The organism is Pseudomonas sp. B22(2017), assembly GCF_002113105.1.
Taxonomy (GTDB): Bacteria; Pseudomonadota; Gammaproteobacteria; order Pseudomonadales; family Pseudomonadaceae; genus Aquipseudomonas; species Aquipseudomonas asiatica.
In genome coordinates, this window is record NZ_NEJN01000002.1 from 736,000 (window position 1) to 793,670 (window position 57,671).

The following is a 57,671-nucleotide window of genomic DNA, read 5'->3' on the forward strand; positions in this document are numbered from 1 at the left end:
CGCTGGGCGGTGATCGCATTGCAGCAGGGGCAGCGCCACCTGTCAGGCGAAGAGCCTTCCCTTGAGCTGGCACTGACCGCGCGCATGCTCCCGGAGCTTGAACTCGACATCCTGAACATGACCGGAGCCGATGCGCCATGACTCAAACGCACGCCCATGAATTACTCGAAATCGCCCGCCAGACCTTGCTGGAGCAGGTATTGCCTGTGCTGCCTGGCGAGCTGCGCTACCCGGCCTTGATGATCGCCAATGCCATGGCCATAGCGGCCCGCGAAAGCTGCCTGGGTGCCCATGCCGAGGACCAGGAACAAACGCGTCTGGCCGCCTTGGTCGGCGAGGCGCCCGCGGCCTTGCCCGACCTGCGCCGTCAGCTCGCCTGCGCCATTCGCCAAGGCTGCCATGATGCCGTGCAACCCCGTTGCACGCTGGTCGAGACATTGCGCCAGGTCACCCTCGCCCGATTGGCGATCAGCAACCCCAAGGCCTTGCCCTGAACGGCGTTGACCACCCATTCCTCCGATAGACAAGAACACACAAGGACAGCCATGAACTTCACCCTCCCGGACGAACTGCTCGCCCTGCAGGCCAAGACCCGAGACTTCATCGCCGAACAGGTCATCCCGTTCGAGAACGACCCTCGTCAAGACAGCCATGGCCCCAGCGATGCCCTGCGCCAGGATCTGGTGGCCCGCGCCCGCGCCGCCGGCTTGCTGACGCCCCACGCCAGCCGCGAAATGGGCGGCCTGGAACTGAGCCACGTGGCCAAGGCGATCGTCTTCGAAGAGGCCGGCTACTCGCCGCTGGGCCCGGTGGCGCTGAACATACATGCCCCGGACGAAGGCAACATCCACCTGATGGATGTGGTCGCCACCGAGGCTCAGAAAGACCGCTGGTTGCGCCCGCTGGTCCAGGGCCATGCCCGGTCCTGCTTCGCCATGACGGAGCCCGCGCCCGGCTCCGGCTCGGACCCCTCGATGCTGCGCACCACCGCCACCCGCGATGGCGACGACTACCTGATCAATGGCCGCAAGTGGCTGATTACCGGGGCCGAAGGCGCCGACTTCGGCATCATCATGGCGCGCATGGAGGATGGCACGGCGACCATGTTCCTGACCGACATGAAGCGTGACGGCATCATCCTTGAACGTCAGCTGGACTCGCTGGACAGCTGTTTTACCGGCGGTCACGGGCAGCTGCGTTTCGACAACCTGCGTATCCCGGCGAGCGATGTCCTTGGCGAGATCGGCAAGGGCTTCCGTTATGCCCAGGTGCGTCTGGCGCCCGCACGCTTGACTCATTGCATGCGCTGGCTCGGTGCCGCGCGCCGCGCCCACGACATCGCCTGCGACTATGCGCGCACCCGTGACGCCTTCGGCAAGCCGCTGGGCGAGCACCAGGGTGTGGGCTTCATGCTGGCCGACAACATGATGGACCTGCACGTGGTGCGCCTGGCGGTCTGGCACTGCGCCTGGGTGCTCGACCAGGGTCGGCGCGCCAATGTCGATTCGAGCATGGCCAAGGTGATCAGCGCCGAGGCGCTGTGGCGGGTGGTCGATCGTTGCGTCCAGGTATTGGGCGGGCGCGGGGTGACCGGGGACACCGTGGTGGAGCGGATCTTCCGCGACATTCGCCCGTTTCGCATCTATGACGGCCCGAGCGAAGTGCACCGCATGAGCCTGGCGAAGAAGCTGCTCGACCAGCGCCTGGAGGCCCAGTGATGCAACCGGACCTTGCCCGACTGTTCGCCCTGGACGGGCGTCGCGCCCTGGTGACTGGCGCCTCCAGCGGCCTCGGCCGCCACTTCGCCATGACCCTGGCCGGCGCAGGCGCCGAGGTGGTGGTGACCGCCAGGCGCCAGGCGCCACTGCAGGCACTGGTGGAGGCCATCGAGCTGGCGGGAGGGCGGGCGCAGGCCTTTGCCCTCGATGTGACGAGCCGTGAGGACATCTGCCGGGTGCTCGATGCCGTCGGCCCGCTGGATGTGCTGGTCAACAATGCGGGAGTGAGTGACAGCCAGCCTTTGCTGGCCTGCGATGATCAAAGCTGGGACCACGTGCTCGACACCAACCTCAAGGGTGCCTGGGCGGTGGCCCAGGAAAGCGCCCGGCGCATGGTCGCGGCGGGGAAGGGCGGCAGCCTGATCAATGTCACTTCGATCCTCGCCAGCCGTGTGGCCGGTGCCGTCGGCCCTTACCTGGCGGCCAAGGCCGGCCTGGCCCACCTGACCCGCGCCATGGCGCTGGAGTTGGCACGCCATGGCATCCGGGTGAACGCCCTGGCGCCCGGCTACGTGATGACCGAGCTGAACGAGGCGTTCCTGGTCAGCGAGGCTGGTGACAAGTTGCGCTCGCGTATCCCCAGCCGCCGCTTCAGCGTGCCGGCGGACCTGGACGGCGCCTTGCTGCTGCTCGCCAGCGATGCTGGGCGGGGGATGAGCGGCGCTGAGATCGTGGTCGATGGCGGCCATCTGTGCAGCAGCCTGTAACGCGCCCTGGTGCAATAACAACAAGAACAGGAGGTATGTATGTGCGTGCAAGACCTGAGCAATGTGTCGATGAGGTGCCTGCCATGATGGTTCCCACCCTCGAGCACGAGCTAGCTCCCAACGAAGCCAACCATGTCCCGCTGTCGCCGCTGTCGTTCCTCAAGCGTGCCGCGCAGGTGTATCCGCAGCGCGATGCGGTGATCTACGGCGCCAGGCGCTACAGCTACCGCCAGTTGCACGAGCGCAGCCGCGCCTTGGCCAGTGCCTTGGAGCGGGTCGGTGTTCAGCCGGGCGAGCGGGTGGCGATATTGGCGCCGAACATCCCGGAAATGCTCGAGGCCCACTATGGCGTGCCCGGTGCCGGGGCGGTGCTGGTGTGCATCAACATCCGCCTGGAGGCGCGCAGCATTGCCTTCATCCTGCGTCACTGCGCGGCCAAGGTATTGATCTGCGATCGCGAGTTCGGTGCCGTGGCCCATCAGGCGCTGGCCATGCTCGATGCGCCGCCCTTGCTGGTGGGCATCGACGATGATCAGGCCGAGCGCGCCGACCTGGCCCACGCCCTGGATTACGAAGCGTTCCTGGCCCAGGGCGACCCCGCGCGACCCTTGAGTGCGCCTCAGAACGAATGGCAATCGATCGCCATCAACTACACCTCCGGCACCACGGGGGACCCCAAGGGCGTGGTCCTGCATCACCGCGGCGCCTACCTCAATGCCTGCGCCGGTGCGCTGATCTTCCAGTTGGGACCGCGCAGCGTGTACCTGTGGACCTTGCCAATGTTCCACTGCAACGGCTGGAGCCATACCTGGGCGGTGACGTTGTCCGGTGGCACCCACGTGTGCCTGCGCAAGGTCCAGCCTGATGCGATAAACGCCGCCATCGTCGAGCATGCCGTGACCCACCTGAGCGCCGCCCCGGTGGTGATGTCGATGCTGATCCACGCCGAGCATGCCTGCGCCCCTCCGGTGCCGGTATCGGTGATCACCGGCGGTGCCGCCCCGCCCAGTGCGGTCATCGCGGCGATGGAAGCGCGTGGCTTCAATATCACCCATGCCTATGGCATGACCGAAAGCTACGGCCCCAGCACACTGTGCCTGTGGCAGCCGGGGGTCGACGAATTGCCCCTGGAGGCCCGAGCGCAGTTCATGAGCCGCCAGGGTGTCGCCCACCCGATGCTCGAGGAAGCCACGGTGCTGGATACCGACACCGGCCGCCCGGTCCCGGCCGACGGCCTTACCCTTGGCGAGCTGGTGGTGCGCGGCAATACCGTGATGAAAGGCTACCTGCACAACCCGGAGGCCACCCGGGCGGCATTGGCCAATGGCTGGCTGCACACGGGCGACCTGGCCGTGCTGCACCCGGATGGCTACGTGGAAATCAAGGACCGGGCCAAGGACATCATCATTTCCGGCGGCGAGAACATCAGCTCGCTGGAGATCGAGGAGGTGCTCTACCAGCACCCCGAGGTGGTCGAGGCCGCGGTGGTGGCGCGCCCGGATTCGCGCTGGGGGGAGACACCCCATGCGTTCGTCTCCCTGCGCGCCGATGCACGGACCACGGTCACGGAAGGCGACCTGATCCGCTGGTGCCGTGAACGCCTGGCGCATTTCAAGGCGCCGCGACATGTATCGCTCACGGAGCTGCCCAAGACCGCCACCGGCAAGATCCAGAAGTTCGTCCTGCGCGAGTGGGCCCGGCAACAGGAGGCGCAGACCGCCGACGCCGAGCACTGATCGAGCTACAACACCTGCTCACCCCATAACAACAAGTACATTGATCGAGGTGTCCCATGTCCAGCCTGTTATACGCGCGTGTTCGCGCCAGCGCCCGGTTCCAGCAACTGGTGACGCGCAGAAACCGATTTACCCTGAGCCTGTTCGTGCTGATTCTGGCCACATTCTATGGCTACACCGCGTTGGTATCGTTCTGGCCCGAGCTGATCGCCAGGCGCCTGGCCGAGGGGTCGAACATGACTTTCGGCGTCGCGGCCGGCGCCTTCCTGTTCGTCTTCTTCTGTGCGTTGTCGGCGTTTTATGTGTACCGGGCCAACGGCGAGTTCGATCGCCTGACGCAGGCGCTGGTCGCCGGGCTGGAAGAGGAGCAGGGCGCATGAAGAAACTATTGCCTCTGGCTTTGTTGCTGCACTCCGGCCTGTCGTCGGCTTCGCCTGCGCTCGATGCGGGCCAGCGTCAGCCGCTCAACCTGCATGCCATAGGCATGTTCATGGTGTTCGTGCTGTTCACCCTGTGCATCACCTGGTGGGCAGCGCGGCGCACCCGCTCGACGGCGGACTTCTACAGCGCCGGTGGCGGCATCCTGGGCTGGCAGAACGGCCTGGCGCTGGCCGGTGACTACATGTCCGCCTCGACGCTATTGGGGATCACCGCGCTCATCTACACCTCCGGCATGGATGGCTACATCTACCTCATCGCTTTCTTCGCGGGCTGGCCGGTGTTGCTGCTGTTGATGACCGAGCGGCTGCGCAACCTGGGCCGTTTCACCTTCGCCGACATCACCTCGTACCGCCTCGACCAGGGCAAGGTGCGCACCATGGCCGCCATCGGCTCGCTGACCGTGGTGTGTTTCTACCTGGTGGCGCAGATGGTCGGGGCCGGGCAGTTGATCAGGCTGCTGTTCGGCCTGGACTACCACATCGCCTTGGTGATCGTCGGTGCGCTGATGATGCTGTATGTGACTTTCGGCGGCATGGTGGCGACCACTTGGGTGCAGATCATCAAGGCATTCCTGCTGCTGGTCGGCGGCTCGCTGGTGCTGTTCCTGGCGATGCGTGAATTCGACTTCAGCTATGACACGCTGGTCAGCCAGGCCATGGACACCCATGCTCTGGGCGAACGCCTGCTGGCGCCCGGCAGCTTGCTGGCCGACCCATTGACCGCGCTGTCGCTGAGCCTGGGGCTGGTGTTTGGCACCGCCGGGCTGCCGCATATCCTGATGCGCTTCTTCACCGTCAGCGATGCCCGGGAGGCGCGCAAGTCGGTGCTCTATGCCACCGGGTTCATCGGCTACTTCTTCAATGTCATTTTCCTGCTGGGCCTGGCGTCGATCGTGATCGTCAGCCAGCAGCCGCAGTTCTTCGAAGGCGGGCAGGTGGGTGGCAAGCTGCTGGGCGGGGGCAACATGGTGGTCATGCACCTGGCCCAGGCCGTAGGCGGCAACCTGCTGCTGGGCTTTCTGTCTGCCGTGACCTTCGCCACCATCCTGGCGGTGGTGTCAGGCCTGGCCCTGGCCGGGGCGTCCGCCATCGCCCATGACCTGTACGCGCGGGTGATCATGAAGGGCGCGGCCAGCGAGGTGCAGGAACTGCGGGTGACCAAACTGGCTACCCTGAGCCTTGGCCTGGTGGCGATAGCCTTGGGCATCGTGTTCGAAAACATCAACGTGGCGTTCATGGTTGCGCTGGCCTTTGGCATCGCCGCTTCGGCCAACTTCCCGGTGCTGTTCCTGTCGATGTTCTGGTCGGGGCTGACCACCCGTGGCGCGTTGGCCGGTGGCTACGTCGGGTTGCTCAGCGCCATGGGCTTCGTGGTGTTCTCCAAGCTGGTGTGGGTGGATGTATTGCACTTTGCCGAGCCGCTGTTCCCCTATACCCAGCCTGCGCTGTTCTCCATGCCGTTGGCGTTTTTGGTGGCCTGCGTGGTTTCCCGGCTGGACCGGACCGCACGGGCCAAGGCGGAAAGGGCGGCCTTCGCCGACCAGTTCGTACGCGGCCAGACCGGCCTCGGTGCCAGCGGTGCAGTCGATCATTGAGTTACAAGCGGCCGCTGGGGTGAGTGCCTGCGGCCGCGTTCCCTCCTTAGTACCCCCTGAAGACCTCGCCGATGCTGGTGATCGGATGCCCCATGCGGTGCGCCGCCGCTCGGTTGACGAGAGACGGCCTGGGGGCAAGCAGGGCACTCAGGAAAATGGCCAGCGTCAGGACGGCCAGCAAAAAACCAAATCGGCGCATGTGATCCTCCAACGATTTTTGTAATTGTTGTTTTCGAGAGCAATCCGAGAGGCGCTGTAACCGCGCAGTCACGCCTCTTTGTTATCGCCTTCGCGGGCGAACACCCTAGTGGTGGCCACGATGTCCTGGTCGCCATGGCCCATCGATTCCGCGCGCTGCGCGACCTGGCAGACCGCGTCGAACACTGGCGTCCAGGCCCCCTGTGCGTGCAGGGACTGGGCAATGTGCGCGAAGGCATCTACATGAACATCGAGCCTCGCCTGATCGCCTGCGAAGTCTTGCGCTTCGAGACGGCGTGCCGCTTCCTCGAGTGCGTCGGCGACGAAAAAGCGTGACGTGTCGAGCAGGAGCCTGGCCGTCTTCGAAACCGGCAGGCCAAACCGCTCGCTCGCCCCCACGGCCTCGAAGAACGCAACCATCGCGGCAAACGCATGGGCGTGGAGCACGGTCGCAAAGGCCAATGCTTCGCCCCAGGGAAGGAACACAGCATGGCCGGCGAGCCCTTCAAGCAGCGGGCGGTGCTGCTCGAAGGCTTCACGGTCACCGGTATGAATGCTGTGGCTTTCGCGATGGCCGACGTTGCGCGGGTAGGCCACGATCATTCCTTTGACGTAATGGCCGCCGGCCCGGTTGACGAGGGCCTGAAGCGCAAGGCCCTCGTCCTGGGCGTTGGTGGTGTAATCGACGATCGTTCGGTTGGCCAGTGCATGCATCACACCTGGCAGACCGAGCACCTCGTGGGTCGCGCGGTTGTCCAGGAGCACGAAGATCGTGGCTGGGCTTGCAGCCAGCGCGGCTTCGGCGCTGTCGCACAGGTGAGCGCCGGCGGCGACGAGCGCCGGGGCCTTGCCCGGTGACCGGTTCCAGATAGCCACGCGTTTGCCTTGCTTGAGCAACGCGAGTGCCATGATCGTTCCCATGGCACCGAGCCCGACCACAGAAACATCAAAGTCGAAGCTTTCATCATTTTGTTCGTGCACGGCCAAAGCCTCCTGATTGTTGTTTTAGGTAATGCTCAGGGGTGAGCCTTTGCTCACAGCAGGTTCTGCGATCGAGCCCAGCCCGTCGCGTCAGCCAAGGTGCGCTCGAAGGCGCTGAAGATCGCTTCGATATCGCCCTGCGTGGTGATCAACGGCGGGCAGAACGCGATCGTGTCGTAGATGGCGCGGATGATCAGCCCATGCTTGTGGGCCTGTTTGAACACGTAGCCACCCAACGCACCTGGCTGGGCGAACGGTTGGCCAGTGGCCTTGTTCGCAACCAGTTCGATCCCGCCCATCAGCCCGACGCCTCGGACGTTGCCGACCAGCGGGTGGTCTTCGAACGCGCGCAGGTGGCGCTGGAACACGGGGGCCAGGTGCTGAACATGGCCAACCAGGTCGCGCTCTTCGATGATGCGGATGTTTTCCAGCGCAACCGCGGTGGCGACGGGGTGGCCTGTGCAGGTCAGGCCATGGGCGAACGCCCCCAGGCGCTGGCTCTGGCTCACCAGTACATCGTTGATGGCATCGGACACCACCACGGCCGCCAGTGGCTGGTAGGAAGAGGTGAGCTGCTTGGAGAGCACCATGATGTCGGGCTGGATATCGTACAGCTGAGCCCCGAACATCGTGCCGAGCCTGCCAAAGCCGGTGACGATCTCGTCGATCACGACGAGGATGTCGTAGCGCTTGCACACTGCCTGGATCGCCGCCCAGTAGCCGGTGGGAGGAGGGATCACGCCGCCCGCTGCGATCACCGGTTCGCCGATGAAGGCGGCAATGGTTTCCGGCCCTTCAGCGAGGATGTAGCGCTCCAGTTCGTTCGCCAGGCGGGCCGAAAAGGCTTCCTGCGTTTCTCCAGGCCGGGCAAACCGGTAGAAGTTCGGACATGTCAGGTGATGAACCGGGATGGCCGGCAGGTCGAAGTCGCGATGAATCGAGGGGATGCCGGTCAGGCTCCCGGCGGCGACGGTGGCGCCATGGTAGGCCTGCTGGCGAGCGATGAACTTCTTCTTGTGCGGTTTGCCGAGCGCATTGTTCACGTACCAGACCATCTTCACCATCGAGTCGTTGGCTTCGGAGCCCGAGTTGGTGAAGAACACGTGGTTGAGGTCGCCCGGCGCCAGCTCGGCCAGTTTGGCGGCCAGCGCTGCAGCCGGGGCGTTGGTCTTGTGGCTGAAGCTATGGTAGTAGGGCAGTTGCTTGAACTGCTCGACGGCGGCGTCGACCAGGCGCTGTTCACTGAAGCCCAGGGCAACGCTCCACAGGCCCGACATCGCCTCGATGTAGGCGTTGCCTTGCTCGTCGAAGACCCGCACGCCGTCGCCGCCGGCAATCACGAAGGGGCCGACTTCCTGGTGCTGTGCCAGGTTGGTGTTGGGGTGGATGAGTGAGGCCAGGTCGTTCTGGGCCGTTGAGGTGGTGGTGTTCATTGGCTCAAGTTCCTGTCGCAGGCAGAGGCGCCCGCAAGTAGGCAGGTTGCGTGCGCCCTGTGTACCGCCACCGGGGCGCACGGCAGAACCCTGCGGTTACTGACCAAGCGCTGCCGCGACCGATACGCCGAAGGCTTTAAGGCCGTCTTCGAGCTGGTCGGTCGGGGTGTTCACCGGTGGCATCAGCTTGATGATTTCGCCGTTCGGGCCGCAGCGGTCGACCAGCACACCCGCCTGCAGCACACGCTGCTGGGCATCCTTGGCGAACGCGACGTTGCCGCGGCCGAAGTCGATGCCGGCGATCATGCCGCGACAGCGCGCGGACGCGACGCCTGGAATTTCCGCGAAACCTGCGACTGCGCGCTCCATGGCTGCGCAGTTGGTGGCCAGCAATTTCAGGAATGGCTCTTCGCGCCAATAGCCGAGCGCGATCTGGGCCGTCAGGAACGCCAGTTGGTTGCCGCGGAAGGTGCCGATGTGATCGCCCGGTTGCCATACATCCAGCCCGGCGCGAATCAATACGATCGCCATCGGCAGGCCGAAGCCGCCGATCGATTTGGCGCAGGTGATCAGGTCTGGCACCACCCCGGAGCGCTCGAAGCCGAAGAACTCGCCGGTGCGGCCGCAACCGGCCTGGATCTCGTCGCAGATGAGCAGCACGCCGTGATCGGTGGTCCACTTGCGCAAGCGTTGCAGCCATTCGTTGGAAGCCGGGTAGACGCCGGCCTGTATCTGCACGGATTCGACGATCACCGCCGCTGGCAGCTCCGAGCCGCTGCCCTGGTCGTTGGCCAGGCGCTCGAGGAAGCCAATGCTGTCGAATTCGCCATAGGGGCTGTCTTCGTACGGCACGAACACCACGTCGGTGGAAAGCCCTGGGCCACGGCGAGTGCGGTTACCAGTGACGGCCAGGGCGCCGGCAGTCATGCCGTGGTAAGCCCCGTAGAACGATACGACCTTGCTGCGCCCGGTCGCCTTGCGCGCCAGCTTCAACGCCGCCTCGACGGCATCGGCACCGGTCGGGCCGGTGAACTGCACCTTGTAGTCCCAGCCACGAGGCTTGAACAGGTCGCGCTCGATCACCTCGAGAAACTGGCGCTTGGTGGTGGTGTGCAGGTCGAGGGCGTGGGTCACGCCGTTGGAGGAGAGATACGCGATCAAGGCATCGCGCATGCGCGGGTCGTTGTGGCCATAGTTCAGGGCGCCGGCGCCGGCGAAGAAGTCCAGGTACTCACGGCCGTCTTCGCCGCGGATCTTGCTGCCTTGGGCGGTATCGAACACCAGTGGCAGGTCACGGCAGTACATCCGCACGTTGGACTCGAGCCTTTCGAACGTCTCGATGTTGTTCATGCAAAACCTCTTGGAAATGGTCTGGGTAATCCGGGGCGTGGGCGGTCAGTGCTTGAACATCACGTGGCGAACCACCGTGTAGTCTTCCAACCCGTACATCGACAGGTCCTTGCCGTAGCCGGACAGCTTCACCCCGCCATGGGGCATTTCGCTCACCAGCATGAAGTGGGTGTTGACCCAGGTGCAGCCGTATTGCAGGCGAGCGGCCAGGCGATGGGCGCGCCCCACATCGGCGGTCCACACCGATGAGGCCAGGCCGTAGTCCGACTCGTTGGCCCATGCCAGTGCCTTGGCTTCGTCTTCGAATGGCGTAACCGTCACCACCGGGCCGAAGATTTCCCGGCACACCACCTCGTCCTCCTGCGTGGCGCCGGCCAGAACCGTCGGCTCGAAGAAGAACCCGGCACCCGCAGCGCGCTTGCCGCCGGTCACCACCTCGATGTGAGGCAGTTCCTTGGCACGGTTCACGAAGCCCTCCACGCGCTCCAGGTGCTCCCGGGTGATCAGCGGGCCCATCTCGGTCGCCGGGTCATCCTGCAGCCCGCACTTGATGCTGGCCACGGCTTCGCCGAGCTTGCGCACGAACGCTGGGTACACCGCCTTCTGCACATAGAGGCGGCACGCGGCGGTGCAGTCCTGGCCGGCGTTGTAGAAGCCGAAGGCGCGAATGCCTTCGACGGCGGCGTCGATGTCGGCATCGTCGAAGATCAACACCGGCGCCTTGCCACCGAGCTCCATGTGCATGCGTTTGACGCTGTCGGCGGTGCCTTCGATGATGCGGCTGCCGGTGCGCACGGAGCCGGTCAGCGACACCATGCGCACCTGGGCGTGGCTGGTCAGCGGTTCACCCACCGAGGCGCCGCGACCGTGGACGATGTTGACCACGCCGGCGGGGAAGATGTCGGCGAGCAGCTCGCCCAGTTTCAAGGTGCTCATCGGCGTGTGTTCCGACGGCTTGAGCACGACGGTGTTGCCGCCGGCCAAGGCCGGGCCCAGTTTCCAGGCCGCCATCAGCAGGGGGTAGTTCCACGGGGCGATGGAGGCGACCACGCCCACCGGGTCGCGGCGGATCATCGAGGTGTGGCCCGGAATGTACTCGCCCGCCGCCGAGCCCTGCAGGCAGCGCACGGCGCCGGCAAAGAAGCGGAACACGTCCGACACGGCGGGCAGTTCGTCCTGCAGCACGGCGGTGAACGGCTTGCCGCAGTTGTCCGCCTCCAGACGGGCGAAAACCGGCGCCTGGGCGTCGATGCGGTCAGCGAGCCTGAGCAGTAGTGCCGCGCGGTCCTTGGGCGGCGTTTGCGACCAGGCGTCGAAGGCCTCATCCGCGCTTTGCACTGCGGCATGGACCTGGGTGCGGCTGGCTTCGGTGGTCTGTACCAGAACGCTGCCAAGGGACGGGTTGTATACGTCGAGGTTTTCGCCTTCGCCGGCCACCAGGGCACCGTTGATCAGGAGTTTGGTTTGCATGTCGATTCTCGCCATTGAACGGCAAGGCCAGGGCCTTGCCTTGTAGTTGTCGTCAGGGCATTCGATTGGAAGGTGGCCGCTACGCCAGCGCGTCAGGCACCGGGTTGCGGAAGAAGCTGGTCCGGCAGGCGAGGTAAACCGCGCCCAGGGCGAGCCAGCTACAGCCCATGATCAGTGCGTCTTTATCCAGGCTGGCCAGCATCCAGCCGGCCGTGACCAGGCCGATGACCGGGAAGAGCACGCCGCGCAGCAGGCCAGCCCCGTCCTTGATGTGTGCATCGAAGGTGAGCCGCAACGCGCAGAAGTTGACGGCGGTGAAGGCCAGAAAGGCGCCGAAATTGACCAGGGACGTCGCGGTGGCAATCGTCAGGCCAAAACCCGCGGTGCCGAAAATGCCACAGAGCAGGATGTTGAAGGTCGGCGTCCTGTAGCGAGGGTGCAATGCACCGAACAGCTTGCGCGGCAGTTGGTTGTCCCGGCCGAGGGCGTACAGCAGCCGGCCCACGCTGGCCTGGAACGACATGCCCGCGGCGAAGTGGGCGATGATGATCCCTGCAAGGACCACGGCGAAGAACAGGTCACCACCGATCATGCGGGCAATCTCGAAGGCAGCGCCGTCCACCCGCTCGAACGTGGGGGAGGGGTGCGCCAGGTACATGAAGTACGAGGAGGCGACATAGACCGAACCGCCGATCAGCGCGACCATCAGGATCGCGCGGGGCAGCGTGCGGCCTGGGTCACGGGTTTCCTCGCTGAGCGTGGACAGTGCGTCGAAGCCAAGGAACGAGTACGCAGCAATGGCGGCGCCGGCCATGCTGGTGGCAAAGGGCACATCCTGGTTGAAGAACGGCTTGGCCGACAGCAGCCCTCCAGGGCCATTGGCAGCCACGATGTAATGCACGCACAGGCCGATGAACACCACGATGATCGCCAGTTGCGCGCCCATCAACAGCAGGTTGAAGCGGTTGGCGACCTGGATGCCCAGCACATTCAGCAGCGAGGTAGAGACGATGAAACCGGTAATCCACACCCACTGCGGCACATCTGGAAAGGCCATGTTGAGATAGCTGGCGCCAAGCAGCCAGATCAGCATCGGAATGAAGAAGTAATCGAGCAGTGCGGCCCAGCCCACCATGAAGCCGAGGTTGGCGCTGAGCATCTTGCGGGTATAGGTGTAGGCCGAACCGGCTACCGGGAACACCCTGACCAGCCGGCCATAGCTCAACGCCGTGAACACCACGCCGGTCGCCGCGATCAGGTAGGCCATCGCCGTGGTGTTGCCACTGGCCTGCGAGATCACGCCATAGGTGCCGAAGACGATCAACGGGGCGAGGAACGCCAGGCCGAACAGCAGGACCGAAAACGGGCCCAGGGTGCGCTTCAGCGAAGCGCCAGGGGTTGATTCGCTCATGACTGACAGCCCTCACGCTACGAAGTGGTAAGCAGTGGCGACGATTTCACGGTAGGTTTCCACGGTCATCTCCTTCGCATTACTGCCATCGGAGAAGTTCTTCTTCGACTTTTCAGCGATGGTCAGGAAGTCTTCCTCGCGCACGCCTTTCACCTCGGCGAAGCGGGGGATGCCCAGGTCCTTGCTCAGCTGGAACAGGTAGCCGACGGCGGCCTCGGCGGCCTCGGCCGGCGAGAGGTTGGGGTCGATGCCCAGTGCGTAGGCGACTTGCGCGTGGCGAATGATGTCGGCGTCGCGGTTATGACCGAACACAAAAGGCAGGAAGATCGCGTTGCCGACGCCGTGTGGCGTGTCGTACATGCCACCGATGGCTTCGGAAATGCAGTGCACGCTACCGACGTCCGCGTTACCGAAGGCCATGCCGGCGATCAGGCTGGCCACCAGCATCTGCTCGCGGGCGTGCAGGTTGCCGGGTTCCAGCACGGCGGGCTTGAGGTGTTGGCTGATCAGGCGGATGGCATGCAGCGCCAAGCCGTCGCTGATGGGGTTCGACACGCGGCAGGTGTAGGCTTCGATGGCGTGGGTCAGGGCATCCATGCCGGTTGCGGCGGCGATCGACGCGGGCAGCGTGTCGAGGATATGAGAGTCAAGCAAGGCCAGGACTGGCCCGAGTCGGTAATCATGCACGCTCATCTTGTAATGACGGGCGGTGTCGGTGATCACCGAGAAGCAGGTCACTTCGCTGCCGGTGCCAGCCGTGGTCGGAATGGCAACGATAGGCGGGATGGCATGGGTGAGCGTGAACGACCCTTCGTAGTCCTCGATCCGACCCTCATGGCTGAGCAGCAAGCTGATGGCCTTGGCTGCATCCATGGCACTGCCCCCGCCTACGGCTAACAAGCCATCGATACCTTTGCCGCGATATCGCTGCGCGATCTGATTGACGTCCTCGCTGCGCGGATTGGCCTTGATGTCCGACACTTCCTCGAAGGCGATGCCTGCCTTCTCCAGGCTGGCGTAGACGCTTTCCAGCAGGCCCGCCGCCTTGACCCCCGGATCGGTCACGATGAGCACGCGGGCCAGGCCAAGTGAGTGCAGGTGTTCACCGGTGCGCTCGCGCAGACCAGGTTCCATCACGATTTTGCTGGGGAGTAAAAACTTGAAGTCCATACGTACCTCTTGCTCAATTGTTGTCATTGTTGAAAGGGCAGTAGAGGAGCACCTGCGCCAGGCCGTGGATAACAGCTCAAGCGGGTGATGTGTGGCCTGGCATTTCGCGCAAGCCAGCATTTTGTTGTTCTTGGTTTTGCTTGAACCTGGTCGAAGGCCTCCTTCGGGGGGTAAAAAGAGGGGCGGCCAAGCTGCACGCCCCTGAAAGGGTGATCGTGCTACAGCATGTGTCCTGCCAACAGGGACAGCAGCGTGCCGGACAGGCAAGGTGGGAAGTCGTGCCCCATCCCTGGCAGCAGCACCAGGCTGGAACCACGGATAGCTGCTGCCGTGGCGTACCCGCCGCTGGTCGCGACCATGAGATCTTCATCGCCATGGATGACCAGGGTGCGGCAATGAACCCGTTGCAGTTCCTGGGTGCGGTCGCCGGAATTGATGATCGCGCCGATCTGCCTGGCCGTGCCGATGTTGCTGGCCTCGCCACCGCCTCGCTCCCAGGCCAACAGGGCATAGTCACGGAAGGCGGGCTCATTCCACTCCAGGGTCGAGCCGATCAGGCGCATGATGTCCAGGTAGTCGCGAACGCTTTCCTGCTCGCTGCGTGGCGGGCGGCGCAGTAGCTGCCGGATAGCCTTCAACGCCGGCTGGCCGACGCGCAGCGAGCCGGTGGTCGAGAAGATCGAGGTGAGCGTCCTGATACGCTCGGGGTAACGGGCGGCAAGGGTCTGGGCGATCATGCCGCCCATCGACATGCCCACCACGTGCGCCGTTGCCAGGTTCAGGCCGTTCATGAGCCCGATCACGTCGTTTGCCATATCACCCAGGTCATAGCCGGGGGTGCGCTTGCGCAAGAACTGCTGCATGGCCGTGGGAGGCACCACATCGGTGAAGAACGACCGCCCCGAGTCGCGGTTGTCCAGCGTGATGACGCGAAACCCCCGCTCGACCAGGCCGGCGATGATCGGTTGCGGCCAGTAGGTCAATTGCAGCCCCAGGCCGACGATGAGGATGACCGCAGGCGCCGTTTCGAGCCCGTGGCTGCGATAGCAAAGAGGGCGCTTGCCAGGCAGTTCGCAGAAGCGGTCGGGGCTCATCCGCGGCTACCCTGTTGTTGCAGCTCGACGTTCGCGCACAGGGGCGTGCTGGGTACGGAGGAGAACTCCAGGCATTTGTCAGCCACAGCGCCGCGGCGCAGGAGTTTGGTATCGCGGAAGTAATCCATCGACATCACCCAGGGCTCGCTTGGCCCTTGGCGCGGAATGCTGTCCAAGGCGCGTTGCACATAACCGGCACCGAAATCCAGCAGAGGGCGGGTCTCGATCCCGTCTGGCGCCCGGGGTTCGCAAACGTTGTAGCCGTGGTTGTCCATGAAACCCAGCAAGCGACAGAAGTGATCGCACAGCAGGCACACTTTCAGGGTCCAGGAGGAGTTGGTGTAGCCCACCGCGAACGCGAAGTTGGGTACACCGGATAGCATGGTTCCTTTGTAGGCGAGAGTGTCGCTCAGCACCACTGGCTTATCGTCCTTGTACAGACTGATCCCTCCGAACATCTGCACATTCAGCCCCGTGGCGGTAATTACGATGTCAGCTTCCAACGCCTTGCCGGATTTCAGCAACAGGCCGGATTCGGTGAACCGCTCGATATGGTCGGTGACGATGTCGGCCTTACCCGCGCTGATCGCCTTGAACAGATCGCCTTCAGGTACCGTGCACAAGCGCTGGTCCCAAGGGTTGTAGGGCGGATTGAAATGGACGTCGACCGGGTAGCCTTTCGGCAGCTCCTTGCGCGTCAGCCACAACAGCAGTTTGCGGGAAAGCTTGGGGAAGCGCTGGCAGAAGGCCCAGAAGGCCAGGGTGATCCTGGCGTTCTTGTAGCGTGTCAGAGAGTATGCGGTTTGCTCGGGCAGGACCTTGCGCAGAAACGCCGCAACCGCATCATTGGCTGGTTGGTTGATGATGTAGGAGGGCGTACGCTGCAGCATGGTGATGCTGGCGACTTTGTCCGCCATCGCCGGAATCAGGGTCACTGCCGTCGCGCCGCTGCCGATCACAATGACACGTTTGCCCGTGTAATCCAGGTTCTCTGGCCAGTGTTGCGGATGAACGATCTGCCCCTTGAACTGTTCGGCTCCCTCGAAGCGGGGGCTGAATCCTTGGTCGTACCTGTAGTAGCCGCCCGCGCTGAACAGCCAGCGACATTCGATTGTGCGGGCCTGTCCCAGGTGACCGTCCTCCACCCGCACCGCCCATAAGCCCTTGTCCGTTTGCCAGTTCGCCGAGATGACTTTCTGCTTGTACTGGATCAAGGACTCCAGCTCATGCTCGTCGATCGCTTCACGCAGGTACTCGAGAATGTCTGCGGCGTCCGCCAGGGATTTCGCCTTGGTCCAGGGCTTGAAGTCGAAGCCGAAGGTGTACAGGTCGGAGTCCGAGCGGATGCCGGGATAGCGGAACAGGTCCCAGGTGCCGCCCATTCGCTCACGAGACTCGAGAATCGTGAAGGTCTTGTGAGGCTGATGGCGTCGCAGATAGGCGGCCGCGCCGATGCCAGACACACCGGCTCCCATGATCAATATATCGACTGGCTCAACCGGAAGAGCAGTGTGCGAGGACATAGGACTTCCCATTATTGTGTTATAGGGGCTGATCTTTTGACTTGATCATTTGACCATGATGAGACGACAGATTACCCGGGGCAAGGTGCAAAATGCACCGAGAAGCAATTTTTTTGGGACGATTTGAACCTGGTGAGATTGGGGTAGGGGGTATTGTGCGTCGGGCGACTCCAGGTTTTGGCGTCGTTATGACAGGGCGGTATGTGGGTTTTGTGGCAAGAGGCGACAGTCCGTTTGTCTGTCAGACCCTATGGATACCGGATTGCCGTGTCACACCGGACCACGGCAATCTGAATGACGTCTCAGTAGCTGGCCACCAGCAGCTTAACCGCCTGGCAGGCCGTTTCTGTCTCAGCCTCCAGGCGTTCGAGGTTGCCGTGTGCGGTCCAGGAGAGAAGCAAACCATCGAAAAGGTTGATGAGCAGCCGACTGACTGTGGTGAGTGCGGCCTGATCCAGCGCATCGCCGGTCGCCTTCTGGATGGCCTGTTGGGTGGCTTCGATGGAAACGGTATAGATCTTCGCTGCCATTTCCGGGTCATTGCGCAGGTTCCAGAAGAACAGCTCGAACTGGGTTATGGCCCGTTCGGGGTGTGCAATGAACCACTTGACCAACTGGCGCAGCATTTCCCCTACCGATTCGGCGGGGAGAGCGTTTGCCGGAGCCTGCAGCGATTGCTGCGGCATGGCGATCAAGGACTCGTAGACCGCATAGAACAAGTCTTCCTTGGTGTGAAAAACGTAATGCAGCGAGGCCAGCGGCGAATCTGCCGCTGCCGCGATGCGCCGCGTCGTGGCGTTGGCTATGCCGTGTTCTGCGATCACCTTGATGGTCGCTTCAATGAAATCCTGTCTGCGTTCTTCCGCGCCTATCCGAGCCATTCAAGCGTTCTCCCCTTTTGGCCTTGCGCCAACCGCCGGGTCCGGCGTCGGCGGTGACGAATGCTATCGCAAAGTCATGGCCCAATCCATGAGATGAGTCGATGCACCCCTTTCCGTCTGCGGTCTTGCCGTCGGTATCTGGCTATCGCCCAGAGGCAGATGCTGACTGCCGTACCTCACTTAGGCCGGGACAGTGGCGAGATGGTAAAAAACCCGATCAAATGACTTGATCAAATGACTATATTCGATAATCATGGCAATGCCGAGCAGATCATTACGGGCTTCGGCAGCGGCATAAGAGGTTGCTGTGGTGGTTGCGCCGGTGGGACGAGGCGGTTGCCCGGGCTCGCTGGATAGAACAATGAAAAACCGGACAGGTAGAAGGCAGATGGATACACAAAAACTCTCGACGGTCAGCAGTGATGCGTCGGTGGAACAAGTGGTGGAAATCATTCGGCGTGACGGCGGGGTCATCATTGCTGATTTCGTCTCGCCAGAGACGCTCAAGTGCCTCACCGAAGAGCTGGACACCTACTTGAATGTCACGCCCTGCGGAGAAGACCCCTATTTCGCAGGCATGCAGACCCGTCGTATCGGTCGCATCATCGGGCGAAGCGATACGGCGGTGGAGGTGGCACTAAACCCGTTGTTCATCGGCGCGGCCAGGCAGATCCTGCAGACACCGACCCATGTCTGGGTGGGCAGCGACCGCATCGAGATGGCACCTGACATTCAACTCAGCATTACCCAGGCCATTCAGATCGGCCCGGGCCAAGGCCTTCAGCCCCTGCACCGCGACGATGCCACCTCGCTGTGGCGACATCCCCAGTTCGGGCGCGAGGCCCGTCTGCAGATCATGCTGGCCATCTCGGACTTCACCGAAGAGAACGGTGCCACGCGCGTTATTCCGGGCAGTCATCAATGGGATGACGAGCGCGGGCCGACCCAGGAAGAAACCATCGCCGCCGAGATGAAAGCAGGCTCTGCGCTGTTGTGGCTGGGGTCGGTCTATCACGGCGGTGGCGCCAATACCACAGCGTTTCCTCGTACTGGTCTGACCATGGCCTACGACTTGGCCATCCTGCGCCTCGAAGAAAATCACTTCCTTTCCATTCCCATTGAACGGGTTCGCCAGCTCCCCGCAGAAATGCAACGCCTGCTGGGCTGGAGTGTGAGCTCCACGCTGCTGGGCTGGGTGGAAATTGATGGCCAGATGCGTGACCCACAAGAGCTCTTGGGCATGCCTGCTTTTTCCGAACCGGGAAAAGGCTTCTGAGATCCTGAGTTTACACAGCCTGCTGCGTATTGAATTTCTGCCCTTTTGGGCGCAACCAAGGAGATGACACCATGGCGTTCTCAATCGACTCGAAAGTTGGCGAGCTGCTGGATAACAGCACTACGAGCCAGATCCTTGAAAAGCACCTGCCCGGTATCGGTAAACACCCACAAATTGGCATGGCCCGTGGCTTTGCCTTAGTGACGGCGGCAAAATATTCTGGCGGGTTTATTTCTCAGGAAACGCTGAATAAAATCGACAGCGACCTGAGGTCTCTGGTCGACTAATCGCGGCCATGCTGACCTGCTCGTATAACTTAAGTTACCGGTGCAGGTCAAATAATTCAGCCCGTATTTCCCCGCTGATTGGGTTTGCAATAGTCGTCCGATTGGTTGCCGATTTCGACATGCAGTGTGATGTCGATCCTCAGATTGAGAGAGGCTGTTCTCGTGGAACTGATAGAAGTGAGTATCCTGGGCTCATGTATATTGCTAATCATCTGTGGCTTGTATTATGGGGCGGCATTCATCGGGCGAAGAAATTATCTGCTCGGCGGAGAGTTTTTGATTGTCGGGATATCCGCAACGAATTTCGCGATCTTCCTCGTTACGGGCTGGCTGGCAAATTATAACGTTGCCATATTCCTCGATGCTTTTTCCCGGGGCGTTGGAATTCCTGTTATTGCAACGCTTGGCTTGATGGCGGTAACGCACGATTACAAGCCGTCCCCGGTGAATGACATTGTGTTTTTCCTGGCGGGCTTTACGGTTGCAGCCATTTACTTCATGTCGAGTTCATTCAAGCAGTTCCTGCCTTATTTTTATATGGTGATGTGGCTGGCTTACACAGCGTACCTGGCCTATTTCATTTGGCGACTGGTTTGTGCCAGAGAGCTTCTGCATGCGCTGGCTACCACCTTGGGCGGAGTGGCGGGGCTAACGATAGCATTCCGGTATGACTTCTTTCCGATTCCGGGTGACGATTCAAAGGTGGTATTCATGACCTTTGCTTTCTTGACTTGGTCGTACTCGATTGTGCAATCGTTCTATGCCTATGGTGCACTTCAGCGTTCTAGAAGTGCCTCAGTTGAGGCGTTACTCAATGTTCGTTGAATTGAGCGGCGCAGGTGCGTCGTTGTGCCGCCAATCCCTTGATTCGAAGTAACTCCATGTCGGGCCATAGGCCCGCTTCTTTACCGCCTCCAGGGGCGGTTTTTTTATGGGTAATTGATTCATTTCCATGGTTGGGTTTTCAATGGAAATATTTAAGGCTTGCTCAATGTAAACGGCAGCTTGCAATGGGTAAGTATAATTAGCAATGCATCATGGTTGGGCATGCGCTGGTAACACATGTTTCTTTACTTCCCATTAAGGTGCAGGCATCTGAGGAACATAGATCGCCACTATCGACTAAACACCTGATTTATCTAACTTAATCATTCCACGAGACTTCTGGCATGTGGATTGCTTTCTGATCACCCGACATGGTCACGTGACCATGTCAAATGATCAGCTTGCGATAGGTGCCCATTTCCGTGTGGATGGTCGGGTTGCCGGTCCAGGCCCTTTGTTCGAGGAGCCTCCAATGAAAGAAGTATCTACAGGGCAGAAAGACGACATGTCCGCCGGCTGTATTTTCAGGCAGCTGCTGGTTACCCTCGCGGTATCGACCGCGATGTGCTCGGTACAGGCCGCACCCCAGGGGGCCGGGGAGCTGGGTTCGAAGCTGACGCCATTGGGCGGTGAGGTGGCTGCTAGTTCAAGCGGGGATATTCCGGCCTGGACTGCTCCGGGGCCGCAAGGGGGGGGCTGGAGCTATGGCCAGGTGCGGGGGGACCACTGGAAGTTCAAGGATGACAAACCCCTCTACAGCATCGACTCGAATAGCGTGGCGCAGTATGCGAGCAAGCTGTCCCCCGGCCAGCTCGAACTGTTCAAGAAGATTCCGGGCTATCGCATGGAGGTCTACCCGACCCGCCGCACCTGTGGCGTACCGGACTTCGTGGCGGATAACACGCGGCAGAACATTGGCTTCGCCAAGCTCGACTCCACAGGGGTTGCCCTCGAGGACGCCCATGTGCCGGGCATCCCGTTCCCTCTGCCCAGTACAGGCGCAGAGGTGATGTGGAACATGAAGATGCGCTATCGCGGCCTTGGTGTCGAGATTCCCAAAAGCATTTCAGGCATTTCGCCGCGCAAGGGTGGGGAGTGGTTACGCCAGTCGTCAGACACCTTTTTCTTCACGCCCTGGGGAAAGAAAGGCAGTGCACTTTTTTCGTCCATTGGCCGCTTGGAAAACGCCACGTTCTCCAGTTACCGGGAGCCAGCGGCGCTGGCCGGCCAGGCTGGTGTGCAGACGACTGTAGCCGGCGAGCAGGCCACCACCTTCTACTATTTCCCCGGCCAGCGTCGGGTCAGGCGCATGCCATCGTATTCCTACGACGCTCCGCAGATCGGGCTGGACAACCAATACACCGTCGATGAGGCGAACGTGTTCTTCGGAGCCATGGACCGCTTCGATTGGAAACTGATCGGCAAGCAGGAGCTGCTGGTGCCGTACAACGCCTTTGGCGCCTATGACACCGCAGCCAAGGTGGAAAGCTTCGGCGGCGACGATTCCATCGCGCCACAGTCGCGCCGCTACGAATTGCATCGTGTCTGGGTCATCGAGGCCAATGTTCGCCAGGGCATGCGCCACCAAGCACCCAAGCGCCTGTTCTACATCGACGAGGACAGCTGGAACCCGTTGCTGGCCGTTGACTATGACAAGCAAGGGCAGATCTGGAAGGTGCGTGAAGGGTTCTCGATCCCCGTCTACGAGACCGGCGCGTGCGATGTGCAGGCCCAGGTCCAGTACAACCTCGCCGATCATCGTTACCTGTTCGACATGACCTCGATCGGCGCGGGCAAGAACGATATTCGCTGGCTCACCGAAGACAGTGGCAACCCTCGCCTGAAACGCGACTTCTTCACCTCCGACAACCTGCGAGCCATCAGCGAGCGCTAAACCGACGCCAGATCGAGAGCCCACATGAAAAAAATAATTACGAAAGCGTCAGGCCTTGTCATCGTGTGCGCAACCCCACTGGCAATGGGGTTCACCTTTGAAACCGAAACCCTCAATGGCTCCTTCGACTCCACGATCACCGCAGGCATGGGCCTGCGTACCGAGTCGCGGGGCTGCAACCTGATCAACCAGGGGCCGACCGGGCACAACGTGCCCTCCGGCTGCCTGGCGCAGAGTTCCGGCGTGGCGGACCAGGGCGACCTGAACTACGACCGCGGCGACATGTTCACCAACTACCTCAAGGGTACCCATGAGCTGTTGCTGAAGATGCCCGAAGACTTCACCTTCATGGCGCGCGGGACCTGGATCCGCGACTTCGCTGCCACCGATACCACCGGCACGCTGTCGTTCAACACCCCAGAGAGCGTCGGCAGCAACGGGCTGAGTGACGACGCCCGCGACGACCTCGCCTTCAAGGCTCGCCTGCTGGACCTGTGGGTGAGCAAAGGCTTCGACATGGGCGGGCAGCGGGTCCGCGCGCGCCTGGGCAACCAGGTGATCAACTGGGGTGAAAGCCTGTTCGTGGCCGGTGGCATCAACAACACCAACGCCTACGACTACCAGGCCCTGGCACGTCCCGGCGTGCAGCTCAAGGAGGCCGTGCTGCCCGCGCCGATGCTCAGTGTCGCTTCGGGCCTTGGCTCGGGTGTCAACGTCGAGGCCTACTATCAGTTCCGCTGGAACAAGAGCGAGTTGCCGCCGGTGGGCAGCTACTGGTCCACCAACAACGCGCTGGGTGAGGGCAGGGGGGACTACGGGTTCTCCGAGAAGGACGCCCGCGACAGCGGCCAGTGGGGCCTTTCGCTGCGCTGGCAACCAGAGGACAGCGACATAAACTACGGCTTCTACGTGATGCGTTATCACGACAAGTTGCCGTCATTGCGCGTCGCCATTCTTGACCCGGACACCTTCGCCGCTGCCCCCACCTGGGAGTACCAGGAAGACCGGATGATGTATGGCATCAGTGCCAACATGCCGATCGGTGACTGGGCCGTCGGTACGGAGCTTTCGTACCGGCCGAAGGATTCGGTCATGCTCAACCCGGTCATCGACCTGTGCTCCAGCAATGGCGGCAAATGCTGGAAGGACGAAAAGAAGTTCCAGTGGCACCTCACCGGCCTGTACAGCTTCACGCCTTCGAACTCCCCGACGCTGCTCGACTTCACCGGAGCCAGCACGGGCACCTTGCTGTCCGAGCTGGTGGTCATCAAATACCCAGGGCTGCATGACGAGGTCAATGGCGAGCCACTCGCTGCGGGGCTCAATACCTGGCAGCTGGACCCTGCGACAGCGCCCAAGCCCCGTGGCGACAAGACGTCCTCTGGCATCAACCTGGACTTCAGCCTGACCTATGACGGCACCTTGCTGCCGGGCTGGCAGGTCACGCCAGGTGTCTTCTATTCGCGCTCGCTGGGGGGCAGGACGCCGAACCTGAGTGCGACCTTCACCGAGGACGCGAGCAGCATGAACCTGTATCTGAACTTCGTGCGAAACCCGGCCAGTTGGCAGATCTCCCTCAACTACGCGAAGTTCATGGGCGGCGACACGCCCTACGACCAGCTTTATCGTGACCGCGACTATGTCGGCATCGCGATTTCCCGCACCTTGTGAGGCCCGCCGTGAACGGTTCTGTAAAGTTATCCGAAGCCCCGGCACGTGGCCTGCTGTCACGTGTCGAGGGTGTGTTGTTCGGGCATCGTCGTCTGGTGCTGGCGAGCCTGGCGGTGTTCACGCTGATCATGGGCTGGTTCGCCGTGCAACTGCGCATGGATGCAGGCTTTGAAAAGCAACTGCCGGTAGGCCACGAATACATCAAGACATTCGAGGCCTACCGCAACGACCTGCTGGGAGCGAACCGGCTGACCATCGTGGTCAAGGCCCGACAGGGCGATATCTGGAGCGCCCCGGGCCTGAAGCGGCTGTATGACGTCACCCAGGCGGTGACCTTCCTCCCGGGGGTTTCCCGCAGCAGCGTGCGTTCGTTGTGGACGCCCAATGCCTTCGTCAACGAAATCACCGAAGAAGGTTTTCGCGCTGACCCACTGGTACCAGGAACGGTTTCGCCCGAGCACCTGGATGACCAGGTCATCGCGACGATCGCCAGCTCCACCGCCCAGGGTGGTTTCATCGGCACGCTGGTTTCCCGGGATCAGAGCAGTGCGATGATCACGGTGGAACTCAACGAATACGACACCAATGGCGCGCACCTTGACTATGTGGCGTTCAACCACAGGCTGGAGAAAGAGATCCGCCAGCAATTCGAGGATGGCGATTTCGAAATCCAGATCATCGGTTTCGCCAAGCAGATCGGTGATATTGCTGACGGGGCTTCAGCCGTGCTGGAGTTCTGTCTGCTGGCGTTGCTGCTGACGGCGGGGGCGGTGTACTGGTATTGCCACTCGCTGCGCTTTACGCTGCTGGCGTTGGTCTGTTCGCTGGCCTCGCTGGTGTGGCAGTTCGGCAGCCTGCGCCTGTTGGGGTACGGGCTCGACCCGTTGGCGGTGCTGGTGCCCTTCCTGGTATTCGCCATCGGGGTGTCTCATGGCGTGCAGCAAATCAACTTCATCGTCCGCGAGATCGCCATCGGCAAGAGCGCCGAAGCGGCGGCGCGTACGAGCTTTACGGGGTTGCTGATTCCCGGGACGCTGGCGCTGGTGACCGCGCTGGTTTCCTTCGTGACGCTGCTGTTGATCCCCATTCCGATGGTGCGGGAGCTGGCGATAACGGCCTCGCTCGGCGTGGCCTACAAGATCATCACCAACCTGGTGATGTTGCCGTTGATGGCGTCGCTGCTGAGTGTCGATGACAAGTACGCAGCCGCCCAGGAAGTGTCCCGGCAGCGCCGCACCCGCTGGCTGCGTGGCCTGGCCCGGCTCGCCGAGCCGCGCAGGGCACAATGGGTGCTTGGCATTGCCTTGATGGTATTCCTGGTGGCGATCTGGCAAAGCCATGACCGTGTCGTTGGCACGCTGCAGGCGGGCGCGCCGGAGTTGCGCGAGGACGCCCGCTTCAATCGCGATGCGGTCTCCATCGCCGGCAACTACGACATTGGCCTGGACTGGCTCAGCGTGGTGTTCGAAGTCAACAAGGAGCCCTCTGGCGAAGACAGCCAGGTGGCCTGCGAAGATGTTGCCCTGGGCCAGTACCAGGATCGCTTCGTGTGGACCATGCAGGGGGTGCCCGGTGTCCTGTCGGTAGCGTCGCTCTCCAGCAACATGCGCCAGTTCAATGAGGGCTACAACGAAGGCAACCCGAAGATGGCGGCGGTGCCCATTGACCCGATGAACTATGCCGCCCTGGCTACCGAGGTTGCGCGCACGCCCGGGCTGATGCGCACCGACTGCAGCATGTCCGCAGTGCACCTGTACCTGGCCGATCACAAAGCCACCACGATCAACCGGGTAGTGGATGCCGCCAAGGCATTCCGCAGCGAATACCCCCTGCCAGGCATCTCGGTGCGCCTCGCTTCGGGCAACGCCGGGGTGCTGGCAGCCATCAACGAAGAAGTGGAAAAAAGCGAAACACCCATGCTGCTTTATGTCTATGCCGCCATCGCATTGCTGGTGTTCGTGGTGTATCGCGACTTGCGGGCAGTCCTGGTGTGTTGCCTGCCGCTGACCATCGGCACCTTCATTGGCTACTGGTTCATGAAGGAGCTGCAGATCGGACTGACCATCGCCACCTTGCCGGTGATGGTGCTGGCGGTGGGCATCGGCGTCGATTACGCCTTCTACATCTACAACCGTCTGCAACTGCACCTGGCTCATGGGCAGTCGATTACCAAGGCCGTGGAATACGCGCTGCTCGAAGTGGGTGTCGCCACTATTTTCACTGCCATCACCCTGGCTGTGGGCGTGGCCACCTGGGCCTTCTCGGAACTCAAGTTCCAGGCCGACATGGGCAAGCTGCTGGCCTTCATGTTCATCGTCAACATGGTCATGGCCATGACCGTGCTGCCGGCCTTCGCCGTGTGGCTGGAGCGGGTATTCCCACGTAAGCGCCCCGTGCGCATGATTGGCGCGCTGGTGCACTGAGGAGAGAAGCATGAAGTTCAGGGTTTCATTCACCGCAGCCTTGCTCGCAGCAGCAGTGCCGCTGATGTCTCTTCAGGCCGCGCCGTTGCAGGCCGTACCGGCCGTACAGGCGAGCAATGCCACGCAGGCCACCATGCTGGCCGCCGGTTGGGCGGGGGCGCGCATGGTGGCCGTGGGCGACCACGGTGTCGTGCTGTTGTCCGACGATCAGGGCATGCAGTGGCGCCAGGCGAGGTCGGTACCGCTGTCCACGCCATTGACGGGCGTGTCTTTCGTGGATGCCAAACGCGGCTGGGCGGTTGGCCATTGGGGCGCGATCCTGGCCACCACCGATGGCGGGGAGTCCTGGCAGGCCCAGCGACTGGCCACCGAAGAAGACCGGCCACTGTTCGCGGTGCACTTCTTCAATGCCCGGCAGGGTGTTGCAGTAGGCCTCTGGTCGTTGGTGCTGACGACCGAAGATGGGGGCCAGACGTGGGCTGAGCAGCCGCTGCAGGCTCCGCCGGGGGCCAAGCGGGCCGACCTCAACCTGATGGGGTTGTTTGCCGACAGCCGCGGCAGGCTGTACGCCACGGCCGAGCATGGGCAGGTGCTGCATTCCGAAGACCAGGGGAAGAACTGGCGTTACCTGGATACCGGCTACGAAGGCACCCTGTGGTCTGGCGCAGTACTGGCCGATGGGCGTCTGCTGCTGGGTGGCCAGCGCGGCACCCTGTTGCAGGGTTCAGCGGACGGCAAGGGCTTTCGCCGAGTGCCAACGCAAAGCAAAGGCTCTGTCACGAGCGTAGCGGTAGCGGGATCTCGTGTGTTGGCGGTCGGGCTGGATGGGCTGAGCGTGCAGAGCAGCGATGGCGGGCACAGTTTTCAGGAAACGCAGACCGCTGATGGCCTTTCACTGACGGCGGCGTTGTTCAACGCCGAGGGCGTACCTGTCTTGTTTTCACGCCGAGGGGTTATGCCCTGCCAGGAGTGAAGGGCCGACCACTCGCTCAGAGGCCAGGCATCGCAAAGCGATGCCTGGCCTGTTTCCTTGCCTGGGCGTCTGGGTGGTCGTGGCACCATCAGGCCCAGGCAAGTCAACGCTGGACGCTAGAGCTGAAGGTAATCCGCCAGGTCTGCGTAGTTATGTTGCCAAAGGCCAGGGCTGCCATTGGGGTATTGGGAGCGGAAACCGAGAATCTTCTGGACCCGTGGAGAAAGCGTGCGTACCAGCTCGAGCGGCACGATCAACGGGTAGGCTTCTTCAGGCGTGATGATCGAAGCCTGCATAGGGATGGTCAGCCCGCGACGGTAATGGTCGGCGGTCACGTTGGCACCGCCGCCATGAACGACTTTCCCGCCGAACAGCATGGCATCGCCGGCTTTCAACAGGGCGGGGATCGTCATCTCTGGGGTGCCTTTATCGTAAAAGTCATCCCAGTCCTGGCTCCCGGGGATCAAGCGAGTGGCGCCGTTTTCCTCGGTGAAATCGGTCAGCGCCAGCATCAGGTTGGTGATGGCGCGTGGCGCATGCCTGTTCATGGCCACGAACGGTTGGTACTGCATCATGTCACGGTGCAGCATTTGCGCTTTGTTGCCTGGGCCGATCTCGATCAACTGGGCCGTGGTCAGCCACCAGTCACCGCAGTCCGGGGCGTACAGCACGTTCCCCAGTTCGTGAAAGAGGTCGTCATCGAGAATTTCCTCACGAAAGGTCTTGCTGTGAGTGACGAGGTTGGTAAGCCGTTTGGTCTGGTGACCATGGAACTCGGCGATCAGCGCGTGCTCGTGCCTGGAGCCGGCATCGAGCGCGGCCAGGGGGGCGTCGAGTTCGCTGTTGATTCGTGCGACTTGTTCAGGGGTCATGAAGTTGCGGATGATCACGGCACCTGCCTGGTCGCTCAGCTGCGCAATTTCTTGCGCGCAAGTCGAGCGGCTTACAACTGGCAGGCTTGGCGTGGAGTCACGAGAGGCTGACATTGAGAACACTCCGGATTGAAAGGAACGGTTGCGCAGGCGGGTTGACGTTTGGTCAACGGGCATCAGGAAACAGGCCTGCTTGCTACTGCGCTAAACCCAGGAAAGGGACATGGAGCGCCACGGTGCCTCCTTGTTCTTTTTGTTCAGGCAGTGCGTTCATGCTAGGTTTGCACTGGCCCTGCGCCAAGGTACGAACTGCACCATTTTTCAGCCGATTTTTGAGTGATTTGCACCGCCCATGACCAGCACGCCATCGCCCTGGCCACGCCCCTCGGAAGCCGTTCGCGAGCTTATGCGCAAAGGCGCCGAACTCGCTCAGGCGCTGCCACCTGAGTGGGTCGAGCGGCTGAACCAGTCACTGTTCTCTTCACCCAAAGATGCCAGGTTGCTGGAGGACCCGGTTATCCTCGCGTCGTGCCGGCGCGCCAACCGGGCAGAGTTGCTGCATTGGGCCAATGCCAACCTGCAGCGCCCTGGTGAGCCGGTGGAGCCCTACGTGTCTGCTGACATGGTGGACACGGCCAGGGAGCTCGCCCGCAGGGGGCTGTCGGAGCTGCTGATGAATGTTGCAAGGTCGACACAGAACGCAGCCTGGGACCTATGGATGAAGATGGCCTTCAGCCTGACGCAGGATCCCGTGGTGCTCGAGGAATTCCTGAAGGTCTCGTCGCGTTCGATCTCGGAATTCATCGACAGCAACATGCGTGTGGTGACGCAGATCATCCTCGAAGAAAAGAGCGCCCACGCCCATGATGATCCTGTCGATAAACGCAGCCTGGTCAGCCGGCTGCTCGATGGCAGGGATGTGGACGCGGAGCAGTTCGGCAGGCGACTGGGCTACAGCCTTGCGCAGAGACACCATGCCTGCCTCGTCTGGAGCGAAACCCCGGACGCCGAGATTCGCCCCCTGGAAGATATGGCGCGTGCGCTGGCGCAGCTCACGGGCACGGTAGCGCCCCTGATCGTATTTGCGGGCACTGCGACCCTGTGGGCCTGGAGCAGTGCGGCAAAGCCGCTGGACCTGAACCTGCTGCAAGGCGTCACTCGACAATTTCCCAAGATTCGCGCGGCAATCGGTTCGGCGGGCGCGGGGATGAATGGGTTCCGGCGCTCGCACCTGGAAGCCTTGACCACCCAGCGGTTGATGGGCCGTTTGGCGGGTTCCCCCGCCGTTGCCACGATCGATCAGGTGAGGATGGTGTCGTTGATGACCCAGGATGCCCGCGCGGCCAGGCAGTTCGTCTTGAGCACCCTGGGGCGCCTGGCGACCGAACCCACGGTGCTTCAGCATTCGTTGCACGCCTTCCTGGCCAACGGCTGCAACATCACCCAGACCGCCGAGGTGCTGGGCACCCATCGCAATACCTTGCTGCGCCGACTGGAGCGCGCCCAGGACCTGCTGCCTGTCCCGCTTGCCGATCATCGCATCCAGATCGCCGCCGCTCTTGAGCTGGTGATCTGGAGTACGCCGCTCGATGGCGACGAGCAATAGCAGTTATCCCCTTCCTTTGGCGCAATAGCGCTTAACGGCGGTTGCCCTACGCGGGCGCCCAACAGGGCGCCCGCGTTGCAATGCCCTGCAGAAACGCGTTCTCCAGCATCTTTGCACGCTCTATTGGCGCATGCCCTCGCTGGCGGGCATCGACCATGCCGTGCAACAGCGATACGAACATCTCGGTCAGCAGCGCCGCGGTGACATCCGCTCGAAATACACCCTGTCGCTGGCCGCTGAAGAACAACGCATCGAGCGTTTCCAGATAGAGCCGCAGGTCGTGTTGCACGCTCATGTGCACAGGGTAACGGGAAGCCAGGAAGGCGATCAGTTCGCCTTGGGCCAGGTGTTCGCGAATCAGCTGACGCAACGCGGCCAGGGGCTCTGTGGAAGCCAGCGCGCCGCTGTTGTCGAGGATCTGCATGAGCGTGTTTTTGGCGTGCTGTTCGAGCTGGCTATCGAGGTTTTCTCTCGTCCCGCAGTAACGGTGCAAGGTAGCCCGGCTGATGCCAGCCAACGCCGCCAGTTCACCCATGGACGCTCTGGGTCGCAAGGCGGCAGCGGCATAGAGGGCATTCACCAGCTTGGTGGAAAGCGATGAAGGAGGGAAGCCTGAAGTGGTCATGAGGAGTCTTGTTTGATTTTTGTGAGACATAATTGACTCATATGGGTTTGAAAAGTAGCATTCGCCCCGTTTTCAATCAAGGCTCGGGTGAGTGATGGGCAAGACAGGTTCGATAAGAGTGGGCGTACTGGCCGTGGCGATTACCTTGGCCGGGTGCGAGCCCGCAGCAGAGCAGGACGGCGCAGCCAACGCGAGCTACCCGGTGGAAATCGTGACGTTGGCCTCCGAGCAGGTGACCCTGGCCGCTGAGTTGCCGGGCCGGGTCGAGCCGATGCGGGTCGCAGAGGTAAGGGCGCGGGTGCCGGGTATCGTGTTGCACAAGCGCTTCGAGGAAGGGGCTGACGTCAAGGCGGGGGATATGCTGTTCCAGATCGACCCGGCGCCGTTCAGGGCCGCCCTGGCCCGCGCCGAGGCGGACCTCGCCCGTGCCCAGGCCGTGCAGCAGGAAGCCCAGGCACGTGTGAAACGCTATGAGCCGCTGGTCAAGATCGAGGCGGTCAGCCAGCAGGACTTCGACAGCGCCACTGCCGAGTTGCGCAGTGCCCGTGCGGCAGTACGTTCCGCGCAGGCCGATGTGCAGGCCGCACGCCTTAACCTGGGTTACGCCACTGTCACTGCGCCGATCTCCGGACGCATTGGCCGTGCGCTGGCCACCGAAGGCGCTTTGGTGGGGCAGGGGGAGGCGACGCTGATGGCACGGATACAGCAACTGGACCCGATCTACATCGACTTCACGCAATCTGCTGCTGACGCGCTGCGCCTGCGGCAGGCGGTCATGGACGGCGCACTCTCGGCCGACAGCCAGGGTCTGACCGCGCAAGTGGAAGGCACCGATTTCCAGCGCTCAGGCGAGCTGATGTTCACCGATGTGAGTGTGGACCGCGGTACCGGCCAGGTCGTCCTGCGTGGGCGTTTCGATAATGCCGACGGCATCCTCTTGCCGGGCATGTATGTGCGCGTGCGCACACCTCAAGGTACCGACAACCACGCCATCCTGGTTCCTCAGCGTGCGGTCCAGCGAGGCAGCGATGGCCAGGCACGGGTCATGGTCGCCGCCAATGGCATCGCCGAGGCACGCGTCGTGCGAACCGGTGTGATGCAAGGCTCGCGTTGGCAAATCAACGAAGGGCTCAAGCCAGGTGATCAGGTGATCGTCGGTAGCCCGGCAGGGTTGGCTCCCGGTATGCCGGTGGCGCCGGCACAGCAACAAACGGCTGCCGCCCAGTGACGCGAGGAACGTGAGATGTCCAGGTTTTTCATCCATCGCCCGAACTTTGCCTGGGTCGTGGCGTTGTTCATTTCACTGGCAGGATTGCTGGTGATTCCATCCTTGCCCGTGGCCCAGTACCCCAATGTGGCGCCACCGCAGATTTCCATCACTGCCTCCTACCCCGGCGCTTCGGCCAAGGTCATGGTGGAGTCGGTGACCAGCATCATCGAACAGTCGCTCAACGGCGCCAAGGGGCTGCTGTACTACGAGTCCACCAACAACTCCAACGGCGTGGCCGAAGTGATGGTGACCTTCGAGCCTGGCACCGATCCGGACATGGCGCAGGTCGATGTGCAGAACCGCTTGAAACAGGCCGAGGCGCGTATGCCTCAGGCGGTGCTGACCCAAGGGCTGAAAGTCGAGCAGGCCAGCTCCGGTTTCCTGCTGATCTACGCCCTGACCAGCACGGTCGGCAACCGTGGCGATACCACGGCCCTGGCCGACTATGCCGCGCGCAACATCAACAACGAACTGCTGCGCGTGCCCGGCGTGGGCAAGCTGCAGTTCTTCGCGTCCGAAGCGGCCATGCGCGTCTGGGTGGATCCGCAGAAGCTGGTGGGTTATGGCCTGTCCATCGACGACATCAACGCGGCGATTCGCGGCCAGAACGTCCAGGTGCCGGCCGGCAGCTTCGGCAGCACGCCGGGCGCCAGCGAGCAGGAGCTGACCGCGACCCTGGCCGTGCAGGGTACCCTCGACACGCCGGAGGCGTTCGCCGGCATCGTCCTGCGCGCCAACCCGGATGGCTCCAGCGTGCGTCTGGGTGATGTCGCGCGCATGGCCATCGGTAGCGAGAACTACAACCTGTCGGCACGTCTGAACGGCCACCCGGCGGTGGCCGGCGCGGTGCAGCTGGCGCCGGGCGCCAACGCCATCCAGACAGCGACGCAGGTCAAGGAACGCCTGGCCGAGCTGTCGCAGTTCTTCCCCGAAGGGGTCGAGTATTCGGTGCCGTACGACACCTCCAGCTTCGTCGACGTGGCCATCGAGAAGGTGATTCACACCTTGATTGAAGCCATGGTGCTGGTGTTCCTGGTGATGTTTCTGTTCCTGCAGAACGTGCGCTACACCCTGGTGCCCTCGATCGTGGTGCCGGTGTGCCTGCTCGGGACGCTGATGATCATGAAACTGCTCGGCTTTTCGGTGAACATGATGACCATGTTCGGCATGGTGCTGGCCATCGGCATCCTGGTGGACGACGCCATCGTGGTGGTGGAGAACGTCGAGCGCTTGATGGCCGAGGAAGGCCTGTCGCCGGTGGAGGCGACCATCAAGGCCATGGGGCAGGTTTCCGGGGCCATTATTGGTATTACCCTGGTGCTGGCGGCGGTATTCTTGCCTTTGGCGTTCATGTCCGGTTCGGTGGGGGTGATCTATCAGCAGTTCTCTGTGTCTCTGGCTGTCTCGATCCTGTTCTCCGGCTTCCTGGCCCTTACCTTCACCCCTGCACTGTGCGCCACGCTGCTCAAGCCAGTGCCCCATGGCCATCATGAAAAGGGCGGTTTCTTCGGCGCCTTCAACCGTGGCTTCGCCCGTATCACCGAGCGCTATTCGCTGCTCAACAGCGAGCTGGTGGCGCGTGCCGGGCGCTGGATGCTGGCGTATGTCGGCATCCTGGTGGTGCTGGGCTATTCCTACCTGCGCTTGCCGGAGGCCTTCGTGCCGGCTGAAGACCTGGGCTACAGCGTCGTCGACGTACAGCTGCCGCCGGGCGCCAGCCGGGTACGTACAGACTACACCGCCGAGGCGTTGGAGAAATTCCTGATGTCTCGTGAGGCGGTGGCCAACTCGTTCATCGTCAGCGGCTTCAGCTTCTCGGGCCAGGGCGACAACGCCGCACTGGCGTTCCCCACCTTCAAGGACTGGTCGCAGCGTGACAAGACACAATCGGCGGAGGCGGAAACGGCAGCGATCAATGCACAATTCGCCGCCAACGGTGACGGCACCATCACCGCGGTCATGCCACCGCCTATCGACGGCCTGGGCAACTCCGGCGGTTTCGCCCTGCGCCTGATGGACCGTGGCGGCCTTGGCCGTGAAGCACTGCTCGCCGCCCGCGACCAACTGCTGGCCCGTGCCAACGGCAATCCGCTGATTCTCTACGCGATGATGGAAGGCCTGGCCGAGGCGCCGCAGCTGCGCGTGCACATCGACCGGGAAAAGGCCCGAACGCTGGGGGTGAGCTTCGAGGCCATCAACAGCACCTTGGCCACTGCTTTCGGTTCGGCGGTGATCAACGACTTCACCAATGCCGGGCGCCAGCAGCGCGTGGTGGTGCAGGCTGAGCAAGGCGAGCGCATGACCCCCGAAAGCGTGCTGCGCCTCTATGCCCCGAATGCCAACGGCGAGCAGGTGCCGTTCAGCGCCTTCGTCACCATCCAGTGGGAAGAGGGGCCGGTGCAACTGGTGCGCTACAATGGCTACCCGTCCATCCGCATCGCCGGCGACGCTTCGCCGGGGCACAGTACTGGCCAGGCGATGGCCGAGATGGAGCGTCTGGTCAGCGAGCTGCCGCCGGGTATCGGCTACGCCTGGACGGGCCTTTCCTACCAGGAGAAGGTGTCCAGCGGCCAGGCGGCCAGCCTGTTCGCCCTGGCCATCCTGGTGGTGTTCCTGCTGCTGGTGGCGCTGTACGAAAGCTGGGCGATTCCGCTGACGGTCATGTTGATCGTGCCGATTGGTGCCTTGGGTGCGGTGTGGGCGGTGACGCTCACCGGCATGCCCAACGATGTGTATTTCAAGGTCGGGCTGATCACCATCATTGGCCTTGCGGCGAAGAACGCCATCCTGATCGTCGAGTTCGCCAAGGAACTGTGGGAGAAGGGCTTCAGCCTGGGCGACGCCGCCATCGAGGCCGCGCGCCTGCGTTTCCGTCCGATCGTGATGACCTCCATGGCGTTCATCCTCGGCGTGGTGCCATTGGCCATCGCCTCCGGCGCGGGGGCGGCAAGCCAGCGCGCCATCGGCACCGGCGTAATCGGCGGCATGCTCAGTGCCACCTTGTTGGGCGTGGTCTTCGTGCCGATCTGTTTCGTCTGGGTGTTGACGCTGCTCAAGCGCAAGCCCGCACCTGAGCAACCGGTCGAGGTCGCCAAGTGATGATCAAATTCAATCGTGTGCTTCCCTTGGTCCTGTCCTTGACCTTGACCGGTTGCTCCCTGGCGCCCACCTATCAGCGCCCAGAAGCACCGGTGGCGGCCGGATGGGGCGATGCTGCCGGTCATGCCGGCCGTTCGGTGGAGCAGATGCAGTGGCAGGCTTTCATTGTCCACCCGGTGCTGCGTCAGCTGATCGCCAGTGCGCTGGACAACAACCGCTCCTTGCGCCAGACCCTGCTCGACATCGAGCAGGCCCGCGCCCAATACCGGATCGAGCGGGCCGACCGGGTGCCTGGGCTGAACGCCAGCGCCGCGGGCAATCGCCAGCACCTGCCTTCGGCACTTTCGAACGATGGCCGCGAAGGCGTCACCAGCACTTATCAGGTGGGCTTGTCATTGCCGGAATATGAAGTGGACCTGTTCGGACGGGTCAAAAACCTGAGCGATGCGGCGCTGGAGCAGTACCTGGCCACCGAGGAAGCCGGGCGTGCCGCACGCATCGCCCTGATCGCCGAGGTGAGCCAGGCCTACCTGACCTTGGACGGTGCCGAGCGGCGCCAGGCGCTGACCCGCCAGACCCTGGCCAGCCGCGAGGACTCTCTGGCGTTGGTCGGTGAGCGTCGCGCTGCCGGCACGGCCACGGCGCTGGACCATCAGGAGGCGTTGGGGCTGGTCGAGCAGTCTCGTGCCGAGCTTGAAGTCACCGTGCGCCAGCAGCGCCAGGCCTACAACGCGCTGGTGCTGTTACTGGGCAGCGCCGAGGCGGCCAAGGCGATGCCCGTTGAGCGCCCAGATGAGCCAATGGTGCTCAATGACATTGCGCCGGGCGCGCCGTCGGCATTGATCGAGCGCCGTCCCGATATCCTCGCTGCCGAACACCGGCTGCGTGCGCGCAATGCCGATATCGGCGCGGCGCGGGCCGCCTTTTTCCCGCGTATCAGCCTGACCGGCAGCTTTGGGACCGCCAGTGCGCAGATGTCCGGGCTGTTCGACGGTGGCTCGCGTAGCTGGAGCTTCATGCCGCAGTTGTCACTGCCGTTGTTCGACGCCGGGCGCAACCGTGCCGGGCTCAGCCTGGCCGAGGCACGCAAGGACTCGGCCGTGGCCGCCTATGAAGGCGTGATCCAGGTCGCCTTCCGCGAAGTGTCCGACGCACTGGCTGCCACCGACACCCTGCGCCGCGAACAAACCGCGCGCCGGGCCCTCGTCGACACCAGCCGTGCGACGCTGGCGCTGGCCAAGGCGCGGTACGAGGGTGGGGTGGACAGCCATTTGCGTTACCTGGACGCGCAGCGCAACAGCTACGTGAACGAAGCAGCCTTCATCGAAGCCAGTACCCAGCGCCAGCTTGCGTTGGTCGACCTGTTCCGCGCACTCGGTGGCGGCTGGCCGGGCAAGGGCTGAAACAGCCTCCTTTGGTTGGCATGTCCAGCCACTTGGCCCCAGAGATTGATGTCCTGGGGCCTTTTTTTGGGCTGGCGAAGGCAGGTCAGCGAGCAGGTGCCGCAGCGCCGTCGAGGAATAGCAGCTCCAGCGTCTGCACGGATGTCGCGCTGGCTGCTCTCCCGCGTCGTTCTGCATCGACGATGCCATACACCATGCTCAGGAACATTTCGGTGAAGATCGCCGCGCTGATATCGATACGGAAAGCGCCCGCTTGCTGGCCACGCAGGAAGAAGGCATCCAGGGCGTCGGCATAGGCCCGCCACGGGCGGTTCGCCTCGCTGTCGTCGAACGAGTCCGGGCGGTACTGAAAGAGCAGGAAGATCATCATTTCGCGATGCTTGAGGTGCTCGACGATGAGGCGATGCAGGGCTGCGCTGGGGTCGCTGCCGTGCAGGTCAGTGTTGCCGATGACCTGGGAGAGTACCTGGTCGCCATAGCGCTCCAGCATGTTCACCAGGTTGTCACGGGTTCCACAGAAACGGTGCAGGGTCGCCTTGCTCACGCCCGCCGCCTCGGCCAGCTCCTTCAATGTGGCTCGGGGGTGGACGACGATCGCGTCGGCCAGCGCTTTGAGCAGGCGCTCATCGGTAGGGAGATGCATCAGAAGATTCCACACTGCATATCGTGCAAGCATTGTGAAGGAAAACGACTCATAGGACACCCATTTGAGTAAATAATGGCTCAACCGGGGCTTGCAGGTCGTAGACGTACGGGTGCTTGCTTGCACGTGTACCGGCACCGCCTCCTTCGGTGTGCCAGAACGAGGGAGGCGGCGAAGTTCAGGGGCAGAGTGAAGCACTCCTGGGATGGCGCCGGGATTAGGGAAGGCGACTGAGGACTTGGCGATTTTGGATGAGGAAATCATGACAATAAAGGCGTCAATCAAGGCCTTCCCGCGCTCTGCGCTAACGGACTCGGATTCGAAAGGCAGCGCCGCCATAGCCTTCTTGCGCGATCACCGCGATCGCCGCCGCCAGCAACTCGGACCTTTTGGCGTCGCGATCTCTAACCGGGCGCCCACGACGGGCAAGCGGTGATTACGCCTCGGCCGCGGCGCCACTGCTTCTACCGCCAGGGGAACTGAGACGGCAATTCCTAGTAATTATGTATTATTTCATACGTTGATCGTATTATTAATTAGTTTTTGTGGCGATTAGATCGGATAAGATTTAAATATCGCACCTAATCGGGAGCTAGAGAGCACACGGCGGTAATTCGTGGACACGGGAATGATGGGGGTCTTAGAGTGCGATGGCCCGTCACAGGCGTGCCCGTAACTGTGCTACCGGGCTGATGCTCGAGCTGGAGATTTAGCAAAAAAGTATGAGCAAGATAGCTGGGCCGCGCTGTAAATTTTCCAATAAGCTTCCGGTTCCATAGCTGGACCGGCTTATGCACCAAATGTTGGAGGGTTTGGATCTTGCTGGTGAACGCCTGCTCCGTAAGTACTTGAAGCCATACGTGTAAATTGCGGTACAGGATAAAGTAGCTTACCTGTAGAAATTGAGCTTCTACGTCTGCTGGCTGAGTAATTTTACTATGATGTCATTGATTATCAGCTTGTCGAACCTGGTCGACTACCGTCTACCATCCAATGAAACACCCCCCTCGGTCCCACGGTGTATGCCAATGAGAGACAAACCGCCAGCCCTTCTGCCCGATGACCCCATGTTCGCCGACGCAGTGGCTGCGATGAAGCTGTACCACGAAGCACATGTGGCAGGCCAATCTGCCAAGGAGGTCGAGCGCTTGCGAGTAATTGCTGAATCACAGTTCCAAGCGGTGAACGATTATCAGCTCAGAGCTCTAGGTCGCCCTGGCGACCCTGTCAACTGACTGGATCAGTCAGTTTGGAGTCCTGGTTCCGGCCAATGCCTACCGTCTTTCACATTGGAAACCATCGTAAATCCTCGGCCGGCTGGCATCACGCCTTGACAATCCTTCCAGCCTTACACCTGATGTGCTGGATCCTGCCATGATTCTACAGTTTCAGGTGAGAGCACTAAAGAGTGCTGTCGTGAATGACGATCAACCTTTGAGCAATAAATAATTACCCATCACGCTTGTCAGAGCTTCACTGCCCAAAATTAACCGGGCAACCTATGCTGGAATTTCTGTATAAGTATACAATTTTTCATCCACCCACCCATTCACTCGCGTAACTCCGTTCGTCGATTGAACGGGCATCAGGACGCGATCCAAGAGTGGACTCCATTCATTGCTCCGGCCGACTTAGGCGTGCCATGTTGTGCCTGAATGCTTTAGAGTGGCCCCATCCTTATCCTGTATAGAGGAGGCATCTATGCTTTGGCGAGGGGGTGAACTTTGAAGCGGATGCAATGGGGCGTTAAATTCAGGAGGATGGACATCCATGGTTTGCTGTTTTTATTGTTATGCATTCGCTATTGCCTATGCACAGACATTAAAGCTATTGATATTGAATAGTCGCAGTTCGTGAATGCCTACATCTCCAACACAGTTCTGCCTCTGCAGTGGCAACCGGTGTGGGCAATGGGGTTGGGACCATTCGTGTGAGTGTCCTTATAAAATTCCATGGTGGAACTTCTTTGAAATTATAAAATTGTGGTCTGCGAGACTGAGCAATGCACTTCCGATTGATTAAGGCTGTAAGATATTTTGATGAAGAGACGGCTATGGTAAAAAGCTGGCTCGAGACATATAATGTGCTGGCGCTCTATTTTAGTGGGAGTACATATCATGTTGAGCAATCAACGCCTTTCTGCAGAGCAGTGCTCAGTTGGGCTGAGGGTCGCGCTTCGAATAATTGATGCCTGGCAAGCTACACCTCGCCAAGCCTGTAAGATACTCCGAATCTCGCCTTCGACTTTTCGGCGTGCGATGCGGGAAGGCGGATGTGGCGGCAAGCTCGATTTGGATCAGCAGCAGAGGATTGGTTTGGTGATTGGCATACATGGCTTTTTGAGGGGGACGTTCGCTAACCAAGAAAATGTTAAGGGATTTCCAAGGATGAAGAATGAAAATTTGTTTTTTGACGGCAGGACACCACTAGAGGTTATGGCTCAGGGTGGCATGATCTCTCTGTATGAAACCTACAGGCGCATTGAGCAGATTCGCGGTGGCGAGCTCATGGGTAAATGATGCGGAGGTCCCGGTTTTGATTCGACGGAAGCCTGCAAGAATACCACACAGAGCCTTTCCTAACCCTCTGGAATCTGAGGCGCACATCTAGGCCCGCTGGTCGTGAACTCAAGGCTACACTGACGAGGCCTTACACAGCCCTGATGCCCATATTCATGGCGTTCAGGTGGGATGCCTAGGTCGCATGGGATTGCATGGCAGGAAGCTATATGTCGAGTTTTGAGGGAAAAGCTTCTGCAGACCGCAGGGGCGGGTGTTTGAGAGGGTATGCTTGCAACCGAATGTCGACGCTTTACTCCGCTCTATGACTCGGACGATTTTTTATCGCGAACGCTTGTAGATTTTGTGGCTTCCGTTAGCGTGTTGGTCATAGGAATACCGCTCCCACAGAGAATACGACAATGGCCTCTACCACTGAAAAGTGCTCTGCCGAGCTGGAGCCACTCACGCGCACAGCAGACAATGCCGCCCTCTATGCTGCTCTTACGGGCGCCGAATTGGTGTGTAGTATCGGTGAGCCAGTCATTAGTACTGTGCCTGGGTACCGTTTGGTTCGAGTTGATGATCGACAGAACACGGTTGGCGGCAATGAATTCGAAATCGCATTGGTCGACGATACCTCAGCATTAGTCGCCTATTATGCCAAGATCACGGTGGTGGATTTTCCATGCAGTGGTAACCGAGCCGTTGCGCGCTGTCGGATCTGGCGATCTGCAGATATGCGTCATACTCAAGCGCTTCGAGATATTTCGCAGAGAGTGCTTTTTGGCTATCTTGTTCGGCACTACGATGTCCATTTGGACGAGGCCGGGATTAGTGATGGTGGGAAATTTTATTGGCACCGCCAGATCTCTCGCGCGATCTACGAAGGCCTGTATGTATATCTGTACGATCCACTATCTCAAGAGCTTCGGCCATTGAATACCCAACGCGCGTTAAATGAAATTGAAGACCAGGCTTGGTCGTGCACGAATCACAAGACTTTGCAAGCTCTCATTTCAAGCTGTTCTTGCGGCAGTAGCTAGTCTGGTGGTTGGGGATCTGCCTTGTTTAGAGCTAAAAATCAACCAGTCAAAGCTCCTTAAAGACTGAGTACGCTACTAACTACATTTGCAGGTATATACACCCCTGTTTTTGGTAGTCCGAAACTTTTTGGAATCGACTTAAATCAAGGGCTTAAGGCCCTGCAGCAGCCTTTTCGTGCTATAACTACTCGATGAAAGCTGACTTTGGACTTCTGCAGCAAAGCGGAGGTGAAGCAAGATTTTGCATTATCATTTTTCTGTTTCAAAAATAACTTCGCGGAGGAGGCAGCAGGCTATTTCTGACGGGATGCGCTTATCGGACTGCAATGAGGCCGATTTTGTAAAAAATCTCGGGGCCTTGGAAGCACTTGCGCAAGACATCGATTCGCCCCAGAGCCTCAGCGTCAAAGGTCTGCCTAATCACGCAGACCAGTGTGGATGAATGCAGGCCAGTTCAGTTTAGTTGGATAATCGATCACCTAGTGGAGCGGATGAGGATGGATCCATTTCAGGCCTTTTTGAAAAAAATTCAAACCGAATTGATAGCCTACGCTTGCCGGCGGATGTTGCCAATCTGGCGCAGGCTCAGGCCGTACTTGTCAGCGAGCAGGCTGCGTGACAGGCCGCTGGCGCTTTCCTTCTGGATCTGCAGGTTGCGCAACTGGCGCATGAAATGGTCAGCCTTGGGGATTTCCAGGGCGACACCGGCAAAGCGCTTGATCAGCGCGTCGAGCGCTTCGGCCGGCAGCACGTCGGCAAGCTTGGTGCGCTCGCGGTGCTTGGGGATGTACTTGGGCCTGCCGCCGTAGGCGCAGGTCAGCTGGTAGGCGTTGTCGATGCCGATGCAGTCGATCAGGGCCTGCAGCGAGTGGGGCAGTTGGCTGATATCGATGTGGCTCAAGTCTGGCATTTGCATATGGCGCTCCTTCGGGACGGATGGGCTGTGCTACCCGATCACCAGCGGCGTTATGTCGAAGGTGTGACTGGATTTTCTGTGACAGCCGAGGCATGTCGCTAGGCGGCATATGGGTTGGGGGTTGTAGCTTCCGCGAACAGGTTTTGCAGGCAGCGATATCCGGCGTTGTAGGACATGGCTTCAACATCTGGCTGTAGCGGGTGATTTCCCATCAGCTCACTCCTTGTGTTGCGCGCTGGGTGTGATAACCATCAATCACACGGATAGCTGCTCAACAGGCTGGCGCTGCGCAGGTAGGCCTGAGGGGAGTCGCGCATGCCTTGTGGCAGCGTGCGCCAATCGACCAGCAGGCACAGGGCATGCAGCGGCTGCCCGTCACGCTGGCCGATGACCTGGTCGGCAAAGCTGCGGCGATACAGTGCCTGGGTCTGCTGTTGCGCTTGTACCCGGTCGGCCTGGGCCAGGGTTTGCCGGGCCAACTCTGGCAGTTGCGCCTGGGGGGCAGTGAAATGCACCGACGCACCTTTTGCCTGCAGGTAACCGGCCTGGCGCACGCGCTGCCACAGTTGTTGCCATTGGCTGGAGCCGGCGTGGGCAGCCAGTTCGCGGCCCAGTTCGAGCAGTTGCTCGGCCGAGGTCTGGCGGGTGTCCAGCGCATGAAGGGAAAAGGGGGTCAGCAATAGCGACGCGAACAGAAGGGGTTTGTACATGGTGCCTCCGGCATGGGTGCTTGGGAGCCCCATGCTTTCAGGCAGGCGCCGCCCCACCCAGCAGGAAATGCAGCGCCGGGGCCGGTGGCCGTTGTATCATTGCCGCGGCTCGTTGCGAGCCATTTGCCCCTGATGTTGCAAGGAACCTTCGATGACACACGTGCAGCGCCTCAAATACTCCCTTCTGATCATCCTGGTGGTACTGGGCCTGATGCTGGGCCTGTCCCACCTGCAGAAGCAGGGCACGATCAGTGAGCAGACCTTCCAGATGCTGGCCATCGCCATCGCCGTGGTGGTCGTGGTGATCAACGGCATCCTGCGGCGCAAGGTCAAACCCTGACTTTGGCGGGCCGGCCAGGTATGGCCGGCCATGCGCTCAGCGCAAAGGCGTTCGTTCCAGCACGGCGCGCGCCTGGGGGTCGAGGCTGTAGCATTTGTCGCTGCCCAGCTGGATGACGCCCTCGCTGCACAGCCGCTTGAGCACTTCGCGCACGCTGAGGAACGACAGCGGGATATCCAGCTGTTCCAGCTGCGCGTGCACGCCGCGCACGCCAATGCTGCGGCCATTGCGGTCGGCGGCGTGCAAGGCATCGATGACCTTGAGGCGGATCAGGCTGGTACGCAGGCCGAAACTGCGCAACAGCTCGCGGATCTGTTCGTTGCCGATGCGTTCGTCAGCAAAAACGTCCTGTTCCCTGGGCGCTTTGCCTGGGACGCGCCCAGCCTGGATCGAGGGTTGCGGGTTGTACATGTGAATGCTCCTTTTCGTGGACGAACCCGAAATTTGGGTGCCTCACTTACTAGGACGAATGAGAACGGAAAAACTGCAGCCCACTCGCAAAAAAAAATCTGGTTCTGTTCAAGACGTTCCATTGCCTTGTAATACGTAAAATTTTCATTTGGCCATTCGTCTGATCGGGATGATCCCCGAAGCCGAGGAGTGCCTGTGTTTCCACTTTCCCGTCCCATGACTTGCGCTGGCCTGGCCGCCGCACTGGTAGCCTTCAGCGTTGGCGCAGTGCCGGTGCAGTCCGCCGCAGCCGATGCCAGTGCGCAGATTCGCCGAACCACTTACGGTGTGCCGCACATCGTGGCCAAGGACGAGCGCGGCCTGGGTTATGGCATCGGCTACGCCTACGCCCAGGACAACTTGTGCCTGCTGGCCAATGAAGTGCTGACCGTGAGTGGCGAGCGTTCACGCTACTTCGGTGCCAAGGGCAAGACCCTTGAGCAGCGTGACAATCTGGCCAGCGACGTATTCTTCACCTGGCTCAACACTCCGGCGGCAGTCGATGCGTTCTTGCAGGCGCAGCCGGCACCGGTACGGGCGCTGCTGGCAGGTTATGCCAGCGGGTTCAACCGGGCGCTGGCCGAGCGCCGCAGCCAGGGGTTGCCCGCCGAATGTGGCACCGGCGAGTGGCTGCGGGCGATCAGCAGCGAGGACCTGGTCAGGCTGACCCGTCGGCTGCTCGCCGAAGGCGGTGTCGGGCAGTTCGTCGAAGCGCTGGCCGGGGCGCAACCGCCAACGCAGGCCAGCCAGCCGGCGCCGGCAGGGTTTGCCGCGGCGCTGGCCAGGCAGCAGCGTTTTGCCACGGAGCGCGGTAGCAATGCGGTGGCTGTCGGGGCCCGGCGTTCGGCCAATGGCCGCGGTCTGTTGCTGGCCAACCCGCATTTCCCGTGGATGGGCGGCATGCGTTTCTACCAGATGCAACTGACCATTCCCGGCCAGCTCGATGTCATGGGGGCGGCATTGCCGGGCCTGCCGGTGGTCAACATTGGCTTCAACCAGCATCTGGCCTGGACGCACACCGTCGATACGTCGAATCACTTCACCCTGTACCGCCTGCAACTCGACCCCAAGGACCCGACCCGCTACCTGCTCGATGGCAAGTCGCTGCCGCTGGCCCGGCAAACCGTCAGTGTTGCGGTAAAGGCCGAGGATGGCAGCCTGAGCCAGGTGCAGCGCCAGGTCTACAGCTCGCAATTCGGCCCGGTGGTGCAATGGCCGGGGCGCCTGGACTGGGATGCACATGCTGCCTACAGCCTGCGCGACGCCAACCTCGAGAACACCCGGGTGTTGCAGCAGTGGTACCAGATCAACCGTGCCGACAGCCTGGCTACGTTGAAAGGCTCGATCGAACAGCTGCAGGGTATTCCCTGGGTCAACACGCTGGCGGTAGACCCGGCAGGCAAGGCCTTGTACCTGAACCAGTCAGTGGTGCCTTATGTGGATCAGCAACTGCTGAGTGCGTGCAGCAACCCGCAGGCGCAGGGGCGCCTGGTGGTACTGGATGGCTCACGCAGCGCATGCCAGTGGAAGGTCGATGCGCAGGCCGCACAGCCGGGGATTTTCCCTGCGCGGCTGCTGCCGAGCCTGGAACGCGAGGATTTCGTGCAGAACTCCAACGACCCGGCCTGGATGGCCAACCCGGCGCAGCCGCTGACCGGTTATTCGCCGCTGGTCAGCCGCAGTGACCAGCCGCTGGGCATGCGTGGCCGCTTTGCCCTGCAACGCCTGCAGGGTACGGCCCGCCTGGGCGCTGACGACCTGCAGCGCATGGTGACCGATGACGAGGTCTACCTGGCCAGCCTGCTACTGCCTGACCTGCTGCAGTGGTGCAAGGGCGCCGATGCGGATGTGCGGGCGGTATGCAGCAGCCTGGCGGCCTGGAATGGCAAGGCTGACCTGGACAGTGGCATTGGGCTGATACATTTCCAGAACCTGTACGATGCCCTGGCCGAGCACCCGCAAAGCTGGCGGGTGGCCTTTGACCCTGCCGATCCGCAGCACACCCCGCGCGGGTTGGCGGTCGAGCAGGCGGCCGTGCGCAAGCTGTTGCATCAGGCCGCATTGGCGTCGCTCGAGCAGGTGCGTGACAGCGGTATGGCAGGGGAGGTGCGCTGGGGGCAGGTGCAACAGGCGGGCGATGGTACGCCGGTGCCGGGTGGCCCGCAGGCGTTGGGCGTGTACAACGCGATCTACAGCGTGCCGCACGGGCAGGGCAAGCGGCTGGTGGTCAGTGGTACCAGCTACCTGCAACTGGTCAGCTTTACCGACAAGGGGCCGCAGGCCCGTGGGCTGTTGGCGTTTTCCCAGTCGAGTGAAGCGGCGTCGGTGCATGCCGGTGACCAGACCAAGGCGTTTGCGGCCGGGCAACTGGCGGTGATTCCATTTACCGAGGCGCAGATCAAGGCTGACCCGGAGTACCGGGAAGTGGTGATCAGTGAGCGGGACAAGGGGGCGGTGGTCCAGCAGTAGGGCATACCGGCCTCTTCGCGGGCTCGCCCGCTCCCACAGGTACCGCACCGCTTGCAGCCTTGGTGCAGTACCTGTGGGAGCGGGCATGCCCGCGAAGAAGGTGCCTCGGTCGGTCAGGAAAACTCGAACGGCGCCAGCTGAAAGCCTTGCTCGTCAACCTGCAAGGCCCAGCCACGGCGGTCCCAGTCGCCCAGCACGATACGCCGTGCCGGTTGCCCGTCGACCACCAGCTTGTGTATCGCCGGCCGATGGGTATGCCCATGCACCAAGGTACGTACACCATGCGCCGCCATTACCTTCGGCACTTCCTCTGGCGTGACATCGACGATCTCGGTGGACTTCATCCGCGTTTGCGAGCGGCTTTCGCTGCGTAGCTTGCGTGCCAGCTTGTAGCGGGCCGACAGCGGCAGGTGCCGCAACACCCACAGGCTCAGCGGGTTGCGCAGCAAGCGGCGCATTTTCATGTAGGCCAGGTCGCGGGTGCACAAGGTATCGCCATGCATCAGCAGCACCTGCTCGCCACCCAGCTCGATCACGCTGGGGTCGTGCAGCAACGTGCAGCCCGCAGCGTCGCAGAAGGCTTGGCCGATCAGGAAATCACGGTTGCCATGCATCAGGTAGATGGCCGTGCCGCTGTCGCTCAGCCGACGCATGGCCTGGCAGACCGACTGCTGGAAGGGCGTCATGGCATCGTCGCCGATCCAGGCTTCGAAAAAGTCGCCAAGGATGTACAACGCCTTGGCGTGGCGGGCACGGCCATCGAGCAGATCAAGAAACGCCCGGGTAATGTCCGGGCGTTCTTCTTGCAAGTGCAGATCGGAGATCAGCAGGATCACTCAACGATCTCGGCTTTCTCGATGATCACATCGTCCTTCGGCACGTCCTGGTGGCCAGCCTTGGAACCGGTGGCGACCTTTTCGATGGCGTCGACGATTTCACGGCCTTCGATCACTTCGCCGAATACCGCGTAGCCCCAGCCCTGAACGTTCTTGCCGCTGTGGTTGAGGAAGTCGTTGTCGGACGAGTTGATGAAGAACTGCGCCGAGGCGGAGTGCGGCTCCATGGTACGGGCCATGGCGATGCTGTACTTCTTGTTCTTCAGGCCGTTGTCGGCTTCGTTCTGGATGCTGGCGCGGGTCTTCTTCTGGCTCATGCCAGGCTCGAAGCCGCCGCCCTGGATCATGAAGCCCTTGATCACGCGGTGGAACACGGTGCCATTGTAGTGGCCGTCCTTGACGTACTGAACGAAGTTTTCGGTAGTCAGCGGCGCTTTCTCGGCGTCCAGTTGCAGGACGATGTCGCCGTGGTTGGTGCTCAGTTTGACTTTGGACATGCTGAAACTCGCTCTTTCAAGGCAATCGGAATTAGGGTGCGCAGGGCGCGGGTCATCACCTGACGCAGGATCAGGCGATCGCGACACATGGCGCGCACTGGCCATTTTGCCAGGCTGCGGCAAAAAGCCGTGATAAATCACGCCAGTTTGTCCGGGCCCGACTGTCAGCAGCTTGGCTGCTTCGGCTATGATAGGCCCTTTGATTCAATCGGCCTACCCAGGCCGGACACGTGCATTCAAGGATCCTATGAGCAAGCCCACTGCCGACAACGCGCCCAACGCCGCTGCCAAAGGCGCCCCCGCTGTCCCTGCGAATTTCCTGCGGCCGATCATCCAGGCCGACCTGGACTCGGGCAAGCACAGCAGCATCGTCACCCGTTTCCCGCCGGAGCCCAATGGTTACCTGCACATCGGTCACGCCAAGTCGATCTGCGTCAACTTCGGCCTGGCCAAGGAATTCGGGGGCGTCTGCCACCTGCGTTTCGACGATACCAACCCGGCCAAGGAAGACCAGGAGTACATCGACGCCATCCAGAGCGATGTCAAGTGGCTGGGCTTCGACTGGGCCGGCGATGTGCGCTACGCCTCCGACTACTTTGACCAGCTGCACGACTGGGCGGTCGAGCTGATCAAGCGTGGCAAGGCCTACGTCTGCGACCTTACCCCCGAGCAAGCCAAGGAATACCGTGGCAACCTCAAGGAGCCGGGCAAGAACAGCCCGTTCCGCGAGCGCAGCGTTGACGAGAACCTCGACCTGTTCGCGCGCATGAAGGCCGGCGAGTTCAAGGATGGCGAGCGCGTGCTGCGGGCCAAGATCGACATGGCCTCGCCGAACATGAACCTGCGTGACCCGATCCTGTACCGTATCCGCCATGCCCACCACCACCAGACCGGTGACAAGTGGTGCATCTACCCGAACTACGACTTCACCCACGGCCAGTCGGACGCCATCGAGGGCATCACCCATTCGATCTGCACCCTGGAGTTCGAAGGCCATCGTCCGCTGTACGACTGGTTCCTCGACAACCTGCCGGTGCCGGCGCACCCGCGCCAGTACGAGTTCAGCCGCCTGAACCTGAACTACACCATCACGTCCAAGCGCAAGCTCAAGCAGCTGGTCGACGAAAAGCACGTCGAAGGCTGGGACGACCCACGCATGTCGACCCTGTCCGGCTTCCGTCGCCGTGGCTACACCCCGGCTTCGATCCGCAACTTCTGCGAAATGATCGGCACCAACCGTTCCGACGGCGTGGTCGACATGTCGATGCTCGAGTTCAGCATCCGTGACGACCTGGACCGCACCGCACCGCGCGCCATGTGCGTGCTGCGCCCCCTGAAAGTGGTCATCACCAACTATCCGGAAGGCCAGGTCGAGCAGCTCGAACTGCCGCGCCACCCGAAGGAAGACATGGGCGTGCGCGTGCTGCCGTTCGCCCGCGAGCTGTACATCGACCGTGACGACTTCATGGAAGAGCCGCCGAAGGGCTACAAGCGCCTGGAACCGGCCGGTGAAGTGCGCCTGCGCGGCAGCTATGTGATCCGCGCCGACGAGGCGATCAAGGATGCCGACGGCAACATCGTCGAGCTGCGCTGCTCGTACGACCCGGACACCCTGGGCAAGAACCCGGAAGGCCGCAAGGTCAAGGGCGTGATCCACTGGGTACCGGCCGAGGGCAGCGTCGAGTGCGAAGTGCGCCTGTACGACCGCCTGTTCCGCTCGCCGAACCCGGAAAAGACCGAGGAGGGCGGCAGCTTCCTGGACAACATCAACCCAGGCTCGCTGCAGGTGCTCAGCGGCTGCCGCGCCGAGCCGTCGCTGGCCCAGGCGCAGCCCGAGGACCGTTTCCAGTTCGAACGCGAAGGCTACTTCTGCGCCGACCTGAAGGACAGCCAGCCGGGCCGCCCGGTGTTCAACCGCACTGTCACCCTGCGTGACTCCTGGGGCAGCTGAGGAACCGCCGTGCTTACCATCTACAACACGCTGAGCAAAACGAAGGAAACCTTCAAGCCGCTGGATGGCAACAAGGTGCGCATGTACGTGTGCGGCATGACCGTGTACGACTACTGCCACCTGGGCCATGGCCGCAGCATGGTGGCCTTCGACCTGGTCACCCGCTGGCTGCGCAAGAGCGGCTACGAGCTGACCTACGTGCGCAACATCACGGACATCGATGACAAGATCATCAACCGGGCCAACGAGAACGGCGAAAGCTTCGATGCCCTGACCGCCCGCATGATCGACGCGATGCACGAAGACGAGCGCCGCCTGAACATCCTGCCGCCGGACCAGGAGCCGCGTGCCACCGACCATATCGCCGGCATGCACGCGATGATCCAGACCCTGATCGACAAGGGTTATGCCTATGCCCCGGGCAATGGTGACGTGTACTACCGCGTCGGCAAGTTCGTCGGCTACGGCAAGCTGTCGCGCAAGAAGATCGAAGACCTGCGCATCGGTGCCCGTATCGAGGTCGACGAAGCCAAGCAGGACCCGCTGGACTTCGTGCTGTGGAAGGGCGTCAAGCCGGGCGAGCCGAGCTGGGAGTCGCCATGGGGCCCGGGGCGTCCGGGCTGGCACATCGAGTGCTCGGTGATGTCCACCTGCTGCCTGGGTGAAAGCTTCGACATCCACGGCGGCGGCAGCGACCTGGAGTTCCCGCACCACGAGAACGAGATCGCCCAGAGCGAGGCGGCCACCGGCAAGCAGTACGCAAACGCCTGGATGCACTGCGGCATGATTCGTATCAATGGCGAGAAGATGTCCAAGTCGTTGAACAACTTCTTCACCATTCGCGACGTGCTCGAGAAGTATCACCCGGAAGTGGTGCGCTACCTGCTGGTGGCCAGCCACTACCGCAGCGCGATCAACTACTCGGAAGACAGCCTGCGCGACGCCAAGGGCGCGCTGGAGCGCTTCTACCACGCCCTGCGTGGCTTGCCACGGGTGGCGGCCAAGGGTGGCGAAGAGTTTGTCGAGCGCTTCAGCGTGGCCATGAACGACGACTTCGGCACCCCCGAAGCCTGCGCCGTGCTGTTCGACCTGGTGCGCGAGATCAACCGCCTGCGCGAAAGCGACGTGGAGGCTGCTGCCGGCCTGGCAGGTCGCCTGCGCGAGCTGGGTGACGTGCTGGGTGTGCTGCAGCTGGAAGCCGATGACTTCCTGCGTGCAGGGGCCGAAGGCAAGGTGGATGCCGCGGAGGTCGAGGGCTTGATCCAGGCGCGCCTGCAGGCGCGTGCGGACAAGAACTGGGCCGAGTCCGACCGCATTCGCGACCAGCTGACCGCCATGGGTGTGGTGCTGGAAGACAGCAAGGGTGGGACTACCTGGCGTCTGGCTGACTGATCGGTGCAGTTGGGGCTGCTTTGCAGCCCATTCGCAGCACAAGGCTGCTCCTACAAGGATACGCGTTCCCTTTGTAGGAGCAGCCTTGTGCTGCGAATGGGCCGCATGGCGGCCCCTGGCCTTTACTTGATCAGGCCCGCAAGCGGGCAGTGCAACACCAACCTGGCCCCACCCAGCTCGCTTTCCCCCACTTCCAGCCCGAACCCATGCAGGTCGACGATCGCCGCAACGATCGACAACCCCAGCCCGAACCCCGCATGGCGGTGGCCCTCATCGCTACGGTAGAAGCGCTTCAGCACTGCCGCACGTTCCTCTTCCGGAATACCCGGCCCGCTGTCCTCGATGGCCAGGTGCAGCCCTTGGTCGTCCTGCGTCGCCGCTATCCGCACCAGCCCACCCTCGGGCGTGAACTTGATGCCGTTGCCCACCAGGTTGGCCAGTGCCTCGAACAGCAGTTCGCGGTCACCATGCAATGCCGGCAGTTCGGCCGGCTGCTGCAGTTCCAGGCGGATGCCGCCATCTTCTGCCAACGGCAGGTAGAAGTCGTGCAGCTCGACCAGCAACTCGTGCGGGTCAAGCTGGACGAAACCGGCCCGCCGCTGGCGGTCTTCCAGTTCGCTGATGCGCAACAACCCGCGAAAACGCGCCATCAGGGTGTCGGTTTCGCTAATGGCCTGGTCCAGTGCCTCGGCCTGGGTGGAGTCAGCGTCACTTTGCTGGCGAATGCGGTACAGCTGGGCGCGCAGGCGCGTGAGCGGGGTGCGCAGGTCGTGGGCGATGTTGTCACACACGCCCTTGACCTCGTGCATCAGCCGCTCGATGCGGTCGAGCATGGCGTTGACGATGGCTGCCAGCATGTCCAGCTCGTCGCGCCGGGCCGACAGCGGCAGGCGGTGGGTAAGGTCACCGGCGACGATCAGTTCGGCCTGGGCCTGGATCGCGCGGATACGCTTGAGTGGGCGGCGCCTCAGCAGGTACCAGCCGGCAAAGCCCGGGATCAGGGTCAGCGAGATCCCCCAAAGCAGGGCATGCAGGATGATCCGGGTGACCACGAACAGCGAGCCGTTGTCGCGCACCAGCACCAGCCAGCGGCCATCCTGCACCTTGATCGCCACCGCGTCGCAGCTGTCACGCGGCATGTGCGGGTCGTCGGCGTCCAGGCAGCGCTTGAGTTCGTGAACCTTGCCGTCCAGTCCCAGCTCTGGCGGGATGGCGCGAATGCGCCCGCCGATCGGGTTGAGCTGGTTGTCGAACAGGCCGTAGGCGTCGAAGCTGCGTTCCTCGAAGGCCTGGCTGGCGACCAGGGCGTCGTCCAGCTGTTTGCCGCTCATGTGCGCGAACAGGTGCTGGCGCTGCAGCATCGAATGGCGGGTGAGTTTGTTCAGGTAGCTGGACACCTCGAAGTACAGCACCCCCATGAGGATGCTGCTCCAGGCCACGAACAGAAAGCTGTACAGCGCCAGCAGGCGGCTGGTCGAGGAGCTCCAGCCCTTAGACGGGTTCAGCAATGGCATAGCCGGAGCCCCGTACCGTACGGATCAGCGGCGACTGGCCGGGCGAGTCGATTTTCTTGCGCAGGCGACCGATGTGTACGTCGATCAGGTTGGTGCCCGGGTCGAAGTGGTAGCCCCAGACTTCCTCGAAAATCATCATCCGTGTGATCACCTGGCCGCTATGGCGCATCAGGTACTCCAGCAGCTTGTACTCGGTGGGCAGCAGGTTGAGGGTCTGTTCGCCACGGCGGGCTTCGTGGCTGATCAGGTCCAGTTGCAGGTCGGCGACCTGCAGGCGGGTCTGGGTCATGGGTACGCTGTTGCGGCGCAGCAGCACTTCGACCCGCGCGGCCATCTCGTCGGAGGCGAACGGTTTGGTCAGGTAGTCGTCACCCCCGGCACGCAGGCCGCGCACACGCTCGTCGACGTCGGAGAGGGCGCTGATCATCAGGATCGGCGTGGCAATCTTGAGGTTGCGCAGCGTGGTGACGATGGTCAGGCCATCGACCTCGGGCAGCATGCGGTCCAGAGTGATCAGGTCGTAGCCGCCGGCAATGGCCTTGGCCAGGCCTTCACGGCCATTGTCGGCCCAATCCACCTCAAGGCCGTGGCTGGTAAGTTCGGCGACGATTTCCTGGCCGGTGACGGCGTCGTCTTCGATGGTCAGTACGCGAGGCATGCTGGTTCCCGGGCATCTAATGGAGACTTGATTGTGCCAAAGAATAGCCAAACGGCGATTTAAGAAAAATTCATCTGGCGCGTTTTGCCTGCCCTGGCCCTATCGCCGGCAAGCCAGCTCCCACAGAGACCCCACAGGCCCCGAAGGCAGCGCAGTACCTGTGGGAGCTGGCTTGCCGGCGATAGGGCCCTGAGGAATACAAAGCAACCCTCTAGCGTGCGCCGATACCCTCGGCATGCATGATCTGCGCAATGATCGGCACCGGAGTCATCAGGTGCGAGCGCATCATGGCGCTGGCGCGCTTGGCGTCCCGGGCCAGAATCACTTCCACCAGGGCCGCATGCTCCTGGCGCTTGAGCTCCAGGGCCTGTTCGGAAAACACCGTCTGGGTCAGCCACAGGTGCCGGTAACGCTCGGCCTGGTCGAACAGGTAAGTGCGCGCCTGCAGCAGGTGCTTGGAGCCGCAGCCCGAGGCAATGGCCGTGTGGAATGCCTTGTGCCGTTCGTCCCACACATCCAGGCGCTGCTCGCGGGTCTTCACTTCCACCACCTTGGCCAGGGTATGCGAGTGGGCCAGTACCGACGCCTCCCAGGCGTCGTCGCCACGCTCGATGGCCAGGGTGATGATCATCGCCTCCAGGTTGGCGCGGGCATCGTAGATGTCGTTCATCTCGTCCAGCGACATGGGCGCCACACGGTAGCCCTTCTGGCTGATCGCGTTGACCAGGTGCTCGGCCACCAACTGCGACAGTGCTTCGCGCAGCGGGCCCACGCCCAGGTCGTAGCGCTCCTTCAGGGTGCTCATCAGCAGCTTTTCGCCGGGTTTGAACACGCCGCGGATGATGTCCTTCTTGAGCCTCTCATACCCGCTGAATGCTGAGTTTTGTCGGGGGGCGAGCGCTTCCAAAGTCCTGTTCCTCAAACGGTTTTGACGATCATACCGAAAGCGTTCGCCGGCGAAAAACAATGGACAAAAATGCATTCTGTCTTTGAAAAATAAAAATGTAGACATTTTGCGTTTATGGCGATAATTTTAGCTCGCCCGCACTGATCCAGGTCATGACCGGACGGCGCTACTCATTTTTTCTGCCAGGACACTGCCATGAACGCTTTTACGCAGATCGACGAACTTGTGATGCCACTGCCGCTCGAGCCGCGTGGTTACACCATCGCCCCTTCGAAACAGTCGCCGCGCCTGCTTGAGCTCACCTTTGCCCGCGAAACGGTCGAAGCGTTCGTCCAGGCTGTTGCCCAGTGGCCGGTGCAGGCGCTGGAGTACAAGTCGTTCCTGCGCTTCCGGGTTGGCGAGATCCTCGACGACCTGTGCCAGGGCACCCTGCGGCCGGTGCTGCTCAATACCATCCTCAACCGCGCCAGCGGCGGCATGCTGATCACCCCGGTCGGCCTGGATGACGTGAGCCAGGCCGAGGACATGGTCAAGTTCACCACCGCCTGCGCACACCTGATCGGCCGCTCCAACTACGACGCCATGAGCGGCCAGTTCTATGCCCGCTTCGTGGTGGTCAACACCGACAACTCCGACAGCTACCTGCGCCAGCCGCACCGGGTCATGGAGCTGCACAACGACGGCACCTTCGTCAACCAGATCACCGACTACGTGCTGATGCTGAAGATTGACGAAAAGAACATGGAAGGCGGCAACTCGCTGCTGCTGCACCTGGACGACTGGGAGCAGTGCGACGAATTCTTCCGCCACCCGCTGGCCCGTCGCCAAATGCGCTGGACCGCACCGCCGAGCAAGAAGGTGTCCGAAGATGTGTTCCACTCGGTATTCGACACCGATGCCGAAGGCCGCCCGACCATGCGCTACATCGACCAGTTCGTGCAGCCGGAAAACTACGAGGAGGGCATCTGGCTGAACGCCTTGTCCGAATCGCTGGAAGGCAGCGAGAAGAAGCTTTCGGTACCGGTCGGCGTGGGTAGCTTCCTGCTGATCAACAACCTGTTCTGGCTGCATGGCCGCGACCGCTTCACGCCGCACGAAGGCCTGCGCCGCGAGCTGATGCGCCAGCGCGGTTACGTGGCCTTCCCCAAACCGCTGTACCAGCGCGGGCAATAATGACAGGGCGCGGGGCGGGCGCCCGCCCACGCGTCTTTGCACAAAACGATGCCACCAGGGCCCGCGCGGGCTTTGGTGAGCCAGTCAGGCAATGCCTGCGTGTGAGGTAAGGCTGTGTACGATTTCATCATCATTGGCGGTGGCATTGTGGGCATGTCCACGGCCATGCACCTGATCAAGGTCTACCCGGATGCGAAGATTCTCCTGCTGGAGAAAGAGTCCGGCCCGGCCCGCCACCAGACCGGCCACAACAGCGGCGTGATCCACGCCGGCGTGTATTACACCCCCGGCAGCCTCAAGGCGCGCTTCTGCCTGGAAGGCAACAAGGCCACCAAGGCTTTCTGCACCCAGCACGGTATCCGCTTCGATGAATGCGGCAAGCTGCTGGTGGCTACCAACGACCTGGAAATGCAGCGCATGAAGGCGCTGTGGGAGCGCACCGCGGCCAATGGCCTGGAGCGCTACTGGCTGTCGGCGGCCGAACTGCGCGAGCGCGAGCCCAATATCGTTGGCATGGGCGGCATCTTCGTGCCCTCCAGCGGTATCGTCAATTACGCCGAAGTGACTGCGGCCATGGGCGCCGAGTTCCAGCGCGCCGGCGGTGAGATCCGCTATGGCGCCGAGGTGGTCGGCCTGCAGGAGCTGGCCAGCGAAGTGGTCGTGCGCACGCGTGGCGACCATCATGACGATGAGTTGCGCAGCCGTTTCCTGGTGACCTGCTCGGGCCTGATGGCCGACCGCGTGGTGAGCATGCTGGGCCTGCGGACCGAGTTCGTCATCTGCCCGTTCCGTGGCGAGTACTACCTGCTGCCCAAGCAGCACAACCAGATCGTCAACCACCTGATCTACCCGATTCCCGACCCGTCCATGCCGTTCCTGGGTGTGCACCTGACTCGCATGATCGACGGCACCGTGACCGTTGGCCCCAACGCCGTGCTGGCAATGAAGCGCGAGGGTTACCGCAAGCGCGATGTCAGCCCGGCCGACCTGTTCCAGACCCTGACCACCCCCGGCATCCTCAAGGTGCTGGCGAAGAACTTCCGCCCAGGCCTGATCGAGATGAAGAACTCGCTGTTCAAGGGTGGCTACCTCAAGCAGGTCCAGAAATACTGCCCGAGCATCACCAAGGCCGACCTCACGCCTTATCCGGCCGGTGTGCGTGCCCAGGCCGTATCGCGTGACGGCAAGCTGATCGACGACTTCCTGTTCGTCAACACCGCTCGCAGCGTCAACGTGTGCAACGCACCGTCGCCGGCCGCCACCTCCGCCATCCCGATCGGCGCATACATCGTCGACAAGGTATGCGAGCAGGTCGGTCGCCAGGGCGGCAGTTTCCCCAAGGCCGACCTGGCGCCTCGTCAGCGGGCTGCCGGCTGACCTACCCGTAATACGCCCTGCGGTTTCGTTTTCCTCAACCCGTACTGCCCTACTCACCATCTAGGGCAGGGCGGGCTTTTTCGCGCCTGCGTCGGTGACGTGCAAGCCGGCGGCCCCAGCGTGGGCATGACAAAAACAACAAGGTAGCGCCATGCAAACCCACAAGAACAATTTGAGTCATGGATTGAAATCCCGGCATGTCACCATGCTGTCCATTGCCGGCGTGATCGGTGCCGGCCTGTTCGTCGGCTCCGGCCGTGCGATTGCCGAGGCAGGGCCCGCCACCATCCTGGCCTATATCCTGGCCGGCGCGCTGGTGGTGCTGGTGATGCGCATGCTGGCCGAAATGGCCGTTGCTTCACCGGACACCGGTTCGTTCTCTACCTATGCCGACCTCGCCATCGGCAAATGGGCCGGCTACACCATCGGCTGGCTGTATTGGTGGTTCTGGGTACTGATCATCCCCATCGAGGCCAATATCGCCGCCACCATCATCAATTCCTGGGTCCCGCAGCTGGAGATCTGGGTCTTGTCGTTGGTGATTACCCTGTTGCTGACCGCCACCAACCTGTTCAGCGTGAAGAACTACGGTGAGTTCGAGTTCTGGCTGGCGTTGGTCAAGGTGGTGGCCATTGTCGGCTTCATCGCGCTGGGGGTATGCGCCATCTTCGGCCTGCTGCCAGGCTCCGGTGTCAGCGGCGTGTCGCGCCTGTGGGACAGTGGCGGCTTCATGCCCAACGGTTTTGGTGCGGTGCTGAGCGCCATGCTGATTACCATGTTCTCGTTCCTCGGCGCCGAAGTGGTGACCATTGCCGCAGCCGAATCGGATGAGGCGGGCAAGCATATTTCCAAGGCCACCAACTCGGTGATCTGGCGGATCACGCTGTTCTATATCCTGTCGATCTTCATCGTCATCGCGCTGGTGCCGTGGACTGACCCGCGCCTGGCCACCGAAGGGTCCTATGTCACGGTGCTGGACACCCTGGGCGTGCCGAATGCCAAGGCCATCATCGACTTCGTGGTGCTGACGTCGGTGACCAGTTGCCTCAACTCGTCGCTGTATACCGCTTCGCGCATGGTCTACTCGCTGAGCCGCCGCGGTGATGCGCCGGCCTGTGCCCAGGTGACCAGCCGCAGCGGCACCCCTGTGGTGGCTGTGCTGCTGTCCACAGGCGCAGCTTTCCTGGCGGTGATTGCCAATTACCTGGTCCCGGCCAAGGTGTTCGGCTTCCTCATGGCAAGCTCCGGCGCCATTGCCCTGCTGGTGTATCTGGTGATCGCCGTTTCCCAGCTGCGCCTGCGTCAGCGCCTGACTGCACAGGGCAAGACGTTGGGCTACCGCATGTGGCTGTTCCCATGGCTGACCTGGGGCGTGATCCTGTTCATCAGCGGCGTGCTGGTACTGATGCTGTTCCGCCCGGATCACCGTCTGGAAGTAGTATCGACCATGGTGCTGGCGGTACTGGTGGTGTGTTCGGGCCTTCTGGTCACACGGCGCCGGGCGCGCGAGGCGGTGGTTGGCAGCGTAGGGCAGGGCGCTTGAGTCGCTCGGCCTGAAGACAGACGAGCAAGTCGCATCAGGCTGTGAGAGGATGTCCGCCATCACAGCCAGGACCCCGAACGCAGCCTGATGAAGACACCCAAAAGAATCGAACCCCTGATCGAAGACGGCCTGGTCGACGAGGTACTGCGGCCGTTGATGAGTGGCAAGGAAGCCGCCGTGTATGTGGTGCGCTGTGGCAGCCAGGTGCGCTGCGCCAAGGTTTATAAAGAAGCCAACAAGCGCAGTTTCCGCCAGGCTGCCGAGTACCAGGAGGGCCGCAAGGTTCGCAACAGCCGTCAGGCCCGGGCCATGGCCAAGGGCAGCAAGTACGGCCGCAAGGAAGCCGAAGACGCCTGGCAGAACGCCGAAGTGGCGGCGCTGTTCCGTCTGGCCGGCGCTGGCGTGAGGGTTCCCAGGCCCTACGATTTCCAGGACGGCGTGCTGTTGATGGAGCTGGTGACCGATGCCGACGGTGACGCGGCCCCGCGCCTGAACGACGTACACCTCGAAGCCGAGGAAGCCCGGGCGTACCATGCCTTTGTCATTCGCCAGATCGTGCTGATGCTGTGTGCCGGGCTGGTGCACGGCGACCTGTCGGAGTTCAACGTGCTGCTTGGCCCGGACGGGCCGGTGATCATCGACTTGCCGCAGGCGGTGGATGCAGCGGCCAACAACCATGCCTTCAGCATGCTGCAGCGCGATGTGGCCAACATGGCCCATTATTTCGGGCGCTTTGCGCCGGAGCTGAAAAGTACCCGGT

Annotated in this window: 50 protein-coding genes (2 of these 50 only partly in view); 29 read left to right on the forward strand and 21 right to left on the reverse strand. The window is 62.0% G+C overall.

Translation table 11 applies throughout. The annotated features are described in order from the left end of the window. From CAG18_RS07285 to CAG18_RS07315, 7 genes are all read left to right on the forward strand, one after another. Positions 1-141 carry the 3' portion of a phosphotransferase family protein gene (locus CAG18_RS07285; RefSeq protein WP_085616613.1) on the forward strand. 918 nt of this gene lie to the left of the window's left edge, so the window shows 141 of its 1,059 coding nt (coding positions 919-1,059); its start codon lies off the left edge, out of view; it ends in the stop codon at positions 139-141. Continuing rightward, the gene (locus CAG18_RS07290; RefSeq protein ID WP_085616611.1) at positions 138-494 is read left to right on the forward strand and encodes a DUF6285 domain-containing protein; all 357 of its coding nucleotides are present in this window, start codon (positions 138-140) and stop codon (positions 492-494) included. Before CAG18_RS07285 ends, CAG18_RS07290 begins: the two co-directional genes overlap by 4 nt. Positions 495-545: 51 nt before the next feature. Next, positions 546-1,718, forward strand: coding sequence for an acyl-CoA dehydrogenase family protein (locus CAG18_RS07295; RefSeq protein ID WP_085616609.1), 1,173 nt, complete (start codon positions 546-548; stop codon positions 1,716-1,718). Continuing rightward, positions 1,718-2,485, forward strand: coding sequence for an SDR family NAD(P)-dependent oxidoreductase (locus CAG18_RS07300; protein ID WP_085616607.1), 768 nt, complete (start codon positions 1,718-1,720; stop codon positions 2,483-2,485). The genes CAG18_RS07295 and CAG18_RS07300 overlap by 1 nt, the downstream gene beginning before the upstream one ends. 83 nt (positions 2,486-2,568) lie before the next feature. After that, positions 2,569-4,221 (forward strand): acyl-CoA synthetase, encoded by a 1,653-nt coding sequence (locus CAG18_RS07305; RefSeq protein ID WP_256573341.1) that lies wholly within the window; start codon positions 2,569-2,571, stop codon positions 4,219-4,221. A gap of 56 nt (positions 4,222-4,277) precedes the next feature. Continuing rightward, positions 4,278-4,601, forward strand: a complete 324-nt coding sequence (locus CAG18_RS07310) for a DUF485 domain-containing protein (RefSeq protein ID WP_085616605.1) — start codon at positions 4,278-4,280, stop codon at positions 4,599-4,601. After that, on the forward strand, positions 4,598-6,256 hold the full coding sequence (locus CAG18_RS07315; RefSeq protein ID WP_085616603.1) for a cation acetate symporter: 1,659 nt from the start codon (positions 4,598-4,600) through the stop codon (positions 6,254-6,256). The genes CAG18_RS07310 and CAG18_RS07315 overlap by 4 nt, the downstream gene beginning before the upstream one ends. 46 nt (positions 6,257-6,302) lie before the next feature. Here the strand turns inward: CAG18_RS07315 and CAG18_RS07320 are convergent, their stop codons facing one another. The 10 genes from CAG18_RS07320 to CAG18_RS07365 form a co-directional block, all read right to left on the reverse strand. Continuing rightward, the gene (locus tag CAG18_RS07320; RefSeq protein ID WP_085616601.1) at positions 6,303-6,455 is read right to left on the reverse strand and encodes an amino acid permease; all 153 of its coding nucleotides are present in this window, start codon (positions 6,453-6,455) and stop codon (positions 6,303-6,305) included. A 68-nt stretch (positions 6,456-6,523) separates the two neighbouring features. Then, entirely contained in the window at positions 6,524-7,435 is a 912-nt protein-coding gene (locus CAG18_RS07325; protein WP_085616599.1) for an NAD(P)-dependent oxidoreductase, read from the reverse strand. A 53-nt stretch (positions 7,436-7,488) separates the two neighbouring features. Beyond that, the gene (locus tag CAG18_RS07330; protein ID WP_085616597.1) at positions 7,489-8,868 is read right to left on the reverse strand and encodes an aspartate aminotransferase family protein; all 1,380 of its coding nucleotides are present in this window, start codon (positions 8,866-8,868) and stop codon (positions 7,489-7,491) included. Between the two features lie 96 nt (positions 8,869-8,964). After that, complete coding sequence (locus CAG18_RS07335) at positions 8,965-10,218, reverse strand: diaminobutyrate--2-oxoglutarate transaminase (protein WP_085616596.1); 1,254 nt, start codon at positions 10,216-10,218, stop codon at positions 8,965-8,967. Positions 10,219-10,263: 45 nt separating this feature from the next. After that, complete coding sequence (locus CAG18_RS07340; RefSeq protein WP_085616594.1) at positions 10,264-11,688, reverse strand: gamma-aminobutyraldehyde dehydrogenase; 1,425 nt, start codon at positions 11,686-11,688, stop codon at positions 10,264-10,266. Between the two features lie 79 nt (positions 11,689-11,767). Beyond that, complete coding sequence (locus tag CAG18_RS07345) at positions 11,768-13,099, reverse strand: APC family permease (protein WP_085616592.1); 1,332 nt, start codon at positions 13,097-13,099, stop codon at positions 11,768-11,770. Positions 13,100-13,111: 12 nt separating this feature from the next. After that, positions 13,112-14,269: an iron-containing alcohol dehydrogenase gene (locus CAG18_RS07350; RefSeq protein WP_085616590.1), complete on the reverse strand. Its 1,158-nt coding sequence runs from the start codon at positions 14,267-14,269 to the stop codon at positions 13,112-13,114. Positions 14,270-14,487: 218 nt separating this feature from the next. Further along, the gene (locus CAG18_RS07355) at positions 14,488-15,363 is read right to left on the reverse strand and encodes an alpha/beta fold hydrolase (protein ID WP_085616587.1); all 876 of its coding nucleotides are present in this window, start codon (positions 15,361-15,363) and stop codon (positions 14,488-14,490) included. Further along, positions 15,360-16,886: an NAD(P)/FAD-dependent oxidoreductase gene (locus CAG18_RS07360; RefSeq protein WP_085616585.1), complete on the reverse strand. Its 1,527-nt coding sequence runs from the start codon at positions 16,884-16,886 to the stop codon at positions 15,360-15,362. Before CAG18_RS07360 ends, CAG18_RS07355 begins: the two co-directional genes overlap by 4 nt. 302 nt (positions 16,887-17,188) lie before the next feature. Next, a complete protein-coding gene (locus CAG18_RS07365; protein ID WP_085616583.1) occupies positions 17,189-17,767 on the reverse strand; it encodes a TetR/AcrR family transcriptional regulator in 579 nt (192 codons plus the stop codon). A 388-nt stretch (positions 17,768-18,155) separates the two neighbouring features. Between CAG18_RS07365 and CAG18_RS07370 the strand changes: the two genes are divergently transcribed. The 7 genes from CAG18_RS07370 to CAG18_RS07400 all read left to right on the forward strand — a co-directional run bounded on the left by CAG18_RS07370 (position 18,156) and on the right by CAG18_RS07400 (position 27,116). Beyond that, positions 18,156-19,043 (forward strand): phytanoyl-CoA dioxygenase family protein, encoded by an 888-nt coding sequence (locus CAG18_RS07370; RefSeq protein ID WP_054905268.1) that lies wholly within the window; start codon positions 18,156-18,158, stop codon positions 19,041-19,043. 71 nt (positions 19,044-19,114) lie between these two features. Continuing rightward, positions 19,115-19,330, forward strand: coding sequence for a hypothetical protein (locus CAG18_RS07375; protein ID WP_054905267.1), 216 nt, complete (start codon positions 19,115-19,117; stop codon positions 19,328-19,330). Between the two features lie 177 nt (positions 19,331-19,507). Next, positions 19,508-20,155 (forward strand): hypothetical protein, encoded by a 648-nt coding sequence (locus tag CAG18_RS07380; protein ID WP_143492640.1) that lies wholly within the window; start codon positions 19,508-19,510, stop codon positions 20,153-20,155. Positions 20,156-20,627: 472 nt separating this feature from the next. After that, positions 20,628-22,049 (forward strand): DUF1329 domain-containing protein, encoded by a 1,422-nt coding sequence (locus tag CAG18_RS07385; protein WP_085616582.1) that lies wholly within the window; start codon positions 20,628-20,630, stop codon positions 22,047-22,049. Positions 22,050-22,073: 24 nt separating this feature from the next. Next, positions 22,074-23,720 (forward strand): DUF1302 domain-containing protein, encoded by a 1,647-nt coding sequence (locus CAG18_RS07390; RefSeq protein WP_371807309.1) that lies wholly within the window; start codon positions 22,074-22,076, stop codon positions 23,718-23,720. An 8-nt stretch (positions 23,721-23,728) separates the two neighbouring features. Next, entirely contained in the window at positions 23,729-26,143 is a 2,415-nt protein-coding gene (locus CAG18_RS07395) for an RND family transporter (protein ID WP_085616578.1), read from the forward strand. A gap of 10 nt (positions 26,144-26,153) precedes the next feature. Then, positions 26,154-27,116, forward strand: a complete 963-nt coding sequence (locus CAG18_RS07400) for a YCF48-related protein (RefSeq protein WP_085616576.1) — start codon at positions 26,154-26,156, stop codon at positions 27,114-27,116. A 116-nt stretch (positions 27,117-27,232) separates the two neighbouring features. On the opposite strand, the gene CAG18_RS07405 is transcribed toward CAG18_RS07400, so the two are convergent. Further along, positions 27,233-28,102: a phytanoyl-CoA dioxygenase family protein gene (locus CAG18_RS07405; protein WP_085616574.1), complete on the reverse strand. Its 870-nt coding sequence runs from the start codon at positions 28,100-28,102 to the stop codon at positions 27,233-27,235. Positions 28,103-28,340: 238 nt separating this feature from the next. Between CAG18_RS07405 and CAG18_RS07410 the strand changes: the two genes are divergently transcribed. Further along, positions 28,341-29,594, forward strand: a complete 1,254-nt coding sequence (locus CAG18_RS07410) for a CdaR family transcriptional regulator (RefSeq protein ID WP_218191470.1) — start codon at positions 28,341-28,343, stop codon at positions 29,592-29,594. A 46-nt stretch (positions 29,595-29,640) separates the two neighbouring features. On the opposite strand, the gene CAG18_RS07415 is transcribed toward CAG18_RS07410, so the two are convergent. Next, a complete protein-coding gene (locus CAG18_RS07415; RefSeq protein ID WP_256573343.1) occupies positions 29,641-30,219 on the reverse strand; it encodes a TetR/AcrR family transcriptional regulator in 579 nt (192 codons plus the stop codon). A gap of 94 nt (positions 30,220-30,313) precedes the next feature. Here CAG18_RS07415 and CAG18_RS07420 point away from each other — a divergent pair, with 94 nt between their 5' ends. From CAG18_RS07420 to CAG18_RS07430, 3 genes are read left to right on the forward strand one after another with little or no spacing between them, the layout of a single operon-like run. Further along, complete coding sequence (locus CAG18_RS07420; protein WP_085616568.1) at positions 30,314-31,447, forward strand: MexC family multidrug efflux RND transporter periplasmic adaptor subunit; 1,134 nt, start codon at positions 30,314-30,316, stop codon at positions 31,445-31,447. 15 nt (positions 31,448-31,462) lie between these two features. Further along, a complete protein-coding gene (locus tag CAG18_RS07425) occupies positions 31,463-34,588 on the forward strand; it encodes an efflux RND transporter permease subunit (RefSeq protein ID WP_085616566.1) in 3,126 nt (1,041 codons plus the stop codon). Further along, a complete protein-coding gene (locus CAG18_RS07430; RefSeq protein WP_085616564.1) occupies positions 34,588-35,991 on the forward strand; it encodes an efflux transporter outer membrane subunit in 1,404 nt (467 codons plus the stop codon). Before CAG18_RS07425 ends, CAG18_RS07430 begins: the two co-directional genes overlap by 1 nt. Before the next feature lie 85 nt (positions 35,992-36,076). On the opposite strand, the gene CAG18_RS07435 is transcribed toward CAG18_RS07430, so the two are convergent. Further along, on the reverse strand, positions 36,077-36,634 hold the full coding sequence (locus CAG18_RS07435; RefSeq protein ID WP_085616562.1) for a TetR/AcrR family transcriptional regulator: 558 nt from the start codon (positions 36,632-36,634) through the stop codon (positions 36,077-36,079). A gap of 1,028 nt (positions 36,635-37,662) precedes the next feature. On the opposite strand from CAG18_RS07435, the gene CAG18_RS27160 reads away from it, so the two are divergent. The 3 genes from CAG18_RS27160 to CAG18_RS07455 all read left to right on the forward strand — a co-directional run bounded on the left by CAG18_RS27160 (position 37,663) and on the right by CAG18_RS07455 (position 40,178). Further along, positions 37,663-37,869 (forward strand): hypothetical protein, encoded by a 207-nt coding sequence (locus CAG18_RS27160; protein ID WP_085616558.1) that lies wholly within the window; start codon positions 37,663-37,665, stop codon positions 37,867-37,869. An 882-nt stretch (positions 37,870-38,751) separates the two neighbouring features. Then, complete coding sequence (locus CAG18_RS07450) at positions 38,752-39,153, forward strand: antitoxin Xre-like helix-turn-helix domain-containing protein (RefSeq protein WP_085616689.1); 402 nt, start codon at positions 38,752-38,754, stop codon at positions 39,151-39,153. Positions 39,154-39,554: 401 nt separating this feature from the next. Beyond that, a complete protein-coding gene (locus CAG18_RS07455; protein ID WP_085616556.1) occupies positions 39,555-40,178 on the forward strand; it encodes a hypothetical protein in 624 nt (207 codons plus the stop codon). A 547-nt stretch (positions 40,179-40,725) separates the two neighbouring features. Here CAG18_RS07455 and CAG18_RS07460 read toward each other — a convergent pair. Continuing rightward, positions 40,726-41,094, reverse strand: a complete 369-nt coding sequence (locus CAG18_RS07460) for a Mor transcription activator family protein (RefSeq protein WP_085720683.1) — start codon at positions 41,092-41,094, stop codon at positions 40,726-40,728. A 251-nt stretch (positions 41,095-41,345) separates the two neighbouring features. Beyond that, positions 41,346-41,804: a hypothetical protein gene (locus tag CAG18_RS07465; RefSeq protein ID WP_085720684.1), complete on the reverse strand. Its 459-nt coding sequence runs from the start codon at positions 41,802-41,804 to the stop codon at positions 41,346-41,348. A 151-nt stretch (positions 41,805-41,955) separates the two neighbouring features. Here CAG18_RS07465 and CAG18_RS07470 point away from each other — a divergent pair, with 151 nt between their 5' ends. Continuing rightward, positions 41,956-42,144, forward strand: a complete 189-nt coding sequence (locus CAG18_RS07470) for a hypothetical protein (RefSeq protein ID WP_003248064.1) — start codon at positions 41,956-41,958, stop codon at positions 42,142-42,144. A 36-nt stretch (positions 42,145-42,180) separates the two neighbouring features. On the opposite strand, the gene CAG18_RS07475 is transcribed toward CAG18_RS07470, so the two are convergent. Further along, the gene (locus CAG18_RS07475) at positions 42,181-42,555 is read right to left on the reverse strand and encodes a fe2+ zn2+ uptake regulation protein (protein WP_023661040.1); all 375 of its coding nucleotides are present in this window, start codon (positions 42,553-42,555) and stop codon (positions 42,181-42,183) included. A gap of 195 nt (positions 42,556-42,750) precedes the next feature. Between CAG18_RS07475 and CAG18_RS07480 the strand changes: the two genes are divergently transcribed. Beyond that, a complete protein-coding gene (locus CAG18_RS07480; RefSeq protein ID WP_085720685.1) occupies positions 42,751-45,063 on the forward strand; it encodes an acylase in 2,313 nt (770 codons plus the stop codon). A 113-nt stretch (positions 45,064-45,176) separates the two neighbouring features. On the opposite strand, the gene CAG18_RS07485 is transcribed toward CAG18_RS07480, so the two are convergent. Then, entirely contained in the window at positions 45,177-45,899 is a 723-nt protein-coding gene (locus tag CAG18_RS07485; RefSeq protein WP_013972909.1) for a UDP-2,3-diacylglucosamine diphosphatase, read from the reverse strand. After that, positions 45,896-46,396 carry a peptidylprolyl isomerase gene (locus tag CAG18_RS07490; protein WP_003259195.1) on the reverse strand — a complete coding sequence of 167 codons (501 nt, stop codon included), beginning with the start codon at positions 46,394-46,396 and terminating at the stop codon, positions 45,896-45,898. The genes CAG18_RS07485 and CAG18_RS07490 overlap by 4 nt, the downstream gene beginning before the upstream one ends. 247 nt (positions 46,397-46,643) lie before the next feature. Between CAG18_RS07490 and CAG18_RS07495 the strand changes: the two genes are divergently transcribed. Further along, the gene (locus CAG18_RS07495) at positions 46,644-48,347 is read left to right on the forward strand and encodes a glutamine--tRNA ligase/YqeY domain fusion protein (RefSeq protein ID WP_039614230.1); all 1,704 of its coding nucleotides are present in this window, start codon (positions 46,644-46,646) and stop codon (positions 48,345-48,347) included. A gap of 9 nt (positions 48,348-48,356) precedes the next feature. Then, positions 48,357-49,739, forward strand: coding sequence for a cysteine--tRNA ligase (gene cysS, locus CAG18_RS07500; protein WP_039614231.1), 1,383 nt, complete (start codon positions 48,357-48,359; stop codon positions 49,737-49,739). Positions 49,740-49,861: 122 nt separating this feature from the next. Here cysS and CAG18_RS07505 read toward each other — a convergent pair whose 3' ends face one another. The 3 genes from CAG18_RS07505 to csiR all read right to left on the reverse strand — a co-directional run bounded on the left by CAG18_RS07505 (position 49,862) and on the right by csiR (position 52,818). Further along, entirely contained in the window at positions 49,862-51,253 is a 1,392-nt protein-coding gene (locus tag CAG18_RS07505) for a HAMP domain-containing sensor histidine kinase (RefSeq protein ID WP_085720686.1), read from the reverse strand. Then, positions 51,231-51,911 carry a response regulator transcription factor gene (locus CAG18_RS07510; RefSeq protein WP_013972905.1) on the reverse strand — a complete coding sequence of 227 codons (681 nt, stop codon included), beginning with the start codon at positions 51,909-51,911 and terminating at the stop codon, positions 51,231-51,233. Before CAG18_RS07510 ends, CAG18_RS07505 begins: the two co-directional genes overlap by 23 nt. 211 nt (positions 51,912-52,122) lie before the next feature. Beyond that, positions 52,123-52,818: a DNA-binding transcriptional regulator CsiR gene (gene csiR, locus CAG18_RS07515; RefSeq protein ID WP_015270630.1), complete on the reverse strand. Its 696-nt coding sequence runs from the start codon at positions 52,816-52,818 to the stop codon at positions 52,123-52,125. 195 nt (positions 52,819-53,013) lie between these two features. Here csiR and glaH point away from each other — a divergent pair, with 195 nt between their 5' ends. From glaH to CAG18_RS07535, 4 genes are all read left to right on the forward strand, one after another. After that, positions 53,014-53,991 (forward strand): glutarate dioxygenase GlaH, encoded by a 978-nt coding sequence (gene glaH, locus CAG18_RS07520; RefSeq protein ID WP_085720687.1) that lies wholly within the window; start codon positions 53,014-53,016, stop codon positions 53,989-53,991. A 114-nt stretch (positions 53,992-54,105) separates the two neighbouring features. Continuing rightward, positions 54,106-55,368: an L-2-hydroxyglutarate oxidase gene (gene lhgO / locus CAG18_RS07525; protein ID WP_003260140.1), complete on the forward strand. Its 1,263-nt coding sequence runs from the start codon at positions 54,106-54,108 to the stop codon at positions 55,366-55,368. A 151-nt stretch (positions 55,369-55,519) separates the two neighbouring features. Continuing rightward, on the forward strand, positions 55,520-56,911 hold the full coding sequence (gene gabP / locus CAG18_RS07530) for a GABA permease (protein ID WP_023661037.1): 1,392 nt from the start codon (positions 55,520-55,522) through the stop codon (positions 56,909-56,911). An 87-nt stretch (positions 56,912-56,998) separates the two neighbouring features. Continuing rightward, positions 56,999-57,671, forward strand: the 5' portion of a protein-coding gene (locus CAG18_RS07535) for a PA4780 family RIO1-like protein kinase (RefSeq protein ID WP_015270627.1). 221 nt of this gene lie beyond the right edge of the window; 673 of the gene's 894 nt are visible here — the first part of the coding sequence; it begins with the start codon at positions 56,999-57,001; the stop codon falls past the right edge of the window.

Excerpts from the sequence above, each read along its gene's own strand:
- CAG18_RS07290 (WP_085616611.1), top strand. The coding sequence starts at position 138 with ATGACTCAAACGCACGCCCATGAATTACTCGAAATCGCCCGCCAGACC.
- CAG18_RS07295 (WP_085616609.1), top strand. The coding sequence starts at position 546 with ATGAACTTCACCCTCCCGGACGAACTGCTCGCCCTGCAGGCCAAGACC.
- CAG18_RS07300 (WP_085616607.1), top strand. The coding sequence starts at position 1,718 with ATGCAACCGGACCTTGCCCGACTGTTCGCCCTGGACGGGCGTCGCGCC.
- CAG18_RS07305 (WP_256573341.1), top strand. The coding sequence starts at position 2,569 with ATGATGGTTCCCACCCTCGAGCACGAGCTAGCTCCCAACGAAGCCAAC.
- CAG18_RS07310 (WP_085616605.1), top strand. The coding sequence starts at position 4,278 with ATGTCCAGCCTGTTATACGCGCGTGTTCGCGCCAGCGCCCGGTTCCAG.
- CAG18_RS07315 (WP_085616603.1), top strand. The coding sequence starts at position 4,598 with ATGAAGAAACTATTGCCTCTGGCTTTGTTGCTGCACTCCGGCCTGTCG.
- CAG18_RS07320 (WP_085616601.1), bottom strand. The coding sequence starts at position 6,455 with ATGCGCCGATTTGGTTTTTTGCTGGCCGTCCTGACGCTGGCCATTTTC.
- CAG18_RS07330 (WP_085616597.1), bottom strand. The coding sequence starts at position 8,868 with ATGAACACCACCACCTCAACGGCCCAGAACGACCTGGCCTCACTCATC.
- CAG18_RS07335 (WP_085616596.1), bottom strand. The coding sequence starts at position 10,218 with ATGAACAACATCGAGACGTTCGAAAGGCTCGAGTCCAACGTGCGGATG.
- CAG18_RS07340 (WP_085616594.1), bottom strand. The coding sequence starts at position 11,688 with ATGCAAACCAAACTCCTGATCAACGGTGCCCTGGTGGCCGGCGAAGGC.
- CAG18_RS07345 (WP_085616592.1), bottom strand. The coding sequence starts at position 13,099 with ATGAGCGAATCAACCCCTGGCGCTTCGCTGAAGCGCACCCTGGGCCCG.
- CAG18_RS07350 (WP_085616590.1), bottom strand. The coding sequence starts at position 14,269 with ATGGACTTCAAGTTTTTACTCCCCAGCAAAATCGTGATGGAACCTGGT.
- CAG18_RS07355 (WP_085616587.1), bottom strand. The coding sequence starts at position 15,363 with ATGAGCCCCGACCGCTTCTGCGAACTGCCTGGCAAGCGCCCTCTTTGC.
- CAG18_RS07360 (WP_085616585.1), bottom strand. The coding sequence starts at position 16,886 with ATGTCCTCGCACACTGCTCTTCCGGTTGAGCCAGTCGATATATTGATC.
- CAG18_RS07365 (WP_085616583.1), bottom strand. The coding sequence starts at position 17,767 with ATGGCTCGGATAGGCGCGGAAGAACGCAGACAGGATTTCATTGAAGCG.
- CAG18_RS07370 (WP_054905268.1), top strand. The coding sequence starts at position 18,156 with ATGGATACACAAAAACTCTCGACGGTCAGCAGTGATGCGTCGGTGGAA.
- CAG18_RS07375 (WP_054905267.1), top strand. The coding sequence starts at position 19,115 with ATGGCGTTCTCAATCGACTCGAAAGTTGGCGAGCTGCTGGATAACAGC.
- CAG18_RS07385 (WP_085616582.1), top strand. The coding sequence starts at position 20,628 with ATGAAAGAAGTATCTACAGGGCAGAAAGACGACATGTCCGCCGGCTGT.
- CAG18_RS07390 (WP_371807309.1), top strand. The coding sequence starts at position 22,074 with ATGAAAAAAATAATTACGAAAGCGTCAGGCCTTGTCATCGTGTGCGCA.
- CAG18_RS07400 (WP_085616576.1), top strand. The coding sequence starts at position 26,154 with ATGAAGTTCAGGGTTTCATTCACCGCAGCCTTGCTCGCAGCAGCAGTG.
- CAG18_RS07405 (WP_085616574.1), bottom strand. The coding sequence starts at position 28,102 with ATGTCAGCCTCTCGTGACTCCACGCCAAGCCTGCCAGTTGTAAGCCGC.
- CAG18_RS07410 (WP_218191470.1), top strand. The coding sequence starts at position 28,341 with ATGACCAGCACGCCATCGCCCTGGCCACGCCCCTCGGAAGCCGTTCGC.
- CAG18_RS07415 (WP_256573343.1), bottom strand. The coding sequence starts at position 30,219 with ATGACCACTTCAGGCTTCCCTCCTTCATCGCTTTCCACCAAGCTGGTG.
- CAG18_RS07420 (WP_085616568.1), top strand. The coding sequence starts at position 30,314 with ATGGGCAAGACAGGTTCGATAAGAGTGGGCGTACTGGCCGTGGCGATT.
- CAG18_RS07425 (WP_085616566.1), top strand. The coding sequence starts at position 31,463 with ATGTCCAGGTTTTTCATCCATCGCCCGAACTTTGCCTGGGTCGTGGCG.
- CAG18_RS07430 (WP_085616564.1), top strand. The coding sequence starts at position 34,588 with ATGATCAAATTCAATCGTGTGCTTCCCTTGGTCCTGTCCTTGACCTTG.
- CAG18_RS07435 (WP_085616562.1), bottom strand. The coding sequence starts at position 36,634 with ATGCATCTCCCTACCGATGAGCGCCTGCTCAAAGCGCTGGCCGACGCG.
- CAG18_RS27160 (WP_085616558.1), top strand. The coding sequence starts at position 37,663 with ATGAGAGACAAACCGCCAGCCCTTCTGCCCGATGACCCCATGTTCGCC.
- CAG18_RS07450 (WP_085616689.1), top strand. The coding sequence starts at position 38,752 with ATGTTGAGCAATCAACGCCTTTCTGCAGAGCAGTGCTCAGTTGGGCTG.
- CAG18_RS07455 (WP_085616556.1), top strand. The coding sequence starts at position 39,555 with ATGGCCTCTACCACTGAAAAGTGCTCTGCCGAGCTGGAGCCACTCACG.
- CAG18_RS07460 (WP_085720683.1), bottom strand. The coding sequence starts at position 41,094 with ATGCAAATGCCAGACTTGAGCCACATCGATATCAGCCAACTGCCCCAC.
- CAG18_RS07465 (WP_085720684.1), bottom strand. The coding sequence starts at position 41,804 with ATGTACAAACCCCTTCTGTTCGCGTCGCTATTGCTGACCCCCTTTTCC.
- CAG18_RS07470 (WP_003248064.1), top strand. The coding sequence starts at position 41,956 with ATGACACACGTGCAGCGCCTCAAATACTCCCTTCTGATCATCCTGGTG.
- CAG18_RS07475 (WP_023661040.1), bottom strand. The coding sequence starts at position 42,555 with ATGTACAACCCGCAACCCTCGATCCAGGCTGGGCGCGTCCCAGGCAAA.
- CAG18_RS07490 (WP_003259195.1), bottom strand. The coding sequence starts at position 46,396 with ATGTCCAAAGTCAAACTGAGCACCAACCACGGCGACATCGTCCTGCAA.
- CAG18_RS07495 (WP_039614230.1), top strand. The coding sequence starts at position 46,644 with ATGAGCAAGCCCACTGCCGACAACGCGCCCAACGCCGCTGCCAAAGGC.
- CAG18_RS07505 (WP_085720686.1), bottom strand. The coding sequence starts at position 51,253 with ATGCCATTGCTGAACCCGTCTAAGGGCTGGAGCTCCTCGACCAGCCGC.
- CAG18_RS07510 (WP_013972905.1), bottom strand. The coding sequence starts at position 51,911 with ATGCCTCGCGTACTGACCATCGAAGACGACGCCGTCACCGGCCAGGAA.
- glaH (WP_085720687.1), top strand. The coding sequence starts at position 53,014 with ATGAACGCTTTTACGCAGATCGACGAACTTGTGATGCCACTGCCGCTC.
- gabP (WP_023661037.1), top strand. The coding sequence starts at position 55,520 with ATGCAAACCCACAAGAACAATTTGAGTCATGGATTGAAATCCCGGCAT.